Origin of the sequence: Stenotrophomonas chelatiphaga, from assembly GCF_001431535.1 — a bacterium.
Taxonomy (GTDB): Bacteria; Pseudomonadota; Gammaproteobacteria; order Xanthomonadales; family Xanthomonadaceae; genus Stenotrophomonas; species Stenotrophomonas chelatiphaga.
In genome coordinates this window covers 1-56,466 of sequence record NZ_LDJK01000043.1, presented here as the reverse complement: position 1 = coordinate 56,466, position 56,466 = coordinate 1, and the positions used below count along the sequence as shown (strand labels likewise).

Annotated in this window: 50 protein-coding genes (1 of these 50 only partly in view); 21 read left to right on the top strand and 29 right to left on the bottom strand. The window is 64.8% G+C overall.

Annotated elements, in window-relative coordinates:
* The 8 genes from ABB28_RS17755 to ABB28_RS10190 form a co-directional block, all read right to left on the bottom strand.
* Positions 1–918 carry the 5' portion of a nitroreductase family protein gene (locus tag ABB28_RS17755; protein WP_083491992.1) on the bottom strand. Its footprint begins 66 nt before the window's first position, so 918 of the gene's 984 nt are visible here — the first part of the coding sequence; it begins with the start codon at positions 916–918; its stop codon lies off the left edge, out of view.
* Positions 915–2,192: a lipopolysaccharide biosynthesis protein gene (locus ABB28_RS10215; RefSeq protein ID WP_057508525.1), complete on the bottom strand. Its 1,278-nt coding sequence runs from the start codon at positions 2,190–2,192 to the stop codon at positions 915–917. The genes ABB28_RS17755 and ABB28_RS10215 overlap by 4 nt, the downstream gene beginning before the upstream one ends.
* Positions 2,193–2,349: 157 nt before the next feature.
* Positions 2,350–3,318: a glycosyltransferase family protein gene (locus ABB28_RS18010; RefSeq protein ID WP_152983447.1), complete on the bottom strand. Its 969-nt coding sequence runs from the start codon at positions 3,316–3,318 to the stop codon at positions 2,350–2,352.
* Positions 3,315–4,604 (bottom strand): polysaccharide pyruvyl transferase family protein, encoded by a 1,290-nt coding sequence (locus tag ABB28_RS10210; protein ID WP_161809867.1) that lies wholly within the window; start codon positions 4,602–4,604, stop codon positions 3,315–3,317. The genes ABB28_RS18010 and ABB28_RS10210 overlap by 4 nt, the downstream gene beginning before the upstream one ends.
* A 21-nt stretch (positions 4,605–4,625) precedes the next feature.
* The gene (locus ABB28_RS10205) at positions 4,626–5,939 is read right to left on the bottom strand and encodes a hypothetical protein (RefSeq protein WP_152983446.1); all 1,314 of its coding nucleotides are present in this window, start codon (positions 5,937–5,939) and stop codon (positions 4,626–4,628) included.
* A complete protein-coding gene (locus ABB28_RS10200) occupies positions 5,929–6,366 on the bottom strand; it encodes a glycosyltransferase (protein WP_161809866.1) in 438 nt (145 codons plus the stop codon). Before ABB28_RS10200 ends, ABB28_RS10205 begins: the two co-directional genes overlap by 11 nt.
* A gap of 38 nt (positions 6,367–6,404) precedes the next feature.
* Entirely contained in the window at positions 6,405–6,851 is a 447-nt protein-coding gene (locus ABB28_RS10195; protein ID WP_057508521.1) for a hypothetical protein, read from the bottom strand.
* A gap of 12 nt (positions 6,852–6,863) precedes the next feature.
* Entirely contained in the window at positions 6,864–8,030 is a 1,167-nt protein-coding gene (locus tag ABB28_RS10190) for a nucleotide sugar dehydrogenase (protein WP_057508520.1), read from the bottom strand.
* 625 nt (positions 8,031–8,655) lie between these two features.
* Between ABB28_RS10190 and ABB28_RS10185 the strand changes: the two genes are divergently transcribed.
* From ABB28_RS10185 to ABB28_RS18205, 4 genes are all read left to right on the top strand, one after another.
* Positions 8,656–10,881 carry a polysaccharide biosynthesis tyrosine autokinase gene (locus ABB28_RS10185; RefSeq protein WP_057508519.1) on the top strand — a complete coding sequence of 742 codons (2,226 nt, stop codon included), beginning with the start codon at positions 8,656–8,658 and terminating at the stop codon, positions 10,879–10,881.
* Positions 10,882–11,053: 172 nt separating this feature from the next.
* Positions 11,054–11,947 (top strand): 4-hydroxybenzoate octaprenyltransferase, encoded by an 894-nt coding sequence (ubiA, locus tag ABB28_RS10180; protein ID WP_057508518.1) that lies wholly within the window; start codon positions 11,054–11,056, stop codon positions 11,945–11,947.
* Positions 11,948–12,140: 193 nt separating this feature from the next.
* A complete protein-coding gene (locus ABB28_RS10175) occupies positions 12,141–13,565 on the top strand; it encodes a short-chain fatty acid transporter (protein WP_211260384.1) in 1,425 nt (474 codons plus the stop codon).
* A 338-nt stretch (positions 13,566–13,903) separates the two neighbouring features.
* Positions 13,904–14,074: a hypothetical protein gene (locus tag ABB28_RS18205; RefSeq protein ID WP_170184009.1), complete on the top strand. Its 171-nt coding sequence runs from the start codon at positions 13,904–13,906 to the stop codon at positions 14,072–14,074.
* 51 nt (positions 14,075–14,125) lie between these two features.
* Here ABB28_RS18205 and ABB28_RS10165 read toward each other — a convergent pair whose 3' ends face one another.
* Positions 14,126–14,809 carry a VOC family protein gene (locus tag ABB28_RS10165; RefSeq protein ID WP_057508516.1) on the bottom strand — a complete coding sequence of 228 codons (684 nt, stop codon included), beginning with the start codon at positions 14,807–14,809 and terminating at the stop codon, positions 14,126–14,128.
* Between the two features lie 529 nt (positions 14,810–15,338).
* On the opposite strand from ABB28_RS10165, the gene ABB28_RS10160 reads away from it, so the two are divergent.
* Together ABB28_RS10160 and ABB28_RS10155 are read left to right on the top strand one after the other, a co-directional pair.
* On the top strand, positions 15,339–23,171 hold the full coding sequence (locus tag ABB28_RS10160; protein WP_057508515.1) for a YadA-like family protein: 7,833 nt from the start codon (positions 15,339–15,341) through the stop codon (positions 23,169–23,171).
* Positions 23,172–23,258: 87 nt separating this feature from the next.
* Positions 23,259–24,065, top strand: coding sequence for an OmpA family protein (locus ABB28_RS10155; protein WP_057508514.1), 807 nt, complete (start codon positions 23,259–23,261; stop codon positions 24,063–24,065).
* Positions 24,066–24,175: 110 nt separating this feature from the next.
* Here the strand turns inward: ABB28_RS10155 and ABB28_RS10150 are convergent, their stop codons facing one another.
* From ABB28_RS10150 to ABB28_RS10140, 3 genes are all read right to left on the bottom strand, one after another.
* Positions 24,176–24,523: a hypothetical protein gene (locus ABB28_RS10150; RefSeq protein WP_057508513.1), complete on the bottom strand. Its 348-nt coding sequence runs from the start codon at positions 24,521–24,523 to the stop codon at positions 24,176–24,178.
* 69 nt (positions 24,524–24,592) lie between these two features.
* Entirely contained in the window at positions 24,593–26,233 is a 1,641-nt protein-coding gene (locus ABB28_RS10145) for an AMP-binding protein (RefSeq protein ID WP_211260383.1), read from the bottom strand.
* Positions 26,234–26,296: 63 nt separating this feature from the next.
* Positions 26,297–27,793, bottom strand: a complete 1,497-nt coding sequence (locus tag ABB28_RS10140; RefSeq protein WP_057508512.1) for a YifB family Mg chelatase-like AAA ATPase — start codon at positions 27,791–27,793, stop codon at positions 26,297–26,299.
* Between the two features lie 145 nt (positions 27,794–27,938).
* On the opposite strand from ABB28_RS10140, the gene ABB28_RS10135 reads away from it, so the two are divergent.
* From ABB28_RS10135 to ABB28_RS10125, 3 genes are all read left to right on the top strand, one after another.
* A complete protein-coding gene (locus ABB28_RS10135; RefSeq protein ID WP_057508511.1) occupies positions 27,939–28,484 on the top strand; it encodes a hypothetical protein in 546 nt (181 codons plus the stop codon).
* A gap of 138 nt (positions 28,485–28,622) precedes the next feature.
* Positions 28,623–29,573, top strand: a complete 951-nt coding sequence (locus ABB28_RS10130) for a glutathione S-transferase family protein (RefSeq protein ID WP_057508510.1) — start codon at positions 28,623–28,625, stop codon at positions 29,571–29,573.
* Between the two features lie 208 nt (positions 29,574–29,781).
* A complete protein-coding gene (locus tag ABB28_RS10125; protein WP_057508509.1) occupies positions 29,782–30,168 on the top strand; it encodes a glycine zipper 2TM domain-containing protein in 387 nt (128 codons plus the stop codon).
* Between the two features lie 38 nt (positions 30,169–30,206).
* On the opposite strand, the gene ABB28_RS10120 is transcribed toward ABB28_RS10125, so the two are convergent.
* A complete protein-coding gene (locus tag ABB28_RS10120; protein ID WP_211260382.1) occupies positions 30,207–31,100 on the bottom strand; it encodes a LysR family transcriptional regulator in 894 nt (297 codons plus the stop codon).
* Positions 31,101–31,194: 94 nt separating this feature from the next.
* Between ABB28_RS10120 and ABB28_RS10115 the strand changes: the two genes are divergently transcribed.
* Positions 31,195–32,265, top strand: coding sequence for a tartrate dehydrogenase (locus ABB28_RS10115; RefSeq protein WP_057508507.1), 1,071 nt, complete (start codon positions 31,195–31,197; stop codon positions 32,263–32,265).
* A 10-nt stretch (positions 32,266–32,275) separates the two neighbouring features.
* On the opposite strand, the gene ABB28_RS10110 is transcribed toward ABB28_RS10115, so the two are convergent.
* Both ABB28_RS10110 and ABB28_RS10105 read right to left on the bottom strand, forming a co-directional pair.
* Complete coding sequence (locus tag ABB28_RS10110; protein WP_057508506.1) at positions 32,276–32,563, bottom strand: hypothetical protein; 288 nt, start codon at positions 32,561–32,563, stop codon at positions 32,276–32,278.
* Between the two features lie 228 nt (positions 32,564–32,791).
* Complete coding sequence (locus tag ABB28_RS10105; RefSeq protein WP_057508505.1) at positions 32,792–33,277, bottom strand: hypothetical protein; 486 nt, start codon at positions 33,275–33,277, stop codon at positions 32,792–32,794.
* Between the two features lie 380 nt (positions 33,278–33,657).
* Between ABB28_RS10105 and ABB28_RS10100 the strand changes: the two genes are divergently transcribed.
* The 5 genes from ABB28_RS10100 to ABB28_RS10080 all read left to right on the top strand — a co-directional run bounded on the left by ABB28_RS10100 (position 33,658) and on the right by ABB28_RS10080 (position 37,392).
* Entirely contained in the window at positions 33,658–33,921 is a 264-nt protein-coding gene (locus tag ABB28_RS10100; RefSeq protein WP_057508504.1) for a hypothetical protein, read from the top strand.
* Entirely contained in the window at positions 33,918–34,196 is a 279-nt protein-coding gene (locus ABB28_RS10095) for a helix-turn-helix domain-containing transcriptional regulator (RefSeq protein WP_057508503.1), read from the top strand. The genes ABB28_RS10100 and ABB28_RS10095 overlap by 4 nt, the downstream gene beginning before the upstream one ends.
* 157 nt (positions 34,197–34,353) lie before the next feature.
* Entirely contained in the window at positions 34,354–34,869 is a 516-nt protein-coding gene (locus ABB28_RS10090; protein WP_057508502.1) for a hypothetical protein, read from the top strand.
* A gap of 247 nt (positions 34,870–35,116) precedes the next feature.
* On the top strand, positions 35,117–35,515 hold the full coding sequence (locus ABB28_RS10085) for a hypothetical protein (RefSeq protein WP_057508501.1): 399 nt from the start codon (positions 35,117–35,119) through the stop codon (positions 35,513–35,515).
* A gap of 86 nt (positions 35,516–35,601) precedes the next feature.
* Complete coding sequence (locus ABB28_RS10080; RefSeq protein WP_057508500.1) at positions 35,602–37,392, top strand: peptidoglycan-binding protein; 1,791 nt, start codon at positions 35,602–35,604, stop codon at positions 37,390–37,392.
* Positions 37,393–37,519: 127 nt separating this feature from the next.
* On the opposite strand, the gene ubiK is transcribed toward ABB28_RS10080, so the two are convergent.
* Complete coding sequence (ubiK, locus tag ABB28_RS10075) at positions 37,520–37,774, bottom strand: ubiquinone biosynthesis accessory factor UbiK (protein WP_057508499.1); 255 nt, start codon at positions 37,772–37,774, stop codon at positions 37,520–37,522.
* Between the two features lie 137 nt (positions 37,775–37,911).
* On the opposite strand from ubiK, the gene ABB28_RS10070 reads away from it, so the two are divergent.
* Complete coding sequence (locus ABB28_RS10070) at positions 37,912–38,250, top strand: P-II family nitrogen regulator (RefSeq protein WP_057508498.1); 339 nt, start codon at positions 37,912–37,914, stop codon at positions 38,248–38,250.
* 288 nt (positions 38,251–38,538) lie between these two features.
* Here the strand turns inward: ABB28_RS10070 and ABB28_RS10065 are convergent, their stop codons facing one another.
* Positions 38,539–39,204 (bottom strand): RIO1 family regulatory kinase/ATPase domain-containing protein, encoded by a 666-nt coding sequence (locus tag ABB28_RS10065; protein WP_057508497.1) that lies wholly within the window; start codon positions 39,202–39,204, stop codon positions 38,539–38,541.
* Between the two features lie 445 nt (positions 39,205–39,649).
* On the opposite strand from ABB28_RS10065, the gene ABB28_RS10060 reads away from it, so the two are divergent.
* Positions 39,650–40,555, top strand: coding sequence for an aspartyl/asparaginyl beta-hydroxylase domain-containing protein (locus tag ABB28_RS10060; protein WP_057508496.1), 906 nt, complete (start codon positions 39,650–39,652; stop codon positions 40,553–40,555).
* Positions 40,556–40,571: 16 nt separating this feature from the next.
* Here ABB28_RS10060 and ABB28_RS10055 read toward each other — a convergent pair whose 3' ends face one another.
* The 6 genes from ABB28_RS10055 to speE all read right to left on the bottom strand — a co-directional run bounded on the left by ABB28_RS10055 (position 40,572) and on the right by speE (position 45,818).
* Positions 40,572–41,561, bottom strand: coding sequence for a PDR/VanB family oxidoreductase (locus tag ABB28_RS10055; RefSeq protein WP_057508495.1), 990 nt, complete (start codon positions 41,559–41,561; stop codon positions 40,572–40,574).
* Entirely contained in the window at positions 41,558–42,868 is a 1,311-nt protein-coding gene (locus ABB28_RS10050) for an aspartate aminotransferase type Ic (RefSeq protein WP_057508494.1), read from the bottom strand. The genes ABB28_RS10055 and ABB28_RS10050 overlap by 4 nt, the downstream gene beginning before the upstream one ends.
* A 1-nt stretch (position 42,869) precedes the next feature.
* Entirely contained in the window at positions 42,870–43,214 is a 345-nt protein-coding gene (locus ABB28_RS10045) for an AzlD domain-containing protein (RefSeq protein ID WP_057508493.1), read from the bottom strand.
* A complete protein-coding gene (locus ABB28_RS10040) occupies positions 43,211–43,912 on the bottom strand; it encodes an AzlC family ABC transporter permease (protein WP_057508492.1) in 702 nt (233 codons plus the stop codon). The genes ABB28_RS10045 and ABB28_RS10040 overlap by 4 nt, the downstream gene beginning before the upstream one ends.
* Positions 43,909–44,733, bottom strand: a complete 825-nt coding sequence (locus tag ABB28_RS10035; protein WP_211260381.1) for a sugar phosphate isomerase/epimerase family protein — start codon at positions 44,731–44,733, stop codon at positions 43,909–43,911. The genes ABB28_RS10040 and ABB28_RS10035 overlap by 4 nt, the downstream gene beginning before the upstream one ends.
* Before the next feature lie 230 nt (positions 44,734–44,963).
* Entirely contained in the window at positions 44,964–45,818 is an 855-nt protein-coding gene (gene speE, locus ABB28_RS10030; RefSeq protein ID WP_057508490.1) for a polyamine aminopropyltransferase, read from the bottom strand.
* A gap of 176 nt (positions 45,819–45,994) precedes the next feature.
* On the opposite strand from speE, the gene speA reads away from it, so the two are divergent.
* Entirely contained in the window at positions 45,995–47,884 is a 1,890-nt protein-coding gene (gene speA, locus ABB28_RS10025; protein ID WP_057508489.1) for an arginine decarboxylase, read from the top strand.
* Between the two features lie 104 nt (positions 47,885–47,988).
* Here the strand turns inward: speA and ABB28_RS10020 are convergent, their stop codons facing one another.
* The 3 genes from ABB28_RS10020 to ABB28_RS10010 are packed head-to-tail and all read right to left on the bottom strand — an operon-like array spanning position 47,989 to position 50,280.
* Positions 47,989–49,311, bottom strand: a complete 1,323-nt coding sequence (locus ABB28_RS10020; protein WP_057508488.1) for a sensor histidine kinase — start codon at positions 49,309–49,311, stop codon at positions 47,989–47,991.
* Positions 49,312–49,321: 10 nt separating this feature from the next.
* Positions 49,322–49,984: a response regulator transcription factor gene (locus ABB28_RS10015; RefSeq protein WP_057508487.1), complete on the bottom strand. Its 663-nt coding sequence runs from the start codon at positions 49,982–49,984 to the stop codon at positions 49,322–49,324.
* Positions 49,984–50,280, bottom strand: coding sequence for a PepSY domain-containing protein (locus ABB28_RS10010; protein WP_083491990.1), 297 nt, complete (start codon positions 50,278–50,280; stop codon positions 49,984–49,986). The genes ABB28_RS10015 and ABB28_RS10010 overlap by 1 nt, the downstream gene beginning before the upstream one ends.
* 121 nt (positions 50,281–50,401) lie before the next feature.
* On the opposite strand from ABB28_RS10010, the gene ABB28_RS10005 reads away from it, so the two are divergent.
* Positions 50,402–50,851, top strand: coding sequence for a PepSY domain-containing protein (locus tag ABB28_RS10005; RefSeq protein ID WP_123700191.1), 450 nt, complete (start codon positions 50,402–50,404; stop codon positions 50,849–50,851).
* A 107-nt stretch (positions 50,852–50,958) separates the two neighbouring features.
* On the opposite strand, the gene ABB28_RS10000 is transcribed toward ABB28_RS10005, so the two are convergent.
* The 3 genes from ABB28_RS10000 to ABB28_RS09990 form a co-directional block, all read right to left on the bottom strand.
* Positions 50,959–51,474, bottom strand: a complete 516-nt coding sequence (locus tag ABB28_RS10000) for a hypothetical protein (protein WP_057508486.1) — start codon at positions 51,472–51,474, stop codon at positions 50,959–50,961.
* Between the two features lie 205 nt (positions 51,475–51,679).
* Positions 51,680–52,894, bottom strand: coding sequence for an NAD(P)/FAD-dependent oxidoreductase (locus ABB28_RS09995; protein ID WP_057508485.1), 1,215 nt, complete (start codon positions 52,892–52,894; stop codon positions 51,680–51,682).
* A gap of 4 nt (positions 52,895–52,898) precedes the next feature.
* The gene (locus tag ABB28_RS09990; protein WP_057508484.1) at positions 52,899–53,393 is read right to left on the bottom strand and encodes a lipocalin family protein; all 495 of its coding nucleotides are present in this window, start codon (positions 53,391–53,393) and stop codon (positions 52,899–52,901) included.
* 164 nt (positions 53,394–53,557) lie between these two features.
* Between ABB28_RS09990 and ABB28_RS09985 the strand changes: the two genes are divergently transcribed.
* Together ABB28_RS09985 and ABB28_RS09980 are read left to right on the top strand one after the other, a co-directional pair.
* The gene (locus ABB28_RS09985) at positions 53,558–53,806 is read left to right on the top strand and encodes a hypothetical protein (RefSeq protein ID WP_057508483.1); all 249 of its coding nucleotides are present in this window, start codon (positions 53,558–53,560) and stop codon (positions 53,804–53,806) included.
* 120 nt (positions 53,807–53,926) lie between these two features.
* The gene (locus tag ABB28_RS09980) at positions 53,927–56,296 is read left to right on the top strand and encodes a DUF3772 domain-containing protein (protein ID WP_057508574.1); all 2,370 of its coding nucleotides are present in this window, start codon (positions 53,927–53,929) and stop codon (positions 56,294–56,296) included.
* Positions 56,297–56,466 lie beyond the last annotated feature (170 nt).

The window sequence follows — 56,466 nt, the reverse complement described above, 5'->3', positions numbered from 1 at the left end:
CGGGTAGCCGCACGCAATCATCATGATCACGCTATGCTCAGCCGAAATTGGAACTTCGCTTCTGAACGCACGATCCTGAGTGGGGGTCCTGCTCCAGTTCAAGCAACAACTGCCCAGGCCAAGAGAATGAAGGGCGTAAACCAGGGACATAGCGAACATTCCGCCATCGATCCAGGGCTGGTTGCGTTCGTAGCCAGCATCGAATGCGCGCAGGTCGGCAGTTACAATCAGCAGGCACGGAACCTCGTGACCAAAGCCTTTGTTGCCGTTCTGGTACTTCAGGGCGCGATCAATTTTTTCCCTGTCTGATATCTCGTAGACATGCCATGCCTGGCGGCTGCAAACAGAGGGGCTCTTGCTCGCCAACTCGACGGCTCGCAGTATCTGTTCGCGCGCGACTGGCCGGCTGGAGTAATCACGAACGGAATGCCTGCTGTAGAAAAAGCTCTCAGGGGAGTCCAGTTGGCCACTCAGCAGGGATGAGGAAGTCAATTCACGATAGCCACCGCCAACTTCGGGGTAGGCGGGAAGGCTGTCGATGTATTTCAGCGCCGACTCTGTTGCGGCGGTGGCTGCCAAGGCGGGACTTTCGTCGACGAATGTCCTGAGGACGTTCACAGCCACCTTGTCTTGAAAACCACGTGAATCCGCGGCGCCAGCTGCCTTTACGATCCCGAGTAGTTCATGCAGGGCGTCCCATCCAGAGCCTGCCCGTCGGTTGCGGAAGCTCAAGCTCTTCTCAAGGCGATGATATACCTTGACAGCCAGATAGTTCCGGACCGATGAATCACTGTTCGAGAGCCGCCATCCGCCATATTTGATAAAGCGGACATAATCGTACCAGGATCCTGAAATGGCCTGGGCCATGTTTTTTGCCGGGCGGGCGCGACGTTTCAACCGTTGAAGCCAGACTTTCATTGCATGCTCTCGTTTGAAGGGCTCGAGGTGCGCGTTGATGCGTAGCGGAGACTGTTCCTCGCCAGTAGCCACAGCCGGGCCGCTATGATCGAGATTATAGCCCAGGCGACCGGCACGTCCGACATCACAAGATAGCCAGCGAAGAAGAAGAGAAGGCAGAGACCAGCTGCTTCAAAGCGCGACCGCATCAGATGCCTAGAGTCACCGCGCGTGGTCAGAATGATGTCCGACGGAAAGGAAAAAATCTGCGGCGCCAAGGCAGCGATCCATAAAATTGAATGGATGGCGTAGTCGTCGTACTTCCCGTCAAATGCGACGTGCATCATCCATGGCGCGATCGCAGCGAAAATGATCAGGATGGGGCCAAAAACCAAGGCCAGTGTACGCATCATCGGCCAGAACATGCGGTCCAACCCCGGTGCCCCAGATGCAGCGAACTGCTTCGCTGCCTGCGATCGCTCCGCGTCCGAATAAGCAGACGTAACAATGAACAGCGGGCGCGCCATCGTCCGGGACGCGCTGAATGCCGCCACGCCTATGGGGGTCGAGACGATGGCGAGCAACAACTGAACGCCATTATTGTATAGATACTGGGCGAGTGAGCCAGCAGAGAGTTGCCTGATGAACGCGCCGTTGCCGGCCAGGATTGACTTGAACTGCAAAGGTGCCGCGAAGACCAGTCTCCAGCCCGCGAGCGCCAAGAACATGGGCGCGGCACTGAAGAGAATACCGTACGTCAGTAACGCTGATGCGACAGATAGTCCTGCGCCTTCAGCAGATGACACGATCGCTGTTGCGATGATGCCAAATAACAGCAAGGCGAATCCGTCACCGATAAGAATATGTTTGTACGCGGCGGAATGGAAAAACAGGCGCCGCACCAGCGAGTTGATGCCGCCCGTAAAGGTGAAAACTGCGCCTGCGACAAGGGCCGTCTGCCAATATTCGGCACCGAAGTAGTGCGCGACTGGCACGCCGGCCAGCATAAGTCCGGATGATGCTGCCACTGCGATGAATCCGACGCGGAACCATGTGGCATACGCGCCGGCAGCGTCAACGTGCTTGGAGATTGAGATTATTGCAGGAATCAGGATGGCTGATCGTTGCAGGGACTCGGCCAGGAACCAGATAGCGTAGCCCGCCATGAGGGCCCCGAAGTCATCAACATGCAGCCAACGTCCGAATGCGACCATGCACCCCATGGCAATACCCGCGTGGGTGCATTGATCAACCAGGGACGTGGCTTGCCTGATTCTTCCCGCGCGCGGCGTCATGTGAGCGCGCAACCTGTCATGGATCCCCGGGTCGGAGATGCTTCGAAAATTTGGGCCGCGCGTCCGGGGCGACGTCTTTCAGGCTGAAAGAGCTGGTCCTGCCGAGAGGCTCTGGAAATGGGCAGTGGGTGCTGCTGCAAGTCAACGGCATCGAGCGTCATTGTGATACAAAACCGGCGCTCGCAACGCGTGCTTTCCATGACTCGGCGCGTTGTGACGCCGAAATGATGCTGCGCTCCTCCAGCCGCTTTCGGTTGCCCATCGCGCTTTTCATAACCGTTATCAGGTCAGAGGATGTATTATCAAAAAAATCAGCACAGTCAGAGAACATCCTGGTCAGCGTGCCTGTGCCCGAAAGAACGAGAGCCTTTCCAGCACCGATTGCTTCGTTCGCCACGCTCAACTGAATGTCCTCGAAAGTTGTGATTCCGAGAACTACCGACGCGTGCCGCAGCAAGTCATTAAAATCAGATTCTGAGACAAATCCCGTGAATTGAACATTCTCCGGGCATGAGCTCAGCAATCCCTTGGCTCGTGCTTTCTCAAGCCTTCCCGTAATCTTGAATTGCAATCCGGGTGCATGCCTGGCGGCTTCCAATACCATGTCAACTGGTTCGTCGTCAGCGAACGAGCATGGAACCAGAATATAGTTGCCAACCGCGCCGGACGCTGAATCAACGCGAAGTGTCGACGGCGGGTCCTCCAGGACGACTATATTGGTTCCGTCGAGCAACAGATCGCTTGCCTTCGCCGCTATGTCATCATTATGGACGATCACAGCATCGGCTCTCTTCGCGCTATGCGCAAAAAATGGTGTATCAATCCAAGGTGATCTGAGCGCTGAATTATGACAATCGAGCAGGATCTTGAATTTTTTTCCTGTCACGATCCGCGTGATCATCAACAGGTGCGGGATGAAGTTTGGTGGAGCTTGTATCCAGACGATGTCTGGCCTCTCTTTGCGCAAGATGCGGATCGTACTGGCACCTTGCCTCATGTAGCCAGCCAACTTCACCAGAGGGCCGCCCTGTGCCGCGGGCAGATGAAACAGCTTGAATCCCATTAATGCCTGCATTGATACTGCACGACGCTGAAAGCCGGCCCAGGCTATATAGACGGTCTTCACACTTGATCCTTGAATCGTTCAAAGTTCTTGGCTGCCAGTTGCTTGATGCTAGGCAAGCGCGCAGCTAGCTTTTCCTTGTAATGAGGTGATTCCTTCAGGAACCTGGTCACCTGCTCGGAGTACAGTTCTGGCGATGAGTAGGTTGCCCAGTCGCAGCACATTTCTTCGATTTCAAAGTGTCTGAGAAGACCCCGCACCTTGCCCTGGAAATCGAGGAAGTAGCAGGGGGTTGCCGTGCCCAAGGCCGCGATTCCCATATGCATACGTCCTGTCACAACCAGGTCAGTCATGGAACAGAGCAGCTTAACGTCGCGGGCAGATATGCCACGTGTGGCCAATACGAAGCGCGCCGAGATGTCGGCGGGCAACGACGCGGCGACATCCTCCAGTACGCGCGCGTCACTGTGGGGCTCGCGCGGGTCATGAGAGATGGCTATCAGGTGGATCGCCGGGTCCGACCTCAGTATCGATTCAACGTTCCGCTGCACCAGACTGTCGAGGCCGGAAACCGACTCGTTGCCCCGTTTGGCGCCTGCGCTCATCGCAGCGCCGAGTGGATTGGCGTTGAACGCGATGATCTTTTTCCCTTGCGTGCGTAGCTCAGCGATCTTCCCGGTGAGCACTGCCATTTGTTCAGACAGGGAGTCGCTGGGCCTGAGCAGGAAGGCGGTATCCGCGACAAGCTCTAGTCGGTCTGAGCAAATACGACGGAGCCTCTCAAAAGAGAGTGGATCGCGAGCATACTTGGTCACGTTCGGCCCGAGGCGGCTCAAGTACGCCATGCTGTCCGGATTGGCTTTGTCCGAATAGCTGAATCCGAGAATTGTCGCGTCAACTCCAAGCTTGAGGGCGACCTCAAGCATCAACAGGCGTCGGAACGTTCGGCTGCTCGAATATGCGCCGTCCATAATATCGGCGCCCAAGACGCTGAATGTTCTAGCCCGCTTCAGTGTGGAAACGAGCTGGTCCGAAGCGTGCGCCCAAAGAGCTGGCGAAAAGAACCCCTCGATACTAACTTGAGTTATGGAGGGGTCGATGTGGCTCCAATCATCATCTGTCCGGTGACACAGCACGGTAACGGGTAACGAGGACATTGCACGAAGGGTCGTTATCGTCGACGTGAGCATTGCCTCATCACCAAGATTTCCCCGGGATGAAGGCGCGAGCACCACATGGCTGGATTGCTCGCGCTTATCGTCAGCAGTCAGCTTACGCAGAACGAAACGGCGAACGGCTGCATCCGACAACGGGCCAAGGACCTTGATCAGGCTGGTCTTGATGTTCAACTCTGGCATCCTTCCTGGTTCTTAGGCGATTCGATCACGGCTATACAACGCGCGCGATGCCACGATTAGTAAAGATATAGCGGAAATTATTGTTACTGATACAAAGACCGGGAAGGTCAATGACGCAAGAACCATCGAGGATGTGACGCCAACGGCCACCGGTCGGCTCTTCTGGTCCGCTCTGGTGACGATCGATGCCAGGAAAGCTCCCAATAGAAAGAGGTAGCTGACGGTGCCCGTAATTCCCGATACCTGCAGCTGTCTGAGGATGAGGTTGTGAGAGACAAATGGCTGATGACCGTAGCCGAACAGCATCGCAATCGGGTCAGCAGTAATCAGATCCATTTCATGACTCCACCTACTGCCACGTCCTCGAAGGAACTCGCCATCGGAGACGTCGCCGGAAAACGATGAGATGAACGCGGACGCGAACACTTCCATGTAATGGGCGGCTGCCGAGTCAGGTAGCAGCATCCAGATAGCAGCGGCAGTGGTAGCGGCGAGTGCCACGACTGCAAAAAATGCGCTCACTCGCTTCACAAGCCGAGTCATGGTGCCGCTGGAAGCTAAAGCTTGCGCAAGGAGATACGCGGCAAATGCAAGTACGCCTACGCGCGATGTCGAGATTACGATGCCGCTTGCGAGGACAAGAAAGAGAACTCTGTACGACGTGGTACGCATGTATCCTGCAATGTGCAGCCACTTCGATGCTGCGATCGCAAGAACAAGGTAGGCTGCGAAGAAGTGCGGATGCTCCAAGCCGCCCGTAGGCCGCGGCAAATGCGAGCTTCCATACCACTGGAAATAGAAGTGGGGCGCGAAACCAGCGAGCTGCAGACACGACATTGCAACCATGAACACGCCCGTCGCTATGATGAGACGGAAGCAGAGAACGGCCTGCTTCGGTGAGACTGCCCCATTGGAACTGACAAGGACGGCGGTGAGCATCATCGTATGTAGCGCGAACGCACGTGCCAGCTCAGTGGGCCCCGTATTCCATGCCTCGGGCCCGGCTGGTGGCGAAGCAATCAGATGCAGCGCCAGCAGAGATAAGAGGTATATATAGGCAAGCGTAGCGAACAGCCCGGAGCGGGTCAGGGTTCGCGCCCCCTGCACCATCAGAAACGCAAGGCAGCCATTAAGGAGGAGGTAAAGGACCTGGGCTGGCAGCGCCTCCCGTAGCAAGGGAATTCCGGTTACGCTACCTGCCACGCGCAGGACGATGGCAAACACACCCGAGGCGACCAGCAGGCAGCCGAGCGTCGTGGAAGATAACGCGCTGACGCCGATCGCTGAGCTTGCGGTCCGATGGGTTAGTTGAGAGTTAACTCGCATTCCAGATAAAGCTCTTGATGCCTGCAATGAGTGGAGACATGTCTGGCTCGATCGGGGCCAGCGGCACTAAGGGCACGGTTAGGACATCAACCAATTCGGGCCCGTCATTGAAGATGTATATACCTCGCCTGGATCCGAATCGCTTGGCCGTGTCCACCTGATGATCATTTCTATGCTCGGAAAGTTGCGACTGGCGCGGCATCAGAATGATGGGCTTGCTTGCTGTGGCGGCACTGATTATCGAGCCGATACCAGCGTGAGATACGATGATATCCGCAGCTGCTACCAAATCCTGAAATTTGCGCGGATGCACAGTTTTTACGCAGGTCAACCTGCCCTTCGGTGTATACACGTAATCCACATCGATCGTCTGAGCAACGATGTCGATGTCAAGGCGTTCGGCAGCGTAGCGAACCGATTCGATCATGCGGGGGAATGGGATCTGGGTTCCAACGGTCGCGAAAATCAAAGCACAGCTCCCCTGAATTCCACGCGCTCTTTTTCTGCGACCTCCTCCCATTGCGTCAGGGTCAGGTCAGCGAACCTCTTCGCGTAGGAGCCAGACATGGACAGCTGTTCGCCGTTGGCAATGCTGTCGATCCAAATCGTCCGCGCCCCGAACACGTACTTGGCTAGCGCCAGAGCAATCAGGCCCGGTAGAGCACCAGTACTGACCACAACGTCCGGTTTGAACTCAAGAAACGTCCTGGCCAGCCGCCAGACATTGGAACCGATACGTTTCAGCTGGTTTCGATTGCACTCGTGGAGTAACCCGTATTGCGCAACTCCCGCTCGTTGCGGAAGGCCGTCGAGCGTAGTCAGATACAGGACATCTGCTGATGCAAAGGCCGGGCGCATCAACATCAGCTGCTCCCAGTGGCCTCCACCCGAAGCGATCGCAACGATTTTCATGCTTCCGTCCTCTCAGTTCTTGCCAAAGAGGTCACGCGTATACACCTTGTCCCGTACATCGGCGATGTCATCCTCGAGTCGGTTCGCAACAATGACATCGCATTGTTCCTTGAACAGACTCAATTCGTTGACAACGGGTGATCCGAAGAAGGCGTCACCTGGCAGCGCAGGTTCATGCACGATCACTTTGATGCCCTTCGCTTTGATTCGTTTCATTACGCCTTGAATGGCAGATGCACGGAAGTTGTCAGAGCCTTGCTTCATCACCAGGCGATATATTCCAACCACGTTCGGAGCGCGCGCGATGATCTCGTCAGCTATGAAGTCCTTCCTTGTGCGGTTGGCTTCGACAATCGCATGAATAAGGTTCTGCGGCACCCGGTTGTAGTTTGCAAGCAATTGCTTCGTATCCTTGGGGAGGCAGTATCCACCGTATCCAAAAGAAGGATTGTTATAGTGCCCCCCAATGCGTGGATCGAGACTCACGCCCTCGATGATCTGCCGGGTATCCAAGCCATGGGACGCTGCGTAGGTGTCCAGCTCATTGAAATAAGCCACCCGCATCGCAAGATAGGTGTTTGAAAAGAGCTTGATCGCTTCGGCTTCGGTCGAATCCGTGAACAGCGTCGGAATGTCGCTGAGAAGTGCGCCCTTCTTCAGCAGGCCGGCGAAGGTTTCGGCTCGCTCAGACTTCTCGCCAACAATTATTCTGCTGGGATGAAGGTTGTCGTGCAGGGCGCGACCTTCCCTGAGGAATTCCGGGGAAAAAATGATATTGCTCGTGCTGTATTGTTCGCGCAGCTTGGCTGTGCAGCCGACTGGGACCGTGGACTTTATTACAATCACCGCGTCAGGATTGACGGAAATCACGTCCCGTATAACCGATTCGACAGACGATGTGTCGAAGAAATTTGTCGTAGGGTCGTAGTCGGTTGGCGTGGCAACTATCACGTATGAGGCGCCTTCGTACGCGTCACGCGCGTTCAATGTCGCCCTCAGGTCAAGCTTCCTGTTCGCAAGAAAATCAGCGATATCCACGTCTTCGATGGGTGCATTGCCGGCGTTGATCATGGAAACTTTTCGCGCATCAATATCGAGTGCCACCACTTCATTGTGCTGGGACAAGAGGACGGCATTTGACAGTCCTACATACCCGGTGCCTGCCACGGCAATTTTCATAGCTAGTTTCCTCTTGTTGCTTATTATCTTGGGGGCGCCCTGCAGAGGCTGGCGGGATGCGCCATCGACGCTCCTATAAGCGCGCTTCAACTTCCATGTGATTTTGCCGCTCTTCTGGTTTATTCACGAGACAAGGCGGCCTCATCTTCAAGAGGTGGCGGAGATGCTACTACAGCCCACCTACGGCGTGAGATCAGCTGCAGCGCGTCAGGCTTCCCCGGCGCGTTCCGACGTTGGCGTGGCACAGCAGGATAGCTGATTGCGTGACTTCCTGCGCACTGCGATATCGACTGTCATAGCTGTTTTGATGTGATGCACTGCACGCTATCTTAAAAGCTGAAGCGTTACTGAAGAATGGGCTGCGCCGGTGGTGATCGTGACAGTGTCAGCCCTGTTCTTTTTGTCCTCTGGGGTTCAAAAGCGTAAACCTCAGCCCCCTGTGGGGGGGATAGGGTAGACTGTGGCGCTGACAATCACGCTCCGCCATCCCCGGTCTTGCAAGCGGGCCTCAATGTGGGTGTGCAGCATGAGCGAGCGTAGGTTGGATTGGATGTGAAATTAGGTGCGTTTTTGATTTTGAGCAGTCGGTCACATTGGCTGACTGTTCCCGAACGAAGTGGGTACGATGAGAAACAAGACGGACTCTAATGCTGTCAGGGACGATGAGATCGATCTGCGCGAATTGCTCGGAACCCTTGTGGATCGCAAGTGGTGGATCCTCGCTGCTACCGGCCTGTTTTTGGCCCTCGGCATTGCTTACGCATTCCTGGCGACTCCCGTGTACCAGGCCCAGGCAATGGTGCAGGTGGAATCTAAACTGCCGTCCATCCCTGGTCTCTCGGACCTGACGTCCTTGTCGGGAGGCGGAGGCGCTGCCGCGACAACGGAAGTCGCGCTGCTGACGTCGCGAAGTGTACTTGGGGCAGCCGTTGACGAGCTCAATCTTGATGTCCAGGTCTCGCCCCGCCGCATGCCCTTGTTGGGAGGTTTTTTTGCTCGGCGTTTCAAGCCGGTTGCTCCTGATGAAGTGGCGCCGGTTAAGTTCGGCCTCAGTCGGTACGGTTGGGGCGGGGAGAGCCTCTCGGTTCATCGCCTGACCGTCCCTGCGACGTTGGTCAACGCGCCACTCATGCTTGAAGTCGCCGACGATGGAAAGAGTTTCGTGCTCTACGACGACGAAGGGGTTGAGCTGCTGCGGGGTGTTCCCGGCACTACGGCCACGGGTCGTGGCGTGACGCTGGATGTCGCTGGCCTGAGCGCAAACGCCGGGACACGTTTCGATATCGTCAAGGCGAGGCGGCTTGACGTGCTGTCGGAGCTACAGGAGCAGATAAAGGCGGGCGAGCAGGGAAAGGATTCAGGCATCTTGTCGCTGACTTACGAAGATGAGCAGCCTTTGCGTGCGCAAGACGTTGTGCAGAGGGTTGCCGAAGCCTACGTTCGTCAGAACGTCGATCGTAGCTCTGCCGAGGCCGCGTCGCAGTTGCAGTTTGTCAAGGACCAGCTCCCGACCATCCGGCGTCAGGTGGAGCAGGCTCAGGCAGCGATGAGTAGCTATCAGTCGCGCTCGAACTCGGTCGACATAACAATGCAGACTCAGGGGCTTCTGCAGCAGGAAGTGGCAGTTGAGGCAAGCATCCAACAGTTGCGTCTCAAGCAAGCGGAGATGGACAGAAGCTTTACCCGCGAGCATCCGGCTTATCGTGCATTGCTGAGCCAGTTGGGTGAGCTGGAGGCGCGCAAATCAGGCTTCCAGCGCCAGGTAAGCAACCTGCCAGATACCCAGCAGGAGCTTTTGCGACTCACTCGGGATCTGCAGGTCAGCAATGAGCTCTACACGGCTCTGCTCAACCAGGCTCAGCAGTTGGACGTCGCGCGTGCCGGTGCCGTGGGCAATGTTCGAATCGTCGATCCCGCCATGGTTGACATCGCAAATCCGGTGAAGCCGCGCAAGGCATTGATTATTGCAATCGCCGCGCTCCTTGGCGCCTTCCTCTCCATCGCGTTTGTCTTCCTGCAGCGCATGCTCAATCCGGGCATCGAAGATCCGGCAGAACTCGAAGAGCTTGGCCTGCCGGTCTACGCCGCCATCCCGCTCAGCGTGTCCACCACGCTGCCGAAGCTGCGCAAGGGCAAGCACGGCACACGCGTCATCGCCGATGGTCGCCAGCATCTGCTCGCCGTGAGCTCGCCTGCTGATCCCACCGTGGAAGCGCTGCGCAGCCTGCGCACCAGCCTGCACTTCGCCATGCTGGAAGCGAAGAACAACATCCTGACCATCTCCGGCCCGCGTCCGGGCGTCGGCAAGACGTTCGTGTCCAGCAATCTGGGTGCGGTCATCGCGCAGGCTGGCCAGCGCGTGCTGGTGATCGATGCGGACATGCGCAAGGGCACTCTGCACAAGTTGCTGGGCATCTCGCACCAGAAGGGCCTGTCGGACGTGCTGGGCGGCAAGCTGGCGGTTGAAGCGGCCATCCACCCGGTGCCCGGCCTGGACAACATGCACTACATGGTGCGTGGTGATATTCCGCCGAACCCCGCCGAGCTGCTGATGCACCCGCGCTTCAAGCAGATGCTGGAGTCGCTGTCGGCGCAGTACGACCTGGTCATCGTCGATACCCCGCCGATCCTGGCCGTGACCGATGCGGCGCTGGTCGCTACGCATGCGGGTTCGAGCCTGCTGGTCACCCGCTTTGGTGTGAACCAGGCGAAGGAAATCCTGCTCACCCTGCAGCGCTTCGAACAGAACGGCGTGCAGATCAAGGGCGCGATCTTCAACGCGGTGGAAAAGCGTGCGACGGGCTATTACAGCTACGGGTATTACGAGTACAAGTCCGACGGCAAGGATTAAGGCCGTTGTACTGACGGCTCTCGTAGCGCCGGGCGGTGCCCGGTGGAAGGCCAAGGCGTGACGACCAACGGTCGTCACCCACCGAAGTGGTCGTCACCCACCGATTGCTGAAGCATGACGACCAGCGGTCGTCACTACTAAGGCCTTTGGCCGGCGGGAGTATCATTTCCCCATGTCACATGCTCCCCTTCACGCTCCCTCCGGGGACGCGACGCCGCGCTGGCGGCACTACTGGAAACTGATGCGCGCCGATCGCCCGATCGGCACGTTGCTGCTGCTGTGGCCCACCTGGTGGGCGTTGTGGCTGGCCTCGGGCGGGCTGCCGCCGCTGTGGACGCTGTTCGTGTTCACCGCTGGGGTCTGGTTGACCCGTTCGGCGGGCTGCGTGATCAATGACTACGCCGACCGCTGGCTGGACCCCCACGTCAAGCGCACCAAGGACCGTCCGCTGGCCAGCGGTGCGGTACGCGGCCGGCACGCGCTGCTCCTGTTCGCGGTGCTGATGCTGGTGGCGTTCGCGCTGGTGCTTACCTTGAACTGGCTGACCGTGGCGCTGAGCTTCGTCGGCATCTTCCTGGCGGCCAGCTACCCGTACCTGAAGCGCTATACGCACCTGCCGCAGGTGTATCTGGGCATGGCCTTCGGCTGGGGTATTCCGATGGCCTTCGCGGCCGTGCAGGGTGGGGTGCCGGCGCTGGCGTGGCTGCTGTACGTGGGCAACATCCTGTGGTCTACCGCGTATGACACCTGGTACGCCATGGTGGACCGCGATGACGACCTGAAGATGGGCTCGCACTCCACGGCCATCCTGTTCGGTGATCTGGATCTGGTGATCCAGGGTGTGTTGTATGCGCTGTTCCTGGCGGCGATGACGCTGGTGGGCGTGCGGGCGGAGCTGGGGGGGTACTACTTCGTTTCGGTGGGCGTGGCGGCGGGGCTGGTGGCGTATGAGTTCTGGCTGTGCCGCAACCGCGAGCGCGATCCGTGCTTCAAGGCGTTCCTGCACAACAACTGGGTGGGGGCGGCCCTGTTCGTGGGGATCGCGGTGGCGCTGGCGCTGCGCTGAGGTGCTGAGGCAGCGGTAGCGCTGCAAAAGCGTGACGACCAACGGTCGTCACCCACCAGGGCAGCGGCATGACGGCCAGCGGTCGTCACCCACCAGGGCCGGCCGTCACTACCGGGGTTACTACCAATAGGGTGCAGACAGGTCCGGCGCGGGCCCGCACAATCCCTCCATCAACGTTGGGGAGGGTAAGGCGATGGCCAGCACGGCGGTGGTACAGGATGGCTGGATGGCGCGCGCGGCGCTGCGTTCGGCGGCCTGGGCAGAGAAGTGGTTCCCGGATGCCTATGTGTTCGCGGTGTTGGGCGTGGTCATCGTGGCGGTCACCGCCATCGGCTTCGGTGCGACCCCGCAGGCCACCGCGGAAAGCTTCGGCAACGGCTTCTGGAGCCTGATTCCCTTCACCATGCAGATGGCCTTCGTGGTCATTGGCGGCTACGCGCTGGCCACCGCGCCGATCGTGGCGCGCTTCATCGATTTCCTCGCCCGCGCGCCGAAGACCGGCCGGGGCGCGGTGGTGTACGTAGGCCTGGTCAGCATGCTGGCCTCGCTGCTCAGCTGGGGCTTCTCGCTGGTGTTCGGTGGCCTGCTGGTGCGTGCGCTGGCGCGCCGCGAAGACCTGCGCATGGATTATCGCGCCGCCGGCGCATCGGCCTACCTTGGCCTGGGCGCGGTGTGGGCGATGGGCCTGAGCTCATCGGCCGCGCAGCTGCAGGCGAACCCGGCCAGCATGCCGCCGGGCCTGGTGGAGATCACCGGCGTGCTGCCCTTCACCGAAACCATCTTCCTGTGGCAGTCGATCGTGCTGACCGCCGCGTTGATCGTGGTGTCGCTGCTGGTGGCCTGGTTCACCGCTCCGCGCGAGGCCACCGCCCGCGTCGCCGCTGATTTCCAGGGCGCCGCCCAGGCCGAGGCCGAACCGCTGCAGCCGCGTACGCGCCCCGGCGAATGGCTGGAATACAGCCCGCTGCTGACCGTGCTGCTTTCGCTGCTGGCCTTCGGCTGGCTGGCCAACGAGTTCGCCAGCAAGCCGGTGGTCAGCGCCATCGCCAACCTCAACACCTACAACTTCCTCTTCATCTCGCTGGGCCTGCTGCTGCACTGGCGCCCGCGCAGCTTCCTCAACGCGGTGGCCAAGGCCGTCCCGAGCACCACCGGCGTGCTGATCCAGTTCCCGCTCTACGGCGGCATCGCGATGATCCTCACCCATGCCGCCGGCGCCGACGGGGAGACCCTGGCGCATCGTCTTTCCACGGTGTTCGTGCACATCGCCAGCACGGATACCTTCGCGCTGGTGATGGGCGTCTATTCGGCGGTGCTCGGCTTCTTCGTGCCGTCCGGTGGCGGCAAGTGGATCATCGAAGCGCCGTACGTCATGCAGGCAGCGAACGAACTGCAGGCGCACCTGGGTTGGGCGGTGCAGGTCTACAACGCAGCCGAAGCGCTGCCGAACCTGATCAACCCGTTCTGGATGCTGCCGCTGCTGGGCGTGCTCGGCTTGAAGGCGCGCGACATCGTGGGCTTCACTTTCATCCAGCTGCTGGTGCACATCCCGCTGGTGCTGGGCCTGCTGTGGCTGCTGGGCATGACCCTGGAGTACGTGCCGCCGGTCATGCCCTGACCGGGGCCTTCCGGCATCAGCAGGTGACGACCGTTGGTGCGGGACGACCGTTGGTAGTGGGTGGCGACCGTTGGTCGCCACGCTGCTGGGCAATCGTCATCGGAACGTCACGATCCGGGCCTCGCATGAATAGCCCAAAGCACACCGCGCCATGAACACATGCATTCCCCGCATGAACTCTTAAGGTGCTTGTCCCACAAGGCCTGCAGCCGTGTTCCAAGGCCCTGCGGCAGGCGCGTGATGCTGCCCTCCACAGATACGCACGCATGGTTAACCAATGCCTGCAGAGGATGGCCATGACCGCGGCATTCCGCATGCGGCTTTACGGAGTCATCCAGATGGCTAACCAGCAGAATCAGCAGAACCAGGACCAGAAGAACCAGCAGGGTCAGCAGGGTCAGCAGAACCAGCAGGGCCAGCAGGACCAGAAAGGCCAGCAGCAGCAACAGCAGCAGGATCAGCAGAAGAACAAGAACCAGCAGCAGGGCACCAACGAAGAAGAAGAATGAGTTGATGCCCTACGCTGAAGAGACAAGGCCCCGCACCTGCGGGGCCTTGTTTTATGCGGTGGCCGACGTGCTGCGCACGCGCCAGCCGTGATCCGCATCGCCTACGTCGGCCGCGTCGCCAGGGGTCTCGATCGTCACCACGATTCCCTGTGCGTTGGGCAGGTCCACCTGCTCGGGGAACCAGTGCCGCGCTGCATCGACCACGATCAGCAGGCCTTCGTCGTCGCCCATCGGCGCGAAGAAAGGGGTTGGCTCGGACAGCGGTGCCAGCGCAAGCGTGCCGGCAAGCAACTGCTGCATCGAAGGCACATCGGCAACCGGCAGGCCGACCTCGCTCAGGCAGGTGATCTCGCTGCCATCGAAGGCGCCGGCACGCGTTGAAGCGGGAAGGCGCCTGCGTCCAATCAACTCCAGGATCAGGCCATCGGGTCCGGTGAAATACACCGACTGTGATTGCCAATGGCTCTGCAGTGCGAAGTAGTCCTTGCCATCGGGCGAGCGTTGCAACGGGGTGCGTGCGCGCAGCCACGACATTGCCTCGCCGAAGCGGTTGTCCGGCACGTTGAAGGCCAGGTGCACGCCACCGAGGGGTCGCCCGGCGGCGGGAACGAGCGTAATGGTGCTCCAGCCGATCACCACCTGGTTTTCCTCCACACGCAACTGCAGGACGTCGCGGAAGTAGTGCGCGACGCTGGCGGGGTCGGATACGGGAAGGGTGATCTGTCGGATTCGCATCGGCAGTGACAGTAGCGGGGAGTCCCCACTGTAGCGCGCCGCCCTCCGATACGACTTTAGTGTGACGGACCGCTCACTTTATTGACGACGTCAATCACACATTGTTAGGATTGCGTTGTTCGGTAGACCAGTGGATGGTTGATCACGTGCCAAGGAATCTGGCTTTCGCCCCCGCGCGAACGCCGGCCCCCGCACTCTCAAACAGCCCCTGGCCTGGTGAACGGTAACGACCCGTTCGGGTCGTACAGGGGCAATTCTGTATGTCGCAGTACCTGACGTCGCGCGCAAGCGCGGGCGGCGCTTTGCTTCGCCTTGAATCTGCCATGCACGGGCCCTGCGGGCCTGTCGATTTCCTGTGCGCGCGTGGTTCCCACCACGCAATCCGCTGCTGTTCCCCAACCGATCACCGGTCAGCCCGCCAGCTGGCGCGCTCCTGCGGACCGCAGCTGCCACGTGCAGCGGCGGCCGCCCTCATGTGCGGCCACCAGCAGCGGGCCGTCGACTTCGTCACTCCCGTAGAGAACCTTCAATGAACAAGATTTACCGGAAGATCTGGAACAAAGCGCTCGGCCGGATCGTGGTCGCCTCGGAACTCGCCAGCAGTGACGGCGGCGGCGGCACGGTCGGTGCAGTGGGCACCCAGCGCGGTGGTGCGCATGCGCGCCTTGCGCTCGGCGTTGCCCTGGCATTGGCTTCGATGGGCGCACATGCGCAGGACATGGACCTCGGCCCGGATGGCTCGGTGACCGCCGGCCAGACCGTGCTGGACAATGAAGGCCTGCGCGTGGGCGCGGCCGTTGCCATCGGCGCCAACGCGATCAGCGTGGGCAGCCTGGTGATGGACGCCGGCAACAACGAACTGCGTGGCCTGTCCAACCGCACGTGGAATGCCAACGGCAGCTACACCGCCGGCCGCGCAGCCACCGAAGAACAGCTCAAGGTGGTGAGCGATTCGGCCAATGCCGGCTGGAACGTGGCCGTTGGCGGCAGCAGCGCCAACATCGGCCCGGGCGGCACGGTGACCTTCCAGGGCGACAGCAACATCACGCTCACCCAGACCGGCACCGATGACAACGGCGCGGTGCGCGTGGCGCTCAACCCGAACCTCAACCTGGGCGCTGCCGGCAGCGTCACCACCGGTGCGACCACGGTCAACAACGCGGGCCTGACGGTTGGCAGCTCGTCGGTCAACGGGACCGGCCTGCGCATCACCAACGGCCCCAGCGTGACCACCACAGGCATCAACGCCGGCAACCGCGTGGTCACCGGCGTGGCCAATGGCGCGATCACCGCGACCAGCACCGAAGCCGTCAACGGCGGCCAGATCTACTCGCTGCGCGATGAGCTGTACACGGTCGGCGCCGGCGTGAAGTACTTCCACGCCAACTCCGCAGCCGCCGATTCACAGGCGGTGGGTGGCCAGTCGGTTGCCATCGGTCCGAACACGATTGCCGAGGGCTACCACAGCATCGCTGCAGGTGATGGCGCCAACACCGACCTCACCGCAGAGGCCGCCATCGCCATGGGCCGTGGGGCCAACACCGATGCCGCACGCAGTGTGGTGCTGGGTGACCAGGCCACGATCGGCACGCGTTACGCCGACGATGCCATCGTCATCGGCACCCGCGCCCACGTCGACGGCGTGCAGGTGGCACCTGCAAACGCCGCCATCGCCATCGGCATGGATGCGTCGACCAAGGCCGACAGCAGCATCGTGATCGGTAATGCGGCGAGCGTGAACTCCGAATACGCCACCGACAGCATCGCCATCGGCAGCAACGCGCGTGCCGAAGGAATGACCGCGATCGAAGCCGTCGCCATCGGCGTCAACGCACGCGTGACGGCGACCCAGGCCACGGCCGTCGGCACCGACGCCCAGGCGCTGGGCGCCAACAGCATCGCACTGGGCCAGGCCACGGCAAGCGGCGGCAGCGCCATCGCAGCCGGCAACGCCGCAGAAGCAGAAACCCCCGACAGCATCTCGCTGGGCAGCGGCGCCGGTGTGGGCACGGTGGGCAACGCTGCAGGTGACCGCACTTCGCACATCGCCATCGGCACCGGCGCAGGCACCAACGTGGCCGGCAACCAGACCACGGCGATCGGCTTCCAGGCCGGCGCGAATGTCACCGGTGACCAGAACATCGCCATCGGCAGCCAGGCCGGTTCCGGCCTCACCGGCGACTTCAACGTGGCCATCGGCTACCAGGCCAACAACGGCGTCGGCAACCGCGAGCGATCAGTCGCCGTGGGTAGCGGCGCCAGCGCAGACAGCGACGCCACCGCCTTCGGCTACGGCGCCACGGCGCAGGGCGTCGGCGCGGTAGCCGTGGGTACCGAAAGCAATGCGGGTGCGCACGGCGTGGCACTGGGCCGCAACACGGTGGCCGAGAACGGCAACGTGGCACTTGGCTTTGCCTCCGAAGCACGCAACAGCGACCTGGTCGGCAACGGGTACCTGACCGGAACCGCGCCGACGTCCAACGTGGTGTCGGTCGGCAATACGTCGGCTGGCGCCCAGCGGCGCATCGTCAACGTGGCCGATGGCGCGCAGCGCTATGACGCCGTCAACGTCGGGCAGCTGCGCGCGACCCAGCAGACCGTGGCCAACCTGATCGGCGGCGAGGTCAGCGTGGATCCCGCGAGTGGGAATTTCTCGCAGATCACGGTGCGCGACACCAACAACAACGAATTCAAGTTCAATACCGTAACCGAAGCGCTGGGTGCGGTCACCAACGGCACCGTCAGCACCCTGCCGGCGAATGCAGTGGTACGCAACGCGGGCGGCGGCATCAGCAACATCAACGCCGGCGTGCTGGGCACCGATGCGGTCAACCTGACCCAGCTGAACGAAACCGTTGCCAACAACAGCAGCAAGTACGTCAGCATCAAGTCCACCGATGCAGCCAACCGCGACAACGCGGGTGCCACCGGCAGCAATGCCACCGCCATCGGCCCGCAGGCCGATGCGACCGGCAACGAAGCACTGGCGCTGGGTTACCGCACGCGCGCGCAGGCTGCCAGCGCGGTCGCCATCGGCAGTGATGTGAACGCACTGGGCGTGGCATCCACCGTAGTCGGCAACGAGAGCTATGCGTACGGTCGTTCGGGCATCGCGATCGGTGATCGGGCGGTCAGCAGCGGCAACAATTCCATCACCATCGGCACCGATGCGCAGGCCGATCCGAAGTCGCCGGTTGCCACGGTCAACAACGCGATCGTCATCGGCACCGAGGCAGAAGTGTCTGCCGACGACGGCATCGCCATGGGCCGCAGCGCGCTTGCATCGGAAGAACGTGCGGTGGCCCAGGGCTACGACGCCCATGCCACCGGGATCGACGCGATGGCCGAAGGGACGCGGGCGCGCGCCAGCGGCCTTCGCTCGCAGGCCAGCGGTACCGACGCGCAGGCGTCCGGTGTGGATGCCATCGCCTCGGGCACCGATTCGCGGGGTTATGCAGTAAATGGTGTCGCACTGGGCAGGGGGGCGGTCGCCGGTATTGCCAACCCGCTGCCTGCAGACGTTGCCAACAACATCAATGCAGTGGCCATCGGCAACGGCGCGCAGGCTGTCCAGAACAGCGCTACCGCGCTGGGTAACGGCGCCAGCGCCAGTGCGGCATCGGCCTATGCCGTGGGTACCAATGCGTCGTCCACCGGCGTGTCGGCACATGCCACCGGCACCAATGCGCGTGCTACCGCTGAGTCCGCCATCGCATCCGGCACGGGGGCGTCCGCAACGGCGCAGTACGCCGTCGCGGTCGGCGCTACCAGCCAGGCAACGGCGGTCAACAGCTTCGCTGCCGGCTTCAACGCACAGGCCAGCGGCGCTGATGCCTTCGCACTGGGTCGCGGCAGCCGTGCCAGTGGCCCGGATGCCATCGCCTTCGGCCGTGATGCGATTGCCGCCGAAGCCGACGCCGTGGCTCTGGGGCACAACTCGGTGACGGCAGCAGCGGTAGGCACTGCCAACGCCACGGTCGACAACGTCAACTATGCCTTCGCCGGTACCACCCCCGGCAGCACGGTCAGCGTCGGCACCGACACCATCAAGCGCACCGTCACCAACGTGGCGGCCGGTCGCATCAGTGGCACCAGCACCGATGCCATCAATGGCAGCCAGCTGTTCGCCACCAACCGTGCCGTGACCGCACTGGGCACCAACCTGGACAGCGTGGGCGGCAGCATCGCCAGCGGCCTGGGTGGCAACTCCTTCTACAACAGCGGCGCGCATCAGGTGGTCACCAGCTTCCAGCTGGGCAGCAATACCTACACGACGGTGGGCAGCGCACTGACCCGTGCGGCCAGCGGCATCAACCTGACCGCACAGGGCGCCAACGCCACCAACGTCGGCCCGACCAGCACCATTGGCAGCACGATGGATCTGCGTTCGGCCAACAACAACCTGGCGGTGACCAAGACCACCGACAGCAACACCGTCGAGTTCAAACTCGCCGAAGACATCGACCTGGGCGTCGACGGCAGCCTGAAGACCGGCAACACGCGGGTCGACAACGCAGGCGTGGCAATCATCGACGGCAATCTGTCCAACATCACCAACGCCGGTACGTCGGTGGTGCGCGATGGCACGGCAGATACCACCGTCACCGCAGGCACGGTGGCAGTGACCACGGGCGGCAACACCACCACCTTGGGTGCCACCAGCGTGGCCGTTGGCGGCGCCAATCCGCTGCTGGTCGACGGCAGCACCGGCACCGTCACCGGGCTGAGCAACAAGAGCTTCGATCCGAGCAACATCACCAGCGGCCGTGCGGCCAGTGAAGACCAGCTGCTGCAGGTCAGCAACGTCGCCAACGCCGGCTGGAACGTCACCGATGCAGGCGGCAATGCCGCCAACATCGGTCCGAACGGCCAGGTCACCTTCACCGGTGACGCCAACCTGGACGTGGCCCAGACCGGCGCGGACGATGCCGGCGTGGTCGGCATCGCGCTGAAGAAGCAGATCGACCTGGGCACCGCCGGCAGCGTCACCACCGGCGGCACGGTGGTCGACACCAACGGCGTGCAGATCAACAACGGCATGGGCAGCACGATGGTCGGTGGAGGCATTGCCCTGCTGAGCGATGGCACCCGCTTCACCGCCGTCACAGCGGGCAACGTGGCCGTGTTCGATGGCGCCCACACCAGCCAGCTGAACACCACCAACCTGCAGGTGGGTGGCGCCAATCCGGTGGTCGTCGACGGCATGGCCGGCACGGTCAAGGGCCTGAGCAACAAGACCTTCGACCCGGCCAACATCGTCAGCGGCCAGGCCGCCAGCGAAGACCAGCTGCTGCAGGTCAGCAACCTGGCCAATGCCGGCTGGAACGTTACCGATGCCAACGGCAACACCGCCAACATCGGCCCGAACGGCCAGGTGACCTTCACCGGTGACGACAACCTGGACGTTGCGCAGACCGGCGGCGACGATGCCGGCGTGGTCGGCATCGCGCTGAAGAAGCAGATCGACCTGGGCACCACCGGCAGCGTCACCACCGGCAACACGCTGGTCAACAACAACGGCGTGGTGGTCAACAACGGCACTGCATTCGCCAGCACCACCGTCGATGGCCTCACGGTCGGCAATGCCGTCGGTGCCACCACGGTCGGCGCGACCAGCGTGGTGGTTGGCGGTGCCAGCCCGATCGTGGTCAATGGTGCCGGCGGTACCGTCACCGGCCTGACCAACAAGACCTTCGACGCCGGCAACTTCACCAGCGGCCGCGCCGCCAGTGAAGACCAGTTGGCTGCGGTCAGCCAGACCGTCAGCGCCGGCTGGGACATCAGCGCCGATGGCCAGAACGGATCGAAAGTGTCTTCGACCAGCGCCACCGGCAGCACCGTGGACCTGCGTTCGGCCGACGGCAACGTCGTGCTGACCAAGACCACCGGCAGCAACGATGTGGCCTTCGGCCTGGCCGATGACATCGACCTGGGTGCCAACGGCAGCGTGACCGCCGGCAACACCACGCTGGATACCAACGGCCTGTCCGTCACCGATGGCACCAGCACCACCGGCATCGGTGCAACGGCGATCACCGTGGGCGGTGCGAACACGCTGGTGCTCAACGGCGCCACCGGCACCATCGGCGGGCTGAGCAACAAGACCTTCGATCCGGCCAACGTGACCAGCGGCCAGGCCGCCAGCGAAGACCAGCTCAAGCAGGTCAGCGACGTGGCAAACGCCGGCTGGAACGTGGCCGATGCCAACGGCAACAGCGCCAACATCGGCCCGAACGGCAAGGTCACCTTCACCGGCGACAGCAACCTGGACGTGGCCCAGACCGGTGCGGACGATGCCGGCGTGGTGGCGATCACTCTCAAGCAGAACCTGGACCTGGGCAGCACCGGCAGCATCACTACCGGCAACACGGTGGTCGACAACGCTGGCGTGGCGGTCAAGGATGGCATCTCGTCCAGCGTGTTGGGCGCGGGCAGCCTGGCGGTCAGCGATGGCACCTACGGCAGCAACGTCGGTGCAACGGCAATCACCGTCGGCGGCGCGAACACGCTGCTGCTCAACGGCGCCACCGGCACCATCGGCGGGCTGAGCAACAAGACCTTCGATCCGGCCAACATCACCAGCGGCCAGGCTGCCAGCGAAGACCAGCTCAAGCAGGTCAGCGATGTCGCCAACGCCGGCTGGAACGTCACCGATGCGGGTGGCAACACCGCCAACATCGGCCCGAACGGCAAGGTCACCTTCACCGGTGACAGCAACCTGGACGTGGCCCAGACCGGCGCGGACGATGCCGGCGTGGTGGCGATCACCCTGAAGCAGAACCTGGACCTGGGCAGCACCGGCAGCGTGGTCATCGGCAATACCCTGCTGAACAACAACGGCCTGACCCTGGTCGGTGGCCCGAGCATCACCAGCGCCGGGATCGACGCCGGCGGCAGCCGCATTACGAACGTCGCTGCGGGCGTGGATGGCACCGATGCGGTCAACCTGGACCAGATGGGCGATGCCATCGAAGCCGGTCGTACCCGTTACTACAGCGTCAACTCCACCGGTGGCGGCAATGAAGCCAACGATGGTGCGACCGGTGCCGATGCAATCGCCGCGGGCCGCGATGCTGAAGCCGATGGCGACCAGGCCGTTGCCATGGGCGTGGGCGCAGTGGCCGCCGGCACCGGCAGCCTGGCACTCGGTGCAGGTGCGAATGCGCAGGCAGTGAACAGCCTGGCCTTCGGCAGCGGCGCGGTAGCCAGCCATGGCAACAGCATCGCGATGGGTGCCGGTTCGGCCACCACGGTGGGCGCGCAGGCGAACTACCAGGGTGCCTATGTCGGCAATTCCAGCTCGACCGGTGAAATGAACCTCGGTGGCCGCCAGGTCACCGGCGTGGCAGCCGGCTCGGCGGCGACCGATGCGGTCAACGTCAGCCAGCTCAACGCCGGCGTTGCCAGCGCGGTGGGTGATTCCAAGCAGTACACCGATACCCAGATCGGCACGGTGAACACCCGTATCGATGGCATCGACAACCGCGTCACCACCATCGAAGGCGACCTCATCGACATCCGTGGCGACATCACCGACATCCGCAACGACGTGGTGGATATCCAGGGCGACATCACCGACCTGGATGGCCGCATGACCAGCGTGGAAGGCGATATCCGCAACGCCAACCAGGTCGCGGGCACCACCGCCGCCAAGGTCACCGACATCGAATACGGTGCCGACGGCATGTTCCAGGTCAGCCAGACCGGTGACCTGGTCAAGCCGCTGCCCACCGGCCAGAACGCGGTGGCCGGCGGCAACGGCGCGGTGGCGTCAGGCACCAACAGCACGGCACTGGGCAACCAGGCCGTGGCCAGCGGCGCCAACAGCACCGCCATCGGCCAGGGTGCCGTTGCCAGCCACGACAACAGCGTCGCGCTGGGCCAGGGCTCGAAGACCACGGTGGGCGCACAGACCGGCTACAACGCCGCGTACGTGGGCAGCAGCACCTCCACCGGTGAGGTCAACATCGGCGGCCGTACGTTGACCGGCGTTGCGGCCGGCATCGCCGGCACCGATGCGACCAACGTCAACCAGCTCACCGCGGGCGTCAACCAGGCCATCACCTCGGCCAACCAGTACACCGATGCACGCATCGGCAAGGTGGAAGACGACCTGTGGCAGCTGGACCGTGGCTACCGCAGCGCCACTGCCGCGGCGATGGCGATGGCCGGCCTGCCGCAGGCTTACCTGCCGGGCAAGAGCATGTTGTCGATGGCCTTCGGTGGCTACCAGAGCGAGTACGGCATGGCGCTGGGCCTGTCCGGCATCACCGACAACGGCCGCTGGGTCTACAAGGCCCAGGCCAGCGGCAACACCATGCGCGACTGGGGCTTCTCGGTCGGTGCCGGCCTGCAGTGGTGATGTCGTCCTGACCCGGGGGAACGGGGCCGGCCATGCGCTGGCCCCGCTTCCCACGCCGTATCCCATTCGAATTCGAAGGATTGTTTGATGAATATCGCAAACCGTTTCAAAGCCGCGGCAACGGCCGCGCTGGTCCTGGCCCTGGCTGCCTGCAGCACCCACGCCACCAAGCAGGGCACCGGTGAAGTGAGCTTCCCGGATCCCGACCGCATCGTGTTGAAGGAAGGCACCTTCCCGAACGTGGCCAACCTGCGCAGCATCGGCCCGGGTGTCACCAAGGAGCAGCTGTACCACCTGCTGGGCCGCCCGCACTTCAGCGAAGGCTTCGCGCCGAAGGCCTGGAACTACCTGTTCCACTTCCGCACGCCCGAAGGCGTGGTGACCTGCCAGTACCAGGTGCAGTTCGACGATGAAAAGCGCGGCCACTCGTTCCATTGGGCACCGGCATCCTGCGCCGATGTGCTGGACCCGCCGGCCCCGCCGGTGGCCCCTGCCGCAGCCGCTGACGGCGTGGCGCGTTTCTCGCTGTCGGCCGATGCCTTGTTCGCGTTCGGGCGCTCCGGCGTGGCCGACATCAAGCCGGACGGCAGCGCCGAACTGAAGCGCATCGCCGCCGAAATCAGTGCCGCCAAGGACAGCCAGGTGACGGTGGTCGGGCATACCGACCGCATCGGCAGCGATGAAAGCAACCAGCGCCTGTCGCAGGCACGCGCCGACACCGTGCGCGGCGTACTGGCAAGCCACGGCGTGGCCGCAGGCAGCATCCGTGCCGAAGGCCGCGGCGAAGCCGAACCGGTAACGCGTGACTGTGCCGATTCGCTGGCACACCGCGCGCTGGTGGCCTGCCTGGCCCCGGACCGCCGCGTGGAAATCGCCGTCAGCGGCTCACGCTGACCGCACCGGTAGTGACGGCCGCTGGCCGTCAACGCCTTGTCCCGGTAGTGACGGCCGCTGGCCGTCCTGCTCCCGGTGGGTGACGACCGTTGGTCGTCACGCGCTTGCCATCAAATCCCGCTCTTGGCGAATTCCTGATTCAACGCATGCGTCATCCGCGCAATCTCAGGCGTCAAGCACGTATTGAACTGCGCTGGATCCTTGCACCGCGCCGCCACCTCGGTCGAGCGCTGCTTCAACCCGAACGTCCCCAGAATCCCGCGCGCGCGGACGAAACACGCCGCACCCGGTGACCCCTGCTGCAGCTCGCCATGGCGCGCCGTGCAATGGGTGATGGCCGCCGCCAGTGCAGCCGCATTGACCGCATACAACGCACCTTCGCTGGTATCAGCAGCACGCGCGTGGTGGGGCAGGGCGATCGCCACGCCCAACAGCATCGTCGTCCAGATCGATTTCACATCAACGCTCCGGCACAGGCAGGCGGCCCGTGCATCTTCTGGGCGTGATTCTAGCGCACGCGCACCGGCTCATTGGCCCGCCTGACGGGCCACTTCGGCTGCCCGCAGCACGAAGCGCTGCACCTTGCCACTGGGGGTCTTCGGGACCTCGCTGACGAACTCCACCAGCCGCGGATAGGCGTGCGCGGACAGTCGTGTCTTCACGTACTGCTGCAGCTGCGCGGCCAACGCCGCATCGCCTTCGATTCCGGTACTGGTGATCACGAAGGCCTTCACGATCTCGGTGCGCTGCGGATCCGGCACGCCGATCACCACCGCCTCGGCGACGGCCGGATGTTCCAGCAGTGCGCTCTCCACGTCGAACGGACCGATCCGGTAGCCGGACGAGGTGATCACATCGTCGGATCGCCCGATGAAGCTGATCGAGCCGTCGTCCTCGCACTCCACGGTATCGCCGGTCAGGTAGTAGCCATCGCCGATGGCCGGTGTGTCCGCGCCGTAGTAGCCGGTGAACCACATCAGTGGCGAGCGCGCGATGTCGATCGCCAGGATGCCCGGCGTGCGTGCGGGCAGCTCGTGGCCGTCGTCGTCCAGCACCGCCACGCGGTAGCCCGGCATCGCGAAGCCGGACGACCCCGTACGCACCGCGTGGTGCAGCGCGTGATGGTTGTTCACCACCATGCCGGTTTCGGTCTGGCCGTAATGGTCCAGCACGGTGGTGGACAAGTGGGCGGCGAACCAGCGGGCGATCTCGGCATTCAGCGGCTCGCCGGCACTGCTCACCGCACGCAGTTGGCCAGCGACGCGCGCGGCCGACGCCTCGCCCGCCGCAATGATCTGCCGGTAGGCGGTCGGCGAGCCCGCCAGGTTGGTCACGCCCAGCCGTTCGATCACCTCGTGCAGGCCCTGCACGGTGAACGGCGCCTCGTTGAAGGTGGTGGCCTCGCCGAGCATCAGCGGGCCGATCACCGCGTAGTACAGGCCATACGCCCAGCCGGGATCGGCGATGTTCCAGAACACGTCGCCGGGCCGCAGATCGACCGCCAGCTGCATGTAGCTGGCGAAGGACATCAGCGCCCGCAGCGGAACCGGCACGCCCTTCGGCGCACCCGTCGTGCCGGACGTGGACAGCAGCACCATCAGCTCATCGCCACGCAGCAGCACCGGTTCGAACGGCGCCGCGCCGGCTGCCGCGATGCGGACACGCCAATCGATGTCCGCTGCATCGGCGGGCTGGCCGGCCGGCAGGATCGTGGCGACCGGCGGACAGTCTTCGACATCGTCCAGCTTGTGCCGGTTGGCGTGGTCGGTGACCACCAGCCGGGTGCGGCCGGTGCGCAGGCGCGACTCGATGGCCTTGGCCCCGAACGCGGTGAACAGCGGCTGATAGACCGCGCCGACCCGCCACGTACCGAGGATCGTCGCCAGCAGTTCCGGCGTGCGCGGCAGCATGCCGGCCACCACGTCGCCGCGGCCGATGCCCTGAGCGGTAAGCACATGCGCGACCCGGGTCGAGGCGGCGCGCAGGTCTTCGAAGGTGTAAAGGTGCAGGCCGCCGTCCGTGCTGATCCAGCGCAGCGCGAGGCGGTCGCTGCCGCAATGGCGATCACAGCATTCCACGCACGCATTGATGCCGTCCTGCAGGTCGCCATGCAGACGACTTTCCCAGTCGTGGAGGTTGAAGTCATCCACGGCACGTTGATAGGTCATGGGGGAGCTCCGGGGCGTGTCTGGCACCATACCCGGTTGCGTGGGGCTGTGGGCGGTTCCCGGTTACGCCCCTCGATCCAACTGCCGGTAGCCGATCGCTTCCGCCAAGTGCGCGCTTTCGATGTCATCAGCCCCCGCCAGGTCCGCGATCGTGCGCGCCACACGCAGTATCCGGTGCATCGCACGCGCAGACAGCTGCAGACGCTCGATGGCCTGTTCCAGCAGGCTCTGGTCGGCTTCTGAAAGATGCGCACACAAGCGAAGTGCCTTGCTGTCCATATGCGCATTGAGCGCGCCACGCTGCAGTTGGCGTTCGCGCGCCGTGATCACCCGCGCGCGGACATCCGCACTGCACTCGCCCGCCGGGCCGCCTTCGCGCAACTCCTCCGGCGACAACCGGGTGACCGTGACATGCAGGTCGATGCGGTCCAGCAACGGGCCTGAAACCCGGCCGCGGTAGCGCTGGATGCGCTCACTGGTGCAAAGGCAGCGGTTGCTGCGATCGCCTGCCCAGCCGCAGGGGCAGGGGTTCATCGCGGTGACCAGTTGGAAGCGTGCGGGAAACACCGCACTGCGCGCCGCGCGACTGATCCGGATATGGCCTGATTCGAGTGGCTCACGCAGGATCTCCAGTGCCATGCGCGACCACTCCGGCAGCTCGTCCAGGAACAGCACGCCGTTGTGCGCCAGCGAGATCTCGCCGGGGTGGGGCGGGTTGCCGCCACCGGCCAACGCGGCCGGGCTGGCGCTGTGGTGTGGCGCGCGGAAGGGGCGCTGGCGCCAACGCCGCGGGTCCAGCCCACTACCGCTGATCGAGGCGATGGCCGCGCTCTGCAGCGCCTCGGCCTGGCTGGCTTCGGGCAGGATGCCGGCCAGCCGCGAAGCCAGCAGAGTCTTGCCGCATCCGGGACTGCCTATCAGCAGCAGATGGTGACCGCCGGCCGCAGCGACTTCCAGCGCACGTCGCGCATGCGGTTGGCCGCGCACATCGCTGAGGTCCAGCGGCGGATCGGCCTCGATGCTGGTCCGCTCCGCACGCGGCAGCCGCGAAGGATTTTCGACCGATGCGCAGACCTCGAGCAGCGTGCGTGCCACGCGGACGTCGGCATGCTCGGCCAGCGCGGCCTCGGCAGCATTGGCCGGCGGCACGAACAGTGTGCGGTTGGCCTCGGCGGCTGCGATGGCGGCGGGCAACACGCCATCGACAGGCCGCAGCTCGCCGGTGAGCGCGAGTTCGGCTACGTACTCGTGGCGGACCACCTGCTGCGGGTCCAGCTGGCCACTGGCGGCCAGGATGCCCATCGCGATGGCAAGATCGAAGCGGCCGCCTTCCTTGGGCAGATCCGCCGGTCCCAGGTTGATGGTGATGCGCCGCTGCGGGTAGTCGAAACGCGCGCAAAGCAGGGCGGCGCGGACGCGTTCTCGCGATTCGCGGACGGTGGTTTCAGGCAGGCCGACGATCTGGGTAGCGGGCAAGCCACCAGACAGATGCACCTCGACACGAACCAGCGGCGCATCGGCGCCGGCACGGGCGCGGCTGTGGACCAGCGCGAGGCTCATGCGGTGACTCCATCGGATGCAGAAACCCAGTGTGGTGCAGGCGGTGCTGGCTGTACGTCGGTGGAGGGTAGGCAGTACTGTAGGTAGAGCTACTTACGACCGCCGCTGTACCGGGTGGGCCACTCAAGCGAAGGAGACGCGCAGCATGGTCGGGAAGGCTTCACGGGCACGTACCTATACCGCCTTCGGTATTGCAGCACTCTGCTGGGCGCTGTCGGCCAGCAATCTTGGCTACATCTCCTTCTTCTACGCCTTCGCTTTGGCCGCGAGTCTTGTCGCACAATGGTTGTGGTTCAAGGATGTTCCGCTGTTGACGGCGTCGAGGGCGCTCGAGTTCTACGTCCTGCTGTGCGCGAGCGCGCTGATGTATCTACTTCCCTCGGCATTGTCGGGCCGCCTGCTGTCCGATGCGTTCCAAGTGCAGCAGACTGCGATATGGGCAGCGGTCACTGTGGCCGTGCACGCAGGTGGTGCGTTGCTTGCACTGCGACTGGGCTGGCGGCGCGGGCTGGGCGTTGCCCTCGCACTGTTGTTTGCCACGGTGGCAGCATGCGGGGTGAGATGGGTGCAGTCAGGCGAAGAGCGTCCGCCAATGCTGGCGGTGTTGCTTCCGGTGATCGGCTACCTGCCCGGTGTTGCGGGTGCGATTGATAACGTGCCGATCCAGGTGAACCTGTCGGCATCGGAGTGAAGGACGGCGGGACGTCCTGCCAGAACGGCAGCGACGTGCGCCCAGGTGATCGATGCCACACCCGCCACGACGCCGTCACCATTGATTGCCACCGCCTGCGTTAGAACGGGAACCGACATCACACAAAGGTTCCCACCGATGGGCATGTTGGTAAATGGCGAATGGCAGACCGGTACCGCAGGCAGTGCAGGCGAAGACGGGCACTTCCATCGCGAAGAATCCACCTTCCGCCGCTGGCTCACCGCCAACGGCGAGTGCGCGCCGAACGGACACCCGGCCTTGATGGCTGAACCCGAGCGATTCCGCCTGTATGTCAGCCTGGCCTGTCCGTGGGCCCATCGCGCGCTGATCGTGCGGGCGCTCAAGGGACTGGAGCCGCTGATCCCGCTGTCCATCGTCAACTGGCACATGGGCGACAACGGCTGGAACTTCGCGCCCGGCCCCTTGGTGACCCCCGATCCGGAGCGCAACGCAGACTATCTGCATCAGCTGTATGAGGCCGCCAAGCCCGGCATGACCGGCAAAGCGACCGTTCCGGTGCTGTGGGATCGCGAGAAGGGCGAGATTGTCAGCAACGAATCCGCCGACATCATCCGCATGTTCAACGATGCCTACGATCACCTGGGCGCGAGGCCGGGTAACTATTACCCGGAGGCGCTGCGGACAGAGATTGATCGCATCAACGAACGCGTTTACAGCACCCTCAACAACGGCGTGTACCAGGCCGGCTTTGCCGCCACGCAGGAGGCCTACGACGAGGCGATCGTGCCCTTGTTCGACACGCTGGAGTGGCTGGATGGTTTGTTGACGGATCAGCAGTGGCTGGTCGGTGGCGTGATGACCGAAGCCGACATCAGACTGTTCACCACCTTGATCCGCTTCGACTCGGTCTATTACGTGCACTTCAAGTGCAACGTGAAGCGCACCGTCGACTACCCGGGACTGCATGCCTTCGTGGAACGGATGATGGCCATCCCGGAGGTGGAGGGAACGGTCAATTTCGAGCACATCAAGCACCACTACTACGGCAGCCATAAGCACATCAATCCGTCCGGCATCGTGCCCGCGGGGCCTGCGGTCGCTTACTGAGGGGAGGGGGCAGACGGGCCACTTCCAAGCGCCATCCATGGCCCATTTCGCGTGCCCGCGACAACGCCTGCCCCAACCTGAACAGGCGCCGGTTCATCTCCGGGTACGCAATGTTCCGGCAATCTTCGGCGACGAGATTGAATCGTGCGGGGACAGCACAACGCCCGCTCCCCGCAACTGATCACCTGTCCTATTGGAGGATTTGACGATGCTTACCTCAACCGCTTCCGTATTCCGTGGCCTGGCCCTGGCGTTGGCACTCACCGCCGGCGTTACCGTCGCCAGCGACGCCGACGCGATGTCGCGCAAGGACAAGAACACGGCGATCGGTGCCGTGGTCGGTGGTGTCGCAGGTCACGTCCTGTCCAATGGCGACCCGATGATGACCGTTGGCGGTGCCGTGGCCGGCGGTGCGATCGGCAACGTGACCACCAAGGATCGCCGCGACAACCGCAACTATCGCTACGATCGTGATCGTCGCTATGACCGCAACCATCGCTATGAGCGCAACACCCGTTACGACCGTCGCGATGACCGCCGTCATTGGAACAACGGCCGTCGTGGCAATGACCGCCATCATGGTGGGTGGCGCTGAGTTGATTCCGGCATCGGGGTGACGGCCAGCGGCCGTCACTACCCGGCCAGCGCGTCCTGCAGGAAGCGCACGCAGGCGCGCACTTTGGCCGACGCGCGCAGCCGTTCGGGATATACCGCCCAGATGTTCGCTTCCTGCCGATAGTCCGGCAGGACGCGCACCAGCTTGCCTTCGCGCAGCATCGCATCCACCTGCCACGTCGAGCGCAGCACGATGCCCAAACCTTGCACCGCCCACTGCACGGCTATCTCGCCGTGATTGGTCGACATGGGTCCGGTGACCTTCACCGTCTCGCGCCCGGCACTCCCTTCCAGCCGCCACACGCCGAACGGGTGATCGCGCTCGCGGATCACCACGCAGTCGTGGGTAACCAGGTCGGCCAGCGTGCGTGGCGTGCCACGTCGCTGCAGGTACTCCGGCGATGCGCACAGCACGCGCTGGTTCGACGCCAGCCGCGTTGCCACGAACTGTGGCGCGATCTCATCGCCGATCCGCACGTCCAGGTCGAAGCCTTCGTCGGCAATGTCGATCAGGTGGTCGAACAGCTCCAGCCGGACAGCCAATGCCGGATGCGCCGACGCCATGCGCGCCAGCGCGGGCGCGACCACCTGCCGTCCGAAGCCGAAGCTGCTGCTGACCCGCAACATGCCGCGCGGCAGGGCAGGGCTGGCGGCCACCGACTCGACCAGGCTGTCCATGTCATCCAGCACCCGCTGCGCCCAGCCGAACACGCGCTCGCCTTCTTCGGTGATGCTCACCTTGCGCGTCGTGCGATGCAGCAACCGCGTGCCCAGCGTGCCTTCCAGCAGCCCGATGCGCTTGGTCACGTACGCAGGCGAGACACCCAGTTCCAACGCGGCGGCACGGAAGCTGGCGCGGCGGGCGACGATGACGAACACGCGCAGGTCATCGATGGGCGGACTGTTGTTCACGAAATAGGCACTATCAAACCACGGTTGCGCCAATAGTAATGCGATCCGTGAATGCCTAGCATCGAGGACACTCCCCTCCTGATGCGAGCGCCCCATGACCCAGACGTTCAAGATTGCCGTCATCCCCGGCGATGGCATCGGCCAGGAGGTCATGCCCGAGGGCCTGCGTGTGCTGGAGGCTGCCGCACGCCGCTTCCAGCTGGACCTGCAGTTCACCCACATCGACTGGGCCAGCTGCGATTACTACCAGCAGCACGGGCAGATGATGCCCGACGACTGGAAAGTGCAGTTGCAGGACATGGATGCGATCTTCTTCGGCGCGGTCGGCTGGCCGGACACGGTGCCGGACCACGTCTCGTTGTGGGGTTCGCTGCTGAAATTCCGTCGCGAGTTCGACCAGTACATCAACCTGCGGCCGGTACGTCTGTTTGAAGGTGTGCCGTGCCCGCTGGCAGGGCGAAAGCCGGGCGATATCGATTTCCTGGTGGTGCGCGAAAACACCGAAGGCGAGTACACCAACCTGGGCGGCATCATGTACGCCGGCACCGAGCGCGAGATCGTCATCCAGGAAACGGTGATGAGCCGTCACGGGGCCGACCGCGTGTTGAAGTACGCCTATGAACTGGCGCAGTCGCGTACGCGCCGCCACCTGACCGTGGCAACCAAGAGCAATGGCATCGCCATCAGCATGCCGTGGTGGGATGGCCGCGCGGATGCGGTCGGCGCAGCCTATCCGGAGGTCACCGTCGACAAGCAGCACATCGACATCCTCACCGCGCGTTTCGTGCTGCAGCCGCAGCGCTTCGACGTGGTGGTGGCGAGCAACCTGTTCGGCGACATCCTGTCCGACCTGGGCCCGGCGTGCACCGGCACGATCGGCCTGGCGCCGTCGGCCAACCTCAATCCGGAGCGCGATTTTCCGTCGCTGTTCGAGCCCGTGCATGGCTCGGCACCGGACATCTTCGGGCAGGGCATCGCCAACCCGATCGCGATGATCTGGTCTGGTGCGCTGATGCTGAAGTTCCTCGGTTCCGAGGAGGCGCACGACGCCATCATGGCGGCGATTGAAGGCGTGCTGGCGCAGGGGCCGCTGACGCCGGATCTGGGCGGCAAGGCGACGACGGCGCAGCTGGGCGAGGCGGTGGCGGCGGCGGTGGCAGCCTAGCGAAGCACGGCTAGATCATCAAGAGAATGAGGAACAGCAACGGCGCGCTCACCAGCATGGCGCGAGCGAGATGCAGCCTGGCCCGGAGGCCGAATACGTACTGCCGCTTGGGCATGTGGCGGTCCAGAAGCAGCGTTGCGGCAAACAGGGATCTTGAAAAGTACCCGGCTGCAGGTGCATTCGTGTACTTCCGGTATGACGGGTCAACGCGATCGACCTCCGCAGCGACCCGATCGATTACGACGATGTACACGCCCAAGTACACAACCACCGCGAAGAATGCCAGATTCAGATCCATGCGAGTCTCCCACTCACTTGCGTAGCCAGACACATTTGCCAGAGCCGCACGCCATACATGGCAGCGGTAAAAAGTACGGCCTTCAGGTAGTACATGAAGACGAACGTGCGGACTGATTTGAGTTTCATGTGTCTTTTCAGTCCGGTATCGGCGCCAGATCGCCACACGCGCTGACCGCACCAGCACGGCATGACCCGAAGTGCTCCGTGTGGCGACGGCAGTGGCAGCCTAGCGCGAAGCACGGCCCATCTGGATCCCCGACAGGCAGGCCGTCCTGCCCGGTCCGAACGAGTAGGTCACGCGGGACTGGCCGATCACCGTTGCAAGGGAGTAGCTGCCGGCAGGCTGGTCCATCAGGGGAACCCCGGCCGCCTGCAGGGTGGGATAACGCGCGTGCAACGCAGACAGCGGCACGCAGGCGCCGGTCAGGGTGAGCGTGAAATAGGTGGTCCGGTCGTGACCCATCGCCGTGACGGTGCCATTGACGCCGCTGAGCGCTTTGCCGATCCGTATCCGCCCCATCGATGGATCTGACGCGGCTTTCAGGGTATCGGAGAAATCGGCGTTGTCCTGTGGCAGTGCGGCGGCGAGCGCTTCGGTGAATGTCCACAGGGCGCGTTGATCGTCCGCCGATGCGGCAGGGGGAGACGCCCGCGCAATGCCGGGAAGGGCAATCAGGGCAAAGGCGATTCCTGCAATGGCGATTCCGTGCATCGTGGTCTGCTCTTCCTGAGTCGTGGGCGGTGCAGCGTCGTGTTGTGCCTGCGGTGGTGTCGCTGCGGGCGCGGTTCGCACGGGAAACTACAACTTTCCTGATGTACGTCCAATGCCCTGCCTGCGCACGATAACCCCGACTGGTGCCGAAGAGTGCCAGCCGGGATTGCAGTCCCGTTTTGCGAAATACGGATTAGGCTCTGTTTTGCCCACGTGGGCACGGCGGAGACTGCATGGCCCTGCCGGTTCCATGGCAGGCGATGTGTGGGGATTTCTCCACTGAATCCGCCGGTTTTTTCCGTAGTTTCCCGGTGACTGCAACCCGCATCGCCTGCCACCTCGCAATCCCGCAGGTGGCATCACCCGATGGGAGGCCACCGATGTTGCAGAAGACCCTGGACCATTACCTGAGCCGGCCGGCGCTCAGCATGCCGCCGCTGGACGAATCCGCCCGGCAGAACCTCGCCTCGGCCCAGCGCAGCCTGCAGGGGCTGGCGGCCGTGCTGGACGTGCTGGAAGCGGATCACCTCGTTTACAGGGCGGGCCCGAGCGAACCTCCCCTCGCGCCGCAACTGGTGGATGGCCTGTTGATGGCCGGGCGCCAGCTGATCGCTTCCGCTCAGGCCGCGTTGGAGCGCCCATGAGCGGCCCGGGACAGGCGTCCGCCGCCAAGCCGCAGGCCATTGCCGACCGCTTGCAGGCCTGCCTGCAGCACAACGACGGCGATCCAAAGGCCTTCATCGACGCGCTGGCGGCCGTTGCCGAGAACCATGGCCTGGTGACCCTGGCAGCCGAGTGCGGCGGCGTGTCCGCCACGACGCTGCGCCGCCAGCTGTGCGGCCATTACCCGACGTCCTTAACGACCGTGATGCGGGTGCTGCGCGTGCTGGGCATCCGCCTGCAGGTGCAGGCGAGGTAGGCGGCGTCAGCGGCGTCATGCGCCGCGTTCAGCGTGCGTGAAAATGTGACGGAAGGCACGCCTTCACGACTGTCTAAATCGCTTAACAGGTCCCCCGGTATGCTCCATGCACCCGCGCGCCGCCGTAGGCGCGCGAACGACCGATCAGGAGGATCCGTTGTCTCAATCACGCTCTCTCGCGCTGCTGGCGCTCTCGCTGGGCCTGGCCCTTACCGCGTGCAAACCCGCCCAGCCGACAACGCCGGCAGGAACAGAGCCGGCTAGCCCGGCACCGGCCACCACCGCGGCAACCACCGCACCCGCAGCGCCGGCTGATGCCGCCACGCAGTGCCCGCATGCCGACTTCAACACCTTCCTGGCGCATTTCGGCAACGACATCGCCCTGCAGGAGAAGTCGGTCGCCGACCCGCTGGTTACCGAATCCATCGATGCCAACGCCCAGCCCGAACCGGCCAAGGTAACCCGGCAGGTCCCGCTGGCGGAGGTGGAGTGGCCGGTGATTCCGGACCCGGCGACGCTGTCGCGTCTGGGCCGCGAACTGCAGATCACCCCGCAGGCCGACGGCAGCGTGCAGGTCCGCCTGCGCACGCCGAACACCAGCGACCAGCAGATCTACACCTTCGCGCAGAAGCCGTGCTGGCAGCTGCAGAGCGTGGACGATCAATCGATCTGATCCCAATGGCGACAGGGCCTGCTGACAGGCCCTGTTGCCGCTTCACGGAGCACGACGCATGACGTCAAAGTTTGTCGCCCCCGCCTTGATGTTGCTGTTGGCTGCCTGCAGCGATCCGGCGGCGGAACCGTCCACGCCGGCCGCACCGGCGGCGGCGGCCCCCCCGGCTGCAGGCGCCACCGCAGCCCCCCCGGCGACACCGGCAGCGGCTTCCACGACCCCCTCCACCCAGCAGGACGACACAGGAATGCACATCGAATGCCAGGGAACCCGCCTGACCGTGGCGGGGCTGCCTGACCAGGGCAATGACGCCCCGCCGCAGACGCGGCTGGATATCGAAAAGGACGGCCAGCGCCGCACCTTGGACAAGCCGGCCGAGATGACCGACTACACCGCCGTGGGCCTGGCCTGCGTGCAGGACAAGGACAACACGCCGTATTTCGTCGTGCAGTACGGCGAGCTGCCGTATGGTTGCCAGTTCTGCGAATGGTTCTATCTGTATGACGCCGACGGCAAGCAGCTGACCCACAGCAATCCGCCGCTGCACGGACAGGCGCCGTCGCAGGAACCCAACAACGACGAGTACGAGCAGTGGCTGGCCAAGCTCGGCGTGACCCACCCGGAGGTGACCTACTTCAAACCCTGAAAGCGATAGGAAGCACGCTGCACCGTTTCACCTGGAGCAACACCCCTTAAGGAAATTCCCTTTTTCATAGAATGGATCGCACCGCTATGCCTGACATCTACCAAAACATGATCCAGCCCCGCGGGGCCGGATACCGCAGTGACCAGATAAAACCCTATAGCCATTACCGCGAGCCTATCGATCAGACCGATGGCCGCTTGCATGGTGAATCGCGCCGTTGGGGCGATGCGTCGCCGGAAGTACAGTCACGTGTGATCGATACGCTGATTGAATCTTCCCGCGAAGCCGGGCTTTCCCCGCGCGAAACCGCGCATGTACTGGCCATCGCCCGCGTTGAATCCGGCTTCAATCCGGATGCCGCCGCCGGCACCACGTCCGCCTCCGGACTGGGCCAGTTCATCGATGGCACCGGCAACGCTTACCAGTTGAACAACGGCAACCGCTTCGATGTGGAAGCGCAGTCCGATGCGCTGGTGCGGCACTTCATCGACAACCGCCAGCTGGCCCAGCGTCGCGGCCAGGGCGAGGAGTACATCTACAAGTACCACCACGATGGCCCGACCCGCGATTACGGCGGCCTGGGGCTGGCGGAAAGCAAGGTGATGCCGCGCCTCGCCGAGTACGAGCAGTTCGTCAACGAACGCCTGGCGCAGTCGCAGTCGCAGGGCCAGACGCAGGCGCAGGCTCAAAGCCAGGCGTCGCCGACGCAGACCCTCGGTGCGGCAGCAGCGGTGGCCGGTGGCGCGGGAGCAGGCGTTGCCGCCGTACAGGCGGCCGCCGCGCAGCAGCAGTCGGGTTCGTTCCAGCACACCATGCAGGTGATGTTGCCGCCGCAGAACGGGGTCAAGCCGCACATCACCGGGCATTATGGTGAAGAGCGCGGTGCCAAGGACCACGGCGGTACCGACTTCAACTATGTCGGCGGTCAGACCGGGATCAACCGGCAACATCCGACCATCAATGCGCCGATTTCGGGCAAGGTCACCTTCGCCGGTGGCAGCTACGGCACGGTCAAGATCCTCGATGCGCAGGGCAATTCGCACGAGATCCTGCACATGAAGGACGTGCAGGTGAAGGAAGGGCAGCAGATCCAGGCCGGCCAGCCGATCGGCACCATGGGCGGACGCGGCCCGAACGGGGCCGACCAGTACGCCCAGCACGTGCATTACCAGCTGCGCGATCCGGCCGGGAAGCTGCAGAGTCCCGAAGCGTTCTGGGACCAGCGCCGGGTGCAGGAGGGTGCGACGGCGCCGGTGCAGGGCCGTGCAGATGACGCGTCGTCGGTGCTGCGCCACGGTGCACGCAACGAGGATGTGGCCAAGCTGCAGCAGGAACTGAATCGCCAGGGTGTGCGCGATGCCAATGGCAATCGCCTGGCCGAAGACGGCCGCTTCGGTGACCACACCCGCGAGGCGGTGACCACCTACCAGCAGGCCAATGGGCTGAAGGCCGACGGCATCGCCGGCCCACAGACGCTGGGCCGGTTGGGCGAGGGCCGGCAGGCTGCGCACGGGCATTCGCATGAGGCCCCGGTGCGTGCACCGCAGCTGGGCGAAGCCGGACATGCGGATACCCCGTTGCATGCGGCGATCCGCGGGCAGCTGCCTTCCGTGGTGTCCAACGACATGGCTGCGCACATCACCCACATGGCCAAGCAGGCGGGCATCGACAGCCCGGACAAGCTGCAGGGCGTCGCGGTGCAGGATGGCAAGGCGTTCGTGATGGGCACCACGCCGGGCTTCCGCGCGATGGTGGACATGAGCCAGCCGGCGCCTGCCGCCGAGCAGACCAGTGCCACGCTGCTGGGCGAGCGCTTGAGCGCCCAGGTGCAGCAGGGCCAGGAAGAGCAGCAGCGCGCCGCGGTGGCGATGCGCTGAGGTTCTGGCAGTCATCCGGCAGGTGGCGACCGCTGGTCGTCACCTGCCGGGTGGTGAAGCGTGACGACCAACGGTCGTCACCCACCGGTGCTCACCCACCGGGGCGGTGCCCACCCACCGCGCTCTGTCATTCAGCGGGCGGCTGCGGCTTTTCCATCGCGGCGACGACCTGTTCGAGTGCATCAAGCTTCTCGCGCGTGCGCAGCAGCACGGCGCGCTGTACGTCGAATTCCTCGCGGGTGACCAGGTCCAGTTTGGACAGGCCGGCCTGCAGGGCACTCTTGAAGGTGGACTGCAGCTCTTCGCGCGATTGGCGCAGGCCCGGCGGCACCAGGTCGCTGAGGCGGCGGGCGAGGTCATCCAGCTGGTTGAGGTCGATCATGGGGGCTCCTGTGACGGCCGCGTGGCCGCCACGGCAAGCCGGCGCCACGTGCATTACGAATGAGGGATGCCAAGGATACTCTCGCCACTGCAGGCGCACAGGCGCTATCCTCGCGGCCGAGTACAGGAGGATGCACGATGAAGATGGTCATGGCGGTGATCAAGCCGTTCAAGCTCGATGACGTGCGCGAAGCGCTGGCCGAGCGCGGGGTCACCGGGATCACGGTGACCGAGGTGAAAGGCTTCGGGCGGCAGAAAGGCCATACCGAGCTGTACCGTGGCGCCGAATACGTGGTGGACTTCCTGCCCAAGGTGAAGCTGGAAGTCGCAGTGACCGACGATCAGGTTGAGAGCGTGGTCGAATCGATCATCAAGGCGGCCGGCACCGGCAAGATCGGCGACGGCAAGGTATTCGTGTACGAACTGGGCAGCGTGGTGCGCATCCGTACCGGCGAACTGGATGCAGATGCCCTGTAAGGCCGGCTGAGCGGTAGCGCCGGGGCGTGCTCGGCGCGTGCAGCGGCAGGGGCGTGACGACCAACGGTCGTCACCCACTAGAAGCCAGGGGCGACGGCGTGACGACCAACGGTCGTCACCCACCAGAAGCGAGGGCAACGGCATGACGGCCGGCGGCCGTCCCTACCGGGCCGGAGCGGTAGCGCCGAGCCGTGCTCGGCGAGCGCAGCGGCAGGGGCGACGGCGTGACGACCAACGGTCGTCACCCACCAGAAGCCAGGGCGACGGCGTGACGACCAACGGTCGTCACTACCTGACCTGCTTTGCCCACGCGTAGAAACGTTTCCAGCCCTGGCGGATGGCGGCCACCCAGCCGGGGTCGGCCACGCGTGCGGCCAGCGCGGCACTCGGTCGCTGCCCGGTCAGGCGCTGGCGCATCTTCACCAGGTTCTTCAGGTCGCTGCGGCTCAGCTGGCGGGTGATCGGATTGCGCCGCAGCCAGCGCGGCGTGCGCCAGGCCGAGGTGAAGTCCAGCAGCACCGGCACGCCCCCACTGACCACCACGTTGGTGCCGTGCAGGTCGTTGTGGGTGATGCCGGCGGCATGCAGCCGGTCCAGTGCCTGCTGCAGCTGTTCGAACACTTCGGTGCCCACCGCCTGCGCGGTGCTCAGGGTCTGCCCGGGAATGAACTCCATGCCCAGCGCCAGGCCGCCGATGGTGCCCAGCAACGCGGGGGCATGCTTCCAGCCGCTCAGGCGCTGCAGCATGTGGGCTTCGTGATGTACCAGCACGCGCGCCAGCAGCGACAGGGGGGTGCCGCGATAGCGGGTGTAGTCCTTCACCACGGCGGGCTGTCCGTCCATGCAGGTGCGGTAGACGTCCGGCTCCAGGAAACGTTCGCCGCGCTTGAGCAGCAGCGGCATCGCGGCATCGTCGCCGCAGATCGGAGAGGGGGAAGTAGCAGGGGTGTCCATGACGTTCTCTGACAGCCCGGTGGGTGGCGCAGAGCGTCAAGCGAACCGGTGGAAGGGGCATTAGCGAGTGCGCTAATTTTAGTACCCGCCAGTTTTCTATTAAATAATTGTGACGGCTTCGGCAGTGCAACAGTGCGTCATGCCATTTCGGACAATACCGTCTCACTTATTCGTTATGCGTTATTTATCAACGAGTTGAGGCGTGGATGGCTGCCGCTTCCAGCCAAACCCGAGATGAATGCCAATGTGGGAGTCGTCTATGGCACGCTGCCAATGCCCCGCGGTGCTTGACCGGCGCCGCCCAGCTGCCGACCATTGCGCGTTCCCCGCGCGCCTGGCCGGACCGCCCCTGTCGGCACGTCCCCGTCCCGTGCGTGACCGGCGCGGCTGCGTGCCCGCCCGTTCCCTGCCCACCTGCGTCCGGCCCCCGCCGGAGGAATCGTCAATGATCAAGATCGTGCTGGCCGTGCTGTTCATCGCCTGCGTGCTGTACATCCATTACCGCGGCAAGGTCCGCGCGCGCTGGTCGCGCCAGTTGTTGGACCACTCCAGCTTCATGGCCCCGATCAACGTGGTCATGTACCTGTTTTCCAAGGTGCCAACCACGCCGTTCCTGGATCCGGGCAAGGAGTTCCCGCAACTGGAGCCGCTGCGGCAGAACTGGACCGTGATCCGCGACGAGGCGCTGGCGTTGCGCGATGCGCAGAAGATCGCCGCGTCGAGCAGCTTCAACGACGCCGGCTTCAATTCGTTTTTCCGCCGGGGCTGGAAGCGCTTCTACCTGCGCTGGTACGGCCCGTCGCATCCGTCGGCCAGGCAGTTCTGCCCGCAGACGGTGGCATTGATCGAATCGATCCCGGACGTACGCGCGGCGATGTTCGCCCAGCTTCCGCCGGGCAGCGAGCTGCGCCCGCACCGCGATCCGTTCGCCGGTTCGCTGCGCCTGCACCTGGGACTGAGCACGCCCAACGATGACCGCTGCTACATCGAGGTGGACGGGGTGAAGAAGAGCTGGCGCGATGGCGAATGGATGATGTTCGACGAGACCTACATCCACCACGCGCACAACGAGACCGAACAGGACCGGGTGATCCTGTTCTGCGATATCGCCCGTCCGCTGCGTTTCGGCCTGCCTGGCCTGTTCAACCGGGCGGTGGCGTCCACGCTGCTGGCTGGTGGGGCCTCGCCGAACCTGCCGGGCGACCCGACCGGTGGGGTGAACAAGGCATTTGGCGGCGTATACAAGGTACGGCTGAAGGCCAAGGCACTGCGTGCGCGAAGTGCGTTCGCCTACCACGCGATCAAGTGGGGCCTGGTGGTGGCGGTGATCGCGGGCATCTGGGCGATCTGACGCTGGCCGGGGCGGACTAGATGTCCAGCTCCAGCTGCGTTCCACGGCATCCGGACACACAGGGCAGCATCAGTGATGCATGCTGACGTTCGTGGTCGCTCAGGATGCCATCGCGATGGTCGACGTCGCCGCTGACCACCCGCGTGGCGCAGCTGCCGCAGACGCCTTGGTGGCAGCCATTGGGAATGGTGACGCCGCTGCGCAGCAGGAAGTCCAGCAGGCTTCCCTCGCCATCATGATGGAGCCGTCTGCGCGAGCGCGCCAGCACCACGTCGTATCCCTTGGCAGGCGGGCTGCCGGGCGGGCGCGACGAGGCGCTGAAACGTTCCACATGGACGCGCGTGATGCCAAGCCGCCTGCAGGCCAGCCCGAACGCGTCAAGCATCGGCCCCGGCCCACAGCAGTAGAAATGCGTATCAGGCGGATGCGCCGCAAGCAGTGGCAGCAGATCGGGCGGGCCTCCACGTTCGTCGTCGAACAGGCAGGTGAGCGCGTTTCCCAGTGTATTGAGGTCCTGGAGGAAGACCGCGTCCTGCCGCGAACGCACGCAGTAGTACAGGTGCACCGGACGCTGCCGTGCGACAAGATGCCGGGCCATGCACAGCAGGGGGGTAATGCCGATGCCACCGGCGATGAGCACGCTGTTTTCGGCCTGCTCATGCAGCGCGAACGCATTGCGCGGCAGTGACACCGGCAGCGGATCGCCCTCGCGCAGGTGCGTATGCAGGTAGTGCGATCCGCCCCGTCCTTCGTCAACCCGCAGGATGCCCAGTTGGTAACAGCTCGCATGCTGCGGCGGATTCATCAGCGAATAGCTGCGTGTGCGTGCGCCGGGAAGTGCCAGGTCGACATGCGCACCGGCAGTGAACCCGACCAGCGGAACGTCGCTGGCAGGGGCGAGCTCGACCACGATCACGCGGCTGCTTCGGCGGTGCAGCCGACTCACGCGCGCGGCCTGCCAGACGGACTGAAGTGGCGCTGGTGTGGCGAAGGACGTGGCGTTCATGGGTGGGCATCCGGCGCGGTGGCAGTGGTATCGCAGGCGACGGACGCAGCGTCTGCGCAGGCCAGCAGCACGCACCCGGCGATGATCTCTGCGGCCCGCGCTGCATCGGCAACAGGAAGACGGGAGGGAGCGATGCGCAGGCAGCGGTCCTCGGGGTCGGTGCCGCCACAGTGGGTCGTTCCTGCGGGCGTGAGGCGCACGCCCGCCTGTGAGGCCAGGCTCACCACGCGGCGGGCGCAGCCCGTGGGCAGCCAGAGTGTGATGAAGTAGCCACCCGCCGGTCGACTCCAATGAACGTCACATGGTGTGCGGAGACGTTGCGCGAAGACCCGCTGGACCTGCGCGAAGCGCTGCTGGAGCAGGTGGCCATGCTGCTGCATGTGGCGGGCAACACCGGCCGCGTTGCCGAAGAAACGCAGATGCCGGACCTGGTTCACCTTGTCCGGCCCGATGGTGCACGCCCGCTGCGCTGCCAGCCACCAGTCCATAATCCGCGCACTGCCCCCCAGCAGCGCGACACCGGCGCCGGGGATGGTCATCTTCGACGTGGAGCCAAACAGGAGCACGCGATCCGGATTGCCGGCGGTGGCGCAGGCGTCGTACAGGCCGGGCCGCGCCAACGCCTGCGGGGCGAAGTCATGGATGGCGTAGGCGTTGTCGCAGAACAGCGTGAAGTCCGGCGCGGCGGCGTGCATCGTCGCCAGCCGGCGCAGCACCTCAGCGCTGTAGGTCGCTCCGCACGGATTGGAGTGGCGTGGCACGCACCACATTCCGCGGATGCGTGGATCCTGCGCCACGTGTTTCTCCACCCGCTCCATGTCCGGTCCGTCGTGGCCCATCGGCACCGGCACCAACGCAATGCCGTGGTCGCTGCAGATGGCGAAATGGCGGTCGTACCCCGGCACCGGACACAGGAAGCGGACCTCGTGGGCATCGGACCACGGCGCATGCCCAGGCAACCCGATGCGCCACGCCAGACCGACGGCCGCATGCATCAGCGCCAGGCTGCTGTTGCCGCCGACTGCGGCCTGCGTGGCTGGCACGCCGAGCAACAACGGGGCGAGCAGGGCGCGCAACTGGGGTATGCCCTGCTGCCCACCATAGTTGAGCCAATCCTGGCCGTCCCCGCTGTCAAACGGTGCGGGGCCTGGCAGTGACAGCATCGCGTGCGACAGCGCGATCTGCTCGTCGGAGGGCAGGCCTCGGGTCATGTCAAACGCCACCGGCGCTTTCCGGCAGGCGTCATGCCAGGCGCGCAGTTCATCGAGGCGGTGGCACCCGTCGAGCGAAAGACCGGCGACTTCCATGTCAGTTCCCCATCAGCAGCAGCGCGGCCGCATACAGTGCGGTGCCGGCAAGCAGGGGCATGAACACGCTGCGCCGCCACAGCGCCAGCCCACCGGCCAGCAGCACGACTGACAGCTTCAGCAGCGCGCCGGGTGCCTGCAACAGCGTCCAGGGCGCCTGGAATGAGGAGTCGCCGAACAGGCCGAGGTAGATCACGCTGCCCATCACGGCGGACGCGGCGTGGTGGAGGAACCGGACCACCGGGCTGTCCGGGGCAAGCGCCAGGTGACGGAATATCAGCAACGGGACAGAACGCATGAGGTAGGAGGCCGCCGCGGCGGTACCGATCAGGATCCAGCCGTTCATGCCGCTGCCCTGCGTTGGCAGGTGTCTGCCGCGTACAGCAGGGCGGCGACGCCCAAGGGCACCACCAGCACATGCAGGCTTCCCAGCTGGCTGCCTATCACCGGCGTGAGCGCGAAGCCGGCAACGGTCGCCTGCAGCGTCCGGTTTCCATTGGGCGCGTGGCAGGCCAGCGCGGTGAAATGCACCGGCAGGATGATGGCGATGAGTTGAGCCACTACGACCGACGGCGTAGCGCCCACGCAGTGGCCTGCGGCGGTGGCCGCGATGGCGCAGCCGAGCGTGGCGACGCCGCACCCAAGATAGTAGGCATGCATGTCAGCCGCCCCCCTGCCACATCGGCTGGAGAGGGTGAAGGTGGAGATCGACAACAGCTGGGCCGACAGCAGCGACCGGCCCAGGCTGACATGCTGAAACTGTTCGGCGAGCACCGACGCCATGATCACGAAGCGGAAGTTCACCACGACCGTTGCCACCAGCAGGGCAGCAATGCCCAGCGTGTCTGCCTGCTGGACGATCAAGGCCTGCAGCGGGGCAGCGTGCACGGTGAGGGTCATGGCCGTGGCCTGGAGCAGCGAGAATCCCGCCTTGCTGGCCAACGCGCCGATCGATGAAAACAGGAACATGAAGGTCAGGCAGACCGGCAGCGCGTCACGGCAGCCCTGCAGGAAACTGCTGCGCACGAAAGGCGATGCGTTCATCCTGCGTCCCCCCGGTTGCCACGGAGTGCAGCCAGGCCGCTGAGCTGCTGGACACTGCCCGCCAGCGTGCCGCCACGCGTTTCGAACCCCACCATGCCGCGCCAGCCTGCTTCGATGATGGCAGCGACCAGGGCGTCGAATGGCAGGCTCCCGGCGCCCAGCGGGAGATGCGCGTCGCGGTCCTGGTGGTTGTCACTGAAGGACATGCCGATGATGCGGTTGTGGAATTGCCGGAACATCGCGACGGGGTCCCCGCCGTTGACGTAGGCATGGGAAACATCGAGGAACAGGTGCAGGCCGGGGACCTGCTCCAGCACGGTGGCGATTTCATCGGCGGTGGTGCAGATGTAATAGAAGGGATGGAAGCGGGTGTAGTTGCACAGGTTCTCCAACCAGACCTGCACGCCGCGCGGTGCGGCATAGGCCACCAGTGCGCGAAGGTTGGTGATCAACTGGTGCAGCCCCGCCTGGCGTACTTCGGCAACCAGCCGTGGTTCCACCACACCGCCGCCATGCACGATCAAGGGTGCGCCACCCAGCCGGCTGCAGACATCGACTTCGCGGCACGCATAGTGCAACGCAGCGGTGGCCAGCGCGGGCACGTCGCTGCCGAGGGGAGATTTGAAGTTGCCATGGTAGATCGGCCGCATGCCGGTCTGCTGCATCAGCTCCAGCAAGGCGTCGGTGCGCTCCCGTGGGAAATCCTCCGGGCGTTCGCCGTGCAGGCTTCCATCCACGTACCAGTAGCTGTAACCCTGTTGCAGGGCGCGGGTCAGGCCCGATTCGGCATCCAGGTAGTCCTGCTGGGCGGCCGCTGCCATGAAGTCCGGCCATGACGTGGCGGACGAAGAGGGAGATGCTGCGTAATCGGAAACCGGGCTGCCCATGGTCGGCGCTCGCTGCAGGGTGTGCAGCTACTCTGCGCCGGGTTGAAAACGCCGCATGTAGGTCAACGACGAAAGAAATGGTGGCAGTTCGCCGCCAAGCGCGGTCGGGATGGTTGCCGGGCAGGGCCGAGGTCGCTCGGCCCTGCCCATCATCGTCGGGCCGGTCAGCCCTTCAGCGCAGCCTGCACGAACGGCGGCGTCACCAGCACGCCGGTGTGCAGCGCGGCGGTGTAGTACAGCGTATCGAAGCTCTTTGCCGCCGCGTCGGACTGGCGGAAATCGAACCCGCTCTCGCCCTTGCGCGCCAGGGTCACGCTCCACCAGCCGGTGGGGTAGCACGGCTGCGGGAACGGCAGGGTCTTGAACGAACCGAAGCCGGCCTTGCCCATCTCGGTGCGCATCTCGTTGATCAGTTCCAGCTGCATCAGCGGCGATTCGGACTGCTGCACCAGGATGCCGTCGTCCTTCAGGGCCTTGAAGCAGCTCTCGTAGAACGCCTTGTTGAACAGGCCTTCGCCGGGGCCGACCGGGTCGGTCGAATCGACGATCACCACGTCCACGCTGCCGGCCGGGCAGTTGGCCATGTAGGCCACGCCGTCGTCGAACATCAGTTCGGCACGCGGGTCATCGTTGGAATCGCACAGTTCCGGGAAGTGCTTGCGCGCCATCACCGTGACCTGCTCGTCGATATCGCACTGGGTCACGCTCTCCACGTTCTTGTGCTTGAGCACCTCGCGCAGGGTGCCGCAGTCACCGCCGCCGATGATCACCACGCGCTTGGGGGCGGCGTGGGTGAACAGCACCGGGTGGCTGATCATCTCGTGGTAGAAGAAGTTGTCCTTGCTGGTCAGCATGATGGCCCCATCGATGGTCATCAGGTTGCCCCAGTCGGTGGTCTGGAAGATTTCGATCTTCTGGAACGGCGACTGCACTTCGTCCAGCTTGCCGGTGATGCGGTAGCCGATGGCCGAGCCAGTGCGCTCGAAGTGTTCGATATACCAGTTGCTGTTGTCAGTCATGGAGGAGCAATCCTTTTCGGAGGATGGGACGCCGGGCTGGCGGAAGCGGGGCCGCGTGGCGGTACGCCCGTTCAGGTCCAGGGCAGCGACCACGGGCGCGGGCGCGCATGATAACGAACCCTTCGTCGATCAGGGGTTATCATGCACCCCCTTTTTTACCAACCAGGCCGACTTCCATGACCGATTGGTCCCTCGACCAAGCCCGCAAGACCTACTCGATCCCGCATTGGGCGGACGGTTACTTCGACGTGGATCAGGCCGGGCACATGGTGGTGAGGCCGACCGGGGCCGATGGCCCGGTGGTTTCGCTGCCCGACGTGGTCGATGCGGCGCGCGCCAACGGGGCCAAGCTGCCCCTGCTGGTGCGCTTCCCGGACATCCTGGGCCAGCGCCTGGGCAAGCTGCAGGCCGCCTTCGCGCAGGCCCAGGCCGACTGGGAGTACCCGGGCGGCTACACCGCGGTGTACCCGATCAAGGTCAACCAGCACCGCGGCGTTGCCGGTACCCTGGCCAGCCACCACGGCGAAGGCTTCGGCCTGGAAGCGGGCAGCAAGCCGGAACTGATGGCCGTACTGGCGCTTTCGCGCCCGGGCGGGCTGATCGTCTGCAACGGCTACAAGGACCGTGAGTACATCCGGCTGGCGCTGATCGGCCGCAAACTGGGCCTGCAGACCTACATCGTCATCGAGAAGCCGTCCGAGCTGAAGCTGGTGCTGGAAGAATCCAAGGCGCTGGACGTGAAGCCGGGCCTGGGCGTGCGCATGCGGCTGGCCTCGCTGGGTGCGGGCAAGTGGCAGAACAGCGGCGGCGACAAGGCCAAGTTCGGCCTTTCCCCGCGCCAGCTGCTGGACCTGTGGAAGTCGCTGCGTGACACCGAATACGCCGACTGCCTGAGCCTGCTGCACTTCCACATGGGCTCGCAGATTTCCAACGTGCGCGACATCGCCAACGGCATGCGCGAAGCCACCCGCTACTACGTGGAGATGTCGCAGCTTGGCGCGAAGATCACCCACGTCGACGTGGGCGGTGGCCTGGGCGTGGACTACGAAGGCACCCGTTCGCGCAGCTTCTGCTCGATCAATTACGGGCTGAACTCCTATGCCAGCAGCATCGTGCAGCCGCTGGCCGATGCCTGCAAGGAACATGGCCTGAAGCCGCCGCGCATCGTCACCGAGTGTGGCCGCGCGATGACCGCCCACCATGCGGTGCTGATCGCCAACGTGTCCGAAGTGGAACAGGCGATGGAAGGCCGCGTGCCGGACCAGCATGACGACGAGCCGGCATCGATCCGCCACCTGCGCGAGATCCATTCCGAACTGGGCCAGCGCCCGGCGATCGAGCTGTTCCAGGAAGCGCAGCATTTCCATGCCGAAGGCCTGTCCAGCTATGCGCTGGGCCAGATCGACCTGCCGCAGCGGGCGCGCATTGACGACCTGTTCTACGCCATCGCCCATGCGGTGCGTGCACGCCTGAGCTTCGACGAGAAGAGCCATCGGCCGGTGCTGGATGAGCTCAACGAGCGGCTGGTGGACAAGTACTTCGTCAACTTCAGCGTGTTCGAATCGATCCCGGACGTGTGGGCGATCGACCAGGTGTTCCCGATCGTGCCGATCGAGCGCCTGGACGAGCAGCCGGACCGTCGCGGCATCATCGCCGACATGACCTGCGATTCGGACGGCATGGTGGAGACCTATGTCGGCAACGAGAGCCTGGACAGTTCGCTGCCGCTGCATGCGCTGCGTTCCGGTGAAAGCTACCGGATCGGGTTCTTCATGGTCGGTGCGTACCAGGAGATCCTGGGCGACATCCACAACCTGTTCGGCGATACCGATGCGGTGGAAGTGCGTGCCGGCGCGGGGGGCTATGCGATCACCCAGCAGCGCCGCGGTGACACCACCGATGTGATGCTGGACTACGTGGGCTACAGCCTGGCCGAACTGCGCGCGACCTATGCCGAGCGCGTGGCCGCGGCAGGTCTTACGGCTGACCGTGCGCAGGAACTGTCCGACGCACTGGAAGCCGGTTTGACCGGTTACACGTACCTGTCCGACGAACCGCTGATGTAAGCGGGGCACCCGGTGGTGACGGCCGGTGGCCGTCATTGGGTGGTCACTGATTGACGGCCAGCGGCCGTCACTACCTGCGGCCAGCGGCCGTCACTACCGGCGGTTCACCCCGCCGGCAGCCACAGCGTGGCGCGCAGCCCGGGCTGGGCGTTTTCCAGCTTCAGCTCGCCGCCGTGGCTGGCGGCGATGTCGCCGACGATCGCCAGGCCGAGCCCGCTGCTGCCTTCGCGCTGGTCCAGCCGCACGCCCCGTTGCAGCACGGTCTGCAGCTGGGATTCCTGCAGCCCCGGGCCATCGTCGCGCACCTCGATGCGCAGCCGTTGCGCGTCCATCCAAGCGCCCACCTGCACCTGCTGCGTGGCCCACTTGCCGGCGTTGTCCAGCAGGTTGCCGAGCATTTCTTCCAGATCGGCGGCATCGCCGGCAAAGCGCAGCGCCGGGTCGATGGCATCGCTGCTGAAGTGCACGCCGCGCCCTTGATGTACGCGGCCCATCAGGCGGCACATCGACTGCACCACCGGTGCCACGTCCGCGCGCTGCCGATGATCGACCGCCAGCCCTGCCGCGAGGTAGCGCTCGATGCTGGCCTGCATGTGCGCGCCCTGTGCGCGCACGGTCTGCTGCCAGTCGCCCCCCGGATGTTCGGCTTCAGCTGCCAGCACGCTCAGCGGTGTCTTCAGCGCGTGCGCCAGGTCCTGTGCGCTGGTGCGCGCGCGCGCCACCATGCGCTGGTGGTGGTCGAGCAGGGCGTTGAGTTCTTCAGCCAGCGGCGCGATCTCCGCGCTCAGGCCGCGTGTATCCACCCGCTGGACTTCGCCGCGGCGCACGCCCTCCACCTGCTGGCCCAACCGCCGCAACGGACGCAGGCCGAAGTGGATCTGGCTGGCCAGCACCGCCAGCCAGACCGCGACCAGCACCGCCAGGGCCAACGCGCTGCGCTGACGGAACTGCGCCACCTGGGCCTGCAGGTCGCTGCGATCAAGCGCCACCAGAACCTCCAGCGGCGCCTGCGCGCGGGGCAGGCGCACCTCGCGCGCCAGCACCCGCAGCGGCTGCTGCAGCGGCCCGATGATGTCAGCGGCGATGCCGGCGCTGCTGGCCGCCGGTGCGGCGAGGCTTTCATCCCACAACGAGCGCGACTGCAGCAGCGGCGTGCCGTCGGCCGCGCCGACCTGCCAGTAAGCACCGGAGAACACCCGCTGGAAGCGGGCTTCGTTGGGTTCCTGGCGCAGCACCACGCGCCCATCCGGGTTTACTTCGGCCTGCGCCAGCACGGTCAGCAGGTCCTGTTCCAGCGCCGCATCCAGGCTGTCACGCGCGGCGCGTTCGAACAGGTGGCCAAGCAGCGCGGTGGCCAGCGCCGTGACCAGCAGCAGGCCCAGCCCGCCCGCCAGCAGCAGCCGGTTGCGCAGCGAGGCGCGCTTCATCGTGATGCCCTCATGCCGGCGCCGTCAGCCGCCAGCCCTGGCCGCGCACGGTCTGGATCAGGTCGATGTCCAGCTTGCGCCGCACCCGTCCGAGCAGCACGTCCAATGCATTGGAGTCCGGGTCGAAGCCGCTGTCGAACACGTGCTCGCCCAGCCGCTCGCGGCCGATCACCGTATCCACGTGATGGATGAAGTAGCCGAGCAGGCGGAACTCCTGCGGGCTCAGCGCCAGTTCGCTGCCGTGCAGGCTGAAACGGCCCGCGTTGACATCCAGCTGCAGCGGTCCGCACTGCAGGCGCGGACTGGCATGGCCGGTGCTGCGGCGTATCAGCGCACGCAGGCGCAGTACCAGTTCATCGGGCTGGAAGGGCTTGGTCAGGTAGTCGTCGGCGCCGGCATCGAAACCGGCCAGTTTGTCGTGCCAGCGTCCGCGTGCGGTCAGCACCAGCACCGGGAAGGTGCGGCCATTGGCGCGCCAGCGTTCGATGATGCTCAGCCCGTCCAGGCCCGGCAGGCCCAGATCGACGATGGCGGCCTGCAGGTCTTCCACCTGGCCATGTTCTTCGGCCGCACGGCCATCGGCGAATGCATCCACCACGAAACCCGCCTGCTCCAGCAGGGGCTGCAGGCGCTGCGCCAGGTCGTGGTCATCTTCGGCCAGCAGGATCCGCATCAGTCGTCCAGTTCGGTCTTCAGCAGCTTGCCGTTGCGCGCATCATAGTCCAGCTCCACCACCACGCCGTCGGCGCGCAGGATCTCGACTTCGTACACGGCATCGTCCAGTTCCACTTCCAGCAGCTTGCCGGGATGGCGGCGCATGGCATCGCGCACCACCGCTTCCAGCGGCACGTAACGGCCCTGTTCCACCGCACGCCGCGCGGTCTGCTGGGCATGGTCGTCGCCCGCCGCCACCGGCAGGGGGGGCAGCAGCGCGAGCACGATCACGGCGAGGGTCTTCAACGGATACATGCGCCTATCAATAGCGCAGCGGACTAACCGTTGGCTAACAGCCCGGGCTAAGTGGCTGTTAGGTGCGCTGGGCAGACTGTGTTGGCCGGGCCCGCTGGGGTCCACCATTCCGGAGAACACCATGAACAAGCTGTCCCTGATCGCTGGCGCCACCGTTGCCGCCCTGCTGGGTACCACCGTGGCCGTCACCGCCCATGCCGCACCGCTGGGCCTGGCCCAGGTGGAACAGAAGCTGCGCGACGCCGGTTACAGCCGCATCCATGAGATCGAGAAGGACGACGGGCTGTGGGAAGCCGACGTGACCCGCGACGATGGCCGCTTCCGCGAGGTCTATGTCGACCCGAAGACCGGCGAGATCTTCGACGAGTTCGATGGCCGCACCCAGCTGACCATCGACCAGCTGCTGGCCAAGGCCAAGGAGCAGGGCCTGAAGGACATCCATTCGGTGGAACGCGACGGTGCGACGTGGCAGCTGGAAGCACGCAACGCGCGTAACCAGAAGGTTGACGTGCGCCTGAGCGGGCACGATGGCCGCATCCTGGACAGCGAGCGCGACGGCTGGCTGGATTGATCCCCGCGCCATGAACCCCTGAGCGGTCGCGCCGAGCCGTGCTCGGCGAGCGCAGGGGCGCATCCGGATGTGGACAGGCCGGTCGTTGCGCCGCCGGGCGCGGCTTCTTACCAGCCGAACGGCGGCGGGCGGCCCCAGTAGCCGGGGCCTGGGCCGTAGCTCCCACCGAATCCGCCGCCATACGGGCCGTCCCAGGGGCCAAAGAAGCCCGGCCCCTTGCCTTCGCTGACGTGGATGTTGACGTTGACCCCGCGGGTCTTGCCTTCATCGGTGGTGTAGTTCTTGCTCAGGTTCAACGTGGCCGCGTTGTAGTGGCTGTTGCCGTAGCCTTCGGAATAGCCGATGCCGGTGCTGACGCTGCCGGAGACGCGCAGCTTGTCATCGGTGACCTCGGCGATGCCGTTATCGCTGCCGGCGCGTGCGCGCGGGCCGCTCTTGTCGCCGTAGTAGGTGCCCGGGGCATCCTGCTGGAAGCTGGGATCGTTGAGATAGCGCAGCGGTTCGCTGGGCACGGCCAGGTTCAGGCCGGTGGACGACTGCGGGCCGGTGGCGCCTGCAGCGCTCTGCGCCAACGCGACCGAGGGGGCGCAGGCCAGGCACAGCAGGATCAGGGGGCGGATCATGGCACGACGCTCCAGCAGCGGACGGGGCAGGGCACGCGGGCCCTCATGGCGACGCTAGCAGCTGCTGCTTGAATGATGCCTGTCGTGACGCGTCGACGGTAGTGACGGCCGCTGGCCGTCACGCTTCTGCTGGCACCGCTGCGCTCGCCGAGCATGGCTCGGCGCTGCCGGCATCGTCGGACCTCGCCGGGGCGTGCATCGGCGATCAGCGCTCCAGCCGCTCGAAACCGAACAGCGCCTGCAGCGGATGGCGTCGGCGTTCGATGTTGGCGCGCACCAGGCCGGCGCCGATCATCGAATAGGTGATGCCGTTGCCCCCGTAGGCCATCGCGAACTGCACCCGCGGTCCCCACTGTGCATGCGCGCCGAAGAACGGCAGGCCATCGGCGGTTTCGGCGAAGGTCCCGGCCCAGGCAAACGCCGGGATCGGGTCCAGCGCCGGGAACCAGTGCTTCAGTCCCTTCATGAGCTTCTTCGATTTGCCATCGACGCGGCGGTCGCGGCGTGCCGGGACATCCACCGCATCGTCCAGCCCGCCCAGCAGCAGCCGGCCATCGCCGGTGCTGCGCAGGTACAGGTAAGGGCGCGCGCTTTCCCAGACCATCGTCGTGGCCAGTGCGCCAAGTTCGTCGGCGTGCAGCGGATCGGTGATCAGCGCATAGCTGCTGCGGTTGCGCGCCACGCGCTTGTCCAGCCACTGCTGGTTGGCGTAGCCCTGGGCCAGCACCACGTGCTTGGCGCGGATCTGGATACCGTCTTCGGTGCGTGCGGTGACCCCGCGCGCGGTGGGTTCAAGCGCATGCAGCACGGTGCGATCGTGCACGTGGCCGCCACGCCGCTTGACCCGCTCCAACAGCCGGTAAGTGAGGCAGTAGGGATCTACGCGTGCGGCCTGGCGGGTCAACAGCGCAGCGTCGCCGTCCATCCCCATGCGTTCGCGCAGGGCACCGCGGTCCAGCCAGCGTGCGTCCAGCCCATGCTTGCGGCGTGCCGCGCCTTCTTCGCGCAGTACCGGCACATGGCGCGGCTTGCTGGCCAGGTACACGCTGTCCATCTGCTTGAAATCCACCCCGCGCAGGCCGGCGGTGACCTCGCGCAGCTGTGGCAGCGCCTGCGCACAGGCGTGGTAGGCCAGGACCGCATCGTCTTCGCCGTACTGGCGGGCCAGGTCGATCAGGTGGGTGTCGATCTCATACTGCAGCAGCGCGGTGCTTGCCGCCGTGCTGCCCCAGCCGATGTCGCGCTGCTCGATCAACGCCACTTCGTGGCCGTGTGCGGACAGCTCATCGGCGATCAGGGCGCCGGTGATGCCGCCGCCGACGACCAGCACATCGCAGTGCAGGTCGGCTTCAAGCGGCGGGAAAGCCTGGATCAGTCCATTGCGGATGGACCAGTACGGATACCCGCTCTTCAGGTCCATGGACTCAGGCCGTCGGCTTGCCGGTGTGGGGGGTATCGATCAGTTTGGACAGATCGAAGCCCTGCTGGCGCGCGGTCGCCAGATAATGATCGCGAACGGTCTTGTCCAGGTGCGGCGTACGTGACAACAGCCAGAGATAATCGCGGTCCGGGCTGCCGACCAGCGACACGCTGTAATCGGGGGCGATCTGGATCACCCAGTAGTCGCCCTTGGTGAACGGCAACCAGCGCAGGCCCTTGGGCAGGAAGCTGACCGCGAGTCGCGCGCTGTCGTTGTCCACGACGCTGGCCTCGCCGATGGCTTCTTCGATCTCGCCTTCCATCCGGCAGCGGTTGTGCACGCGGATGTTGCCGTTGTCCTGCAGGCTGTAGTTCGCCGATACATCGGTGCAGGCTTCGGGTTCGTGGCGCATCGGAAGGCGGGCGATCTCGTACCAGGTGCCAAGGTAGCGCGGCAGCTTGAGGTCGGGGACGGTCTTGAGGTCGTTGGGGGTGGTCATGGGGCTCTCGTCCCGGAGGCGGTAGGCCACCTTGCCGCGCCCGCCGCCATGGCAAGGTGAAGCCGCCTTGCCATGGCGTAAGCGCAACACTACGTAGCGGCCCGTGGGTTTATCGGGCTGCCATGCGGGTCCATGCTGATGAACAGTGCCAAGGAGTGATGCCGATGTACCAGGTGATCCTGTTGAAATCCGAATCCAGCTTCGCGCGTGCCCGATGGGAGCAGGTCGAGGAGGTGGTCGACCATGAGGGCGTGGCCTACACGCTGCGTGCCGGCCCCCGCCAGCCGCTGTCCACCGACCACGCCTGGGACCCGATCGTGGTGTATGCCCCGGAAGAGATCCCCGAGGAAGAGTTCCAGGAGTGGTACGCCGCCCAGCAGCCGCAGGTGGAGGAGCTGCGCCTGAAGTACTGATCCGATCCCCACGCGACACGTCGTATAGTCCGCGCAGGCGCGGTGGTCCGCGCATGCCGGTAACGCGTTTTGTCTCTTTCCAGCCTGATCTCCAAGCGCGGTGCCGTCGTCGGCCTGCTGATGTTCCTGCTCCTGGCCTGCACTCCGGTGCTGGCGCAGGCCCCGGCCGAGCTGACCCCTGAGGCCCAGGTAAGCCGGGCCGAGGCCACGCTGAAGTCCGCGCGGGCCTCGCTTGAGGACGCCGAAACGCCCGATACGCTGGCCACCCTGAGCGAGCGCGCGAAGGCGGCCAAGGATGATGCGGACGCCGCCGCCAAGGCGCTGCAGCCCCAGCTGGACCAGCTCAACGAGCAGCTGGCACCGCTGGGTGAGGTAGCCGAGGGCAGCACCGAGGCCCGCGAGATCGCCGTGCAGCGGGCCAGCCTGACCCGGCAGCGCAACAAGCTGGACGGCACGATCAAACGTGCCGAGCTGGCGGTCGTCAACGCCAACCAGCTGGCCGCTGACATCGAAAAACTGCGCGCCAGCCAGTTCAGCGAAGAGCTCGGCCGCAAGGTGGCTTCGCCGCTGTCGCCGGCCTTGTGGAGCCAGGTCGCCGCGACCGCGCCGGCCGATACCACGCGGGTGCTGGCGCTGTACCGGCTGGGCACCAACGCGGTACGCGATGCGTTGAAGCGCGAGGGCTGGGCCCTGCCGCTGCTGGGTCTTGGGGTGGCGCTGCTGCTGTTCTTCCCCGTGCGGCTGTGGCTGCGCGCGCTGGGACGGCGTTATGCGGCCGCCGAAAACGCGCCGCAGGGCCGCCTGCGCCGGACCGGCCTTGCGGTCTGGCTGCTGCTGGTGGGCACGGCGATGCCGGGGCTGGCGGCCTGGGCGTTGATCGCGTCCTTGGATGCGGTAGGCGCCATTCCGCCGCGCCTGCAGACGCTCTCCAACTACTTTGTGGGCGCCACCTGCTTTTCTGCGTTCATCGTCGCGCTGAGCGCCTGCCTGCTGGCGCCAAAACGCCCGTCGTGGCGCCTGCTGGACCTGGATGACACCGCAGCGCGCAACCTGCGCAAGTACGCGTGGAGCGCCGCTGCGGTGAGCTGGATCAGCATCATGCTGGCGGCGGTGGATCGTGCGGCACGTACCAGCGAGATCAACACCATCGCGCTGGACGGGGTGATCGCCCTGATCTACCTGTGTCTGATCATGGCGATGCTGGTGACGCTGTCCCGCCTGCACCGGCGGCAGACCGCCGAAGCGGCCGAGCGCGCTGAAGCGCAGGCCGCCGATTCGCGCGCGCGTGGGCCGGCCCAGCGCAGTGGCTGGATCGTGCTGACCCGGGTGGCGGGCAACGTGGTGGTGGCCGCGGCGATCATCGCCTCGCTGTTCGGTTACCTCAATTTCGCCAAGTTCGTGACTTCGCAGCTGGTCTGGGGCGGCATCGTCGCGCTGACCACCAGCCTGCTGCTCAAGTTCGCCGACGACCTGTGCACCTGGATGCTGCATCCGGACAGCCGCATCGGCCGCACCGTGGTACTGACCACCGGCCTGAGCGCGGCGCAGGTGGAACAGGCCGGCGTGCTGCTGTCGGCCTTCAGCCGCATCGCGCTGGTGCTGATGGCACTGCTCATCTTCACCGCTCCGTTCGGCAATGTCGGGTCGGTGTTGAGCAGCATGCAGACGCTGTCGGATGGGTTCGAGATCGGCAGTATCAAACTGCAGCCGGGCAAGGTTCTGCTGGCCATCGCGGTCCTGCTGGCCGGCCTTGCATTGATGCAGGCCCTGCAGCGTTGGCTGGTGGATACCTACCTGCCGAAGACCGAGCTCGATTCGGGCGCACAGAACTCGATCAGTACCGTGGCGCGTTACCTGGGCATCATCCTTGCCGTGTTGTGGTCGCTGACCGCCCTGGGCATCGGCTTCGGCCAGCTGGCGCTGGTGGTCAGCGCGCTGTCGGTGGGCATTGGTTTCGGCCTGCAGGCGATCACCCAGAACTTCGTCTCCGGCCTGATCCTGCTGGCCGAGCGGCCGGTGAAGATCGGTGACTGGGTGAAGATCGGTGACCAGGAAGGCGATATCCGCCGCATCAACGTGCGCTCCACGGAGATCACGGTCGGGGACAAGTCGACGTTGATCGTGCCGAATTCGGAGCTGATCACCAAGACCGTGCGCAACATGACCATGGGCAGTGCACAGGGCCGGATCCAGATCCAGTTCACGCTGCCGTTGAACGCGGACGTGGCGGCGGTGAAGCAGGTGCTGCTGGATGCCTACACGGCGCATTCCAGCGTGCTGTCCGACCCGGCGCCCTCGGTGTTCATCGATTCGATCGCCGGCGGCCAGGTGGCGATCAACAGCTTCGCCTACGTCTCCAGCCCGCGGCAGGTCTACGGCGCGCGCAGCGACCTGTTCTTCAGCCTGCTGCAGGAACTGGCATCCAGGGGCATCGCGCTGTCGGCACCGACGGACATCCACCTGGTGCGGGATCCTGACGGGGCAGTTTGAGCCTGCGGCTCTTGCTGGAGCGGAAGCAACGGCAAGAGCAACGTCAACGGCAACGTCAACAGCTTGCAGGGCTGTGGGGTAGGTGGGGCGGGGTGGCTGTGCAGGACACGCCGTGAACCCGTCCATGGGGGCTCGCTTTTCGCATCCCTGCGAAAAGACGGTCCTGCACA

What these genes read in the sequence shown, in the direction of transcription:
- ABB28_RS10215 (WP_057508525.1), bottom strand. Translation starts at nt 2,192, where the DNA reads ATGACGCCGCGCGCGGGAAGAATCAGGCAAGCCACGTCCCTGGTTGAT.
- ABB28_RS10205 (WP_152983446.1), bottom strand. Translation starts at nt 5,939, where the DNA reads ATGCGAGTTAACTCTCAACTAACCCATCGGACCGCAAGCTCAGCGATC.
- ABB28_RS10200 (WP_161809866.1), bottom strand. Translation starts at nt 6,366, where the DNA reads ATGATCGAATCGGTTCGCTACGCTGCCGAACGCCTTGACATCGACATC.
- ABB28_RS10195 (WP_057508521.1), bottom strand. Translation starts at nt 6,851, where the DNA reads ATGAAAATCGTTGCGATCGCTTCGGGTGGAGGCCACTGGGAGCAGCTG.
- ABB28_RS10190 (WP_057508520.1), bottom strand. Translation starts at nt 8,030, where the DNA reads ATGAAAATTGCCGTGGCAGGCACCGGGTATGTAGGACTGTCAAATGCC.
- ABB28_RS10185 (WP_057508519.1), top strand. Translation starts at nt 8,656, where the DNA reads ATGAGAAACAAGACGGACTCTAATGCTGTCAGGGACGATGAGATCGAT.
- ubiA (WP_057508518.1), top strand. Translation starts at nt 11,054, where the DNA reads ATGTCACATGCTCCCCTTCACGCTCCCTCCGGGGACGCGACGCCGCGC.
- ABB28_RS10175 (WP_211260384.1), top strand. Translation starts at nt 12,141, where the DNA reads ATGGCCAGCACGGCGGTGGTACAGGATGGCTGGATGGCGCGCGCGGCG.
- ABB28_RS18205 (WP_170184009.1), top strand. Translation starts at nt 13,904, where the DNA reads ATGGCTAACCAGCAGAATCAGCAGAACCAGGACCAGAAGAACCAGCAG.
- ABB28_RS10165 (WP_057508516.1), bottom strand. Translation starts at nt 14,809, where the DNA reads ATGCGAATCCGACAGATCACCCTTCCCGTATCCGACCCCGCCAGCGTC.
- ABB28_RS10160 (WP_057508515.1), top strand. Translation starts at nt 15,339, where the DNA reads ATGAACAAGATTTACCGGAAGATCTGGAACAAAGCGCTCGGCCGGATC.
- ABB28_RS10155 (WP_057508514.1), top strand. Translation starts at nt 23,259, where the DNA reads ATGAATATCGCAAACCGTTTCAAAGCCGCGGCAACGGCCGCGCTGGTC.
- ABB28_RS10145 (WP_211260383.1), bottom strand. Translation starts at nt 26,233, where the DNA reads ATGACCTATCAACGTGCCGTGGATGACTTCAACCTCCACGACTGGGAA.
- ABB28_RS10140 (WP_057508512.1), bottom strand. Translation starts at nt 27,793, where the DNA reads ATGAGCCTCGCGCTGGTCCACAGCCGCGCCCGTGCCGGCGCCGATGCG.
- ABB28_RS10135 (WP_057508511.1), top strand. Translation starts at nt 27,939, where the DNA reads ATGGTCGGGAAGGCTTCACGGGCACGTACCTATACCGCCTTCGGTATT.
- ABB28_RS10130 (WP_057508510.1), top strand. Translation starts at nt 28,623, where the DNA reads ATGGGCATGTTGGTAAATGGCGAATGGCAGACCGGTACCGCAGGCAGT.
- ABB28_RS10125 (WP_057508509.1), top strand. Translation starts at nt 29,782, where the DNA reads ATGCTTACCTCAACCGCTTCCGTATTCCGTGGCCTGGCCCTGGCGTTG.
- ABB28_RS10115 (WP_057508507.1), top strand. Translation starts at nt 31,195, where the DNA reads ATGACCCAGACGTTCAAGATTGCCGTCATCCCCGGCGATGGCATCGGC.
- ABB28_RS10110 (WP_057508506.1), bottom strand. Translation starts at nt 32,563, where the DNA reads ATGGATCTGAATCTGGCATTCTTCGCGGTGGTTGTGTACTTGGGCGTG.
- ABB28_RS10105 (WP_057508505.1), bottom strand. Translation starts at nt 33,277, where the DNA reads ATGCACGGAATCGCCATTGCAGGAATCGCCTTTGCCCTGATTGCCCTT.
- ABB28_RS10100 (WP_057508504.1), top strand. Translation starts at nt 33,658, where the DNA reads ATGTTGCAGAAGACCCTGGACCATTACCTGAGCCGGCCGGCGCTCAGC.
- ABB28_RS10095 (WP_057508503.1), top strand. Translation starts at nt 33,918, where the DNA reads ATGAGCGGCCCGGGACAGGCGTCCGCCGCCAAGCCGCAGGCCATTGCC.
- ABB28_RS10085 (WP_057508501.1), top strand. Translation starts at nt 35,117, where the DNA reads ATGCACATCGAATGCCAGGGAACCCGCCTGACCGTGGCGGGGCTGCCT.
- ABB28_RS10080 (WP_057508500.1), top strand. Translation starts at nt 35,602, where the DNA reads ATGCCTGACATCTACCAAAACATGATCCAGCCCCGCGGGGCCGGATAC.
- ubiK (WP_057508499.1), bottom strand. Translation starts at nt 37,774, where the DNA reads ATGATCGACCTCAACCAGCTGGATGACCTCGCCCGCCGCCTCAGCGAC.
- ABB28_RS10070 (WP_057508498.1), top strand. Translation starts at nt 37,912, where the DNA reads ATGAAGATGGTCATGGCGGTGATCAAGCCGTTCAAGCTCGATGACGTG.
- ABB28_RS10065 (WP_057508497.1), bottom strand. Translation starts at nt 39,204, where the DNA reads ATGGACACCCCTGCTACTTCCCCCTCTCCGATCTGCGGCGACGATGCC.
- ABB28_RS10060 (WP_057508496.1), top strand. Translation starts at nt 39,650, where the DNA reads ATGATCAAGATCGTGCTGGCCGTGCTGTTCATCGCCTGCGTGCTGTAC.
- ABB28_RS10055 (WP_057508495.1), bottom strand. Translation starts at nt 41,561, where the DNA reads ATGAACGCCACGTCCTTCGCCACACCAGCGCCACTTCAGTCCGTCTGG.
- ABB28_RS10050 (WP_057508494.1), bottom strand. Translation starts at nt 42,868, where the DNA reads ATGGAAGTCGCCGGTCTTTCGCTCGACGGGTGCCACCGCCTCGATGAA.
- ABB28_RS10045 (WP_057508493.1), bottom strand. Translation starts at nt 43,214, where the DNA reads ATGAACGGCTGGATCCTGATCGGTACCGCCGCGGCGGCCTCCTACCTC.
- ABB28_RS10040 (WP_057508492.1), bottom strand. Translation starts at nt 43,912, where the DNA reads ATGAACGCATCGCCTTTCGTGCGCAGCAGTTTCCTGCAGGGCTGCCGT.
- ABB28_RS10035 (WP_211260381.1), bottom strand. Translation starts at nt 44,733, where the DNA reads ATGGCAGCGGCCGCCCAGCAGGACTACCTGGATGCCGAATCGGGCCTG.
- speE (WP_057508490.1), bottom strand. Translation starts at nt 45,818, where the DNA reads ATGACTGACAACAGCAACTGGTATATCGAACACTTCGAGCGCACTGGC.
- speA (WP_057508489.1), top strand. Translation starts at nt 45,995, where the DNA reads ATGACCGATTGGTCCCTCGACCAAGCCCGCAAGACCTACTCGATCCCG.
- ABB28_RS10020 (WP_057508488.1), bottom strand. Translation starts at nt 49,311, where the DNA reads ATGAAGCGCGCCTCGCTGCGCAACCGGCTGCTGCTGGCGGGCGGGCTG.
- ABB28_RS10015 (WP_057508487.1), bottom strand. Translation starts at nt 49,984, where the DNA reads ATGCGGATCCTGCTGGCCGAAGATGACCACGACCTGGCGCAGCGCCTG.
- ABB28_RS10010 (WP_083491990.1), bottom strand. Translation starts at nt 50,280, where the DNA reads ATGTATCCGTTGAAGACCCTCGCCGTGATCGTGCTCGCGCTGCTGCCC.
- ABB28_RS10005 (WP_123700191.1), top strand. Translation starts at nt 50,402, where the DNA reads ATGAACAAGCTGTCCCTGATCGCTGGCGCCACCGTTGCCGCCCTGCTG.
- ABB28_RS10000 (WP_057508486.1), bottom strand. Translation starts at nt 51,474, where the DNA reads ATGATCCGCCCCCTGATCCTGCTGTGCCTGGCCTGCGCCCCCTCGGTC.
- ABB28_RS09995 (WP_057508485.1), bottom strand. Translation starts at nt 52,894, where the DNA reads ATGGACCTGAAGAGCGGGTATCCGTACTGGTCCATCCGCAATGGACTG.
- ABB28_RS09990 (WP_057508484.1), bottom strand. Translation starts at nt 53,393, where the DNA reads ATGACCACCCCCAACGACCTCAAGACCGTCCCCGACCTCAAGCTGCCG.
- ABB28_RS09985 (WP_057508483.1), top strand. Translation starts at nt 53,558, where the DNA reads ATGTACCAGGTGATCCTGTTGAAATCCGAATCCAGCTTCGCGCGTGCC.
- ABB28_RS09980 (WP_057508574.1), top strand. Translation starts at nt 53,927, where the DNA reads ATGTTCCTGCTCCTGGCCTGCACTCCGGTGCTGGCGCAGGCCCCGGCC.